A 56,253-nucleotide genomic window follows, 5' to 3' on the forward strand; every position below is an offset into this window, starting at 1 on the left:
CGCGCACCCCGGTCCGCTGCCCTTCTGGGTGGCGGCACCGCTCTACCGGTTGACGGGCGGCGACCCGCGGGCCCTGCTCTGGACGGCGGCGACGATCAACGTCGCCTCGATCGTCGGTGTTGCGGCCGTGGCGTGGCGGCGGGGCGGCTGGCCGCTGCTCGTCGGGGCGATGGTGCTGGTCGGGCTGGTGGTGCACGGCATCGGGGTCTGGCGGCTGGTCGACATGTGGAACCCGTTCGCGCCGCTGCTGCCGTTCATGCTGACGGTCTTCCTCGTGCTCGACGCCGGCCTCGGCCGGTCGCGCGCACTGGTCGAGGCGGCGGTCCCGGCATCGTTCGCCGCCCAGAGCCATCTGGCGTTCGTGTCGCTGCTGCTGATCCTGCTGGTGTGGCTGGTGCTGTGGCGCCGGTTCGGCGTGCCGGGGCAGGAGGGTTCGGAGGGTTCGGGGGGTTCGGACGACGAGCCGTGGCGCCGCCGTGTCGCCCAGGCCTCGGCAATCGTCGCGGTCCTGTGGGTGGCGCCGGTGCTCGACGCCCTGTTCGACCTGCACAACCCGGTCCAGATCGTGGACACGCTCTCCGACGGCGAGAACATGGGGATCAGCTACGCGTTCGGTCTCCTCAGCCGCTACGTCCGGCCCGACGGTCCGTGGATCGGCGGCCCGGAGCCCGAGGTGCTGGCGTCGGTGCAGGGCACGGGGGTCGCCTGGCTGTTCGTGGTGGTGGCCCTGCTGGTGGCCTGCCTCGTGTGGGGCCGGCGACAGTCGTGGTCCGACGTGGTGGCCTGGTCGTCGCTGACGCTGACCCTGCTCGTCGGCGCCATCCCGGCGATCGGCCAGTTCGAGTTCCCGGCCAACGCCTGGCTGACCCAGTGGATCAAAGTGGTGGGTGGCCTGGCCTGGTTCACCATCGCCTGGACGGTGTGGCGGACGGTCGAGTCCGCCGTCGCGGGGTCCCGGCTCCGCCGTCTCGCCCCGGTCGCCGCAGGGCTGGCGTTGGTGGTGGCTTCGGCGTCGTCCTGGAGGATCGCCGCGGGGGTGGACCCACCCCAGGCCTACGGCGGCACCCACCTGGCCGCGCTGCAGCGGGATCTGGAGGGTGAGCTGAGCCACGACGTCACGTACCGCCTGGAGGAACGGGGCGACGTCGGCCGCCAGATGGTCGGCGTCATGGCGTGGCTGGCCGACGAGGGGTACCGGGTGCGGACGTCCGACGGCGCCGACAGCCTCAAGTGGGGCCGCGCCCACCGCTGGTTGCCGGGCGACGGGTTCGACGTCGCCCTCACCCTGGCCGTCCATCAGCCGGGGGTGGCCGACGACCCCGTCGCCGCCTGCCGGTCGTCATCCGGCGTCGAGCTGCTCGCCGAGGTCGACGACATGACCCGAGCCGACCGCGCCCGGCTCGACGCTCTCCGCTTCCGCCGCGTCACGTCGCCCACCTCCACGTCCCCGTCCGACATCCGCCGAGCCGCCCGGCTGGAGGCCAAGAACTTCCGCGTCGCGCTCTTCGCCACCCCCGCCGACGATCCCGGCGACAACGACAACGACAACGGCAACGGTCCGACGCCGGGCTGCTGACGCCTCCACCGGGGCGGTGGGGCGGGGTGTCAGGTGCCGGTGTGTTGGATGTCGCGGAGTTGGCGGTAGCCGATCAGGACGACGCCGGCGCGGTCGAGCATGGCGCGGAGGGCACGGTCGCGGGTGACCAGGTCGTGGTCGTCGACGCGGTGGGCCCAGTCGGGGGTGCAGGCCCGGAGCTCGGGGGTGTCGATCGCCGGGTGCACCAGGATCTCGGTGACGCCGGGGCGGAGGTCCATCACCGCCCGCTCGACGGTGCGGCGGCTGCCGACCCCGCCGGCGATGAGCAGCAGGTGATCGGGGAAGACGACGCCTTCGTCGGCGGCGAGCTGCCGGAACGGGAAGCCGATGTTGCGCTCGGTCGACGCCCCCGACAGGCGCACGGGGAGCCCGAAGTCCACGGCGAGGTCGAGGTAGACGTCGAAGAACTCGGGCCGGAGCTGCATGGTGCCCATGTGGCTGTCGAGGTGGCTGACGTCGAAGCCCCACAGGATCGCCCGCTCCACCTGGGCCCGCAGCTCGCGGCGGACCTCGTCGAGGTCGGCGTGGTCCCAGATGTCCTCGAGGGTGCGGGGGAAGCCGCCGTCGCCGTCGAGCAGCGAGGGGGCGTGGGTGATCGGGCCCCAGCGGAAGTGGTCGAGCTCGGCGTTGAGCGTCAGGTGCACGCCGACGTCCTCGCCGCGGTAGCGGGCCGCGGCATCACGGGCCCAGGGGGCGGGGACCATGAGCGAGGCGCTGGTGGCGAGCCCGTCGCGCAGCGACTCGTAGGTGCCGACGTTCGCGGCGTGCGTCGAGCCGAGGTCGTCGCAGTTGACGATGAGCAGCCGGTCGTCGGGTCGGTATCCCAGTCGTTCGGCGAGCGTCACCACGGACGGCAATCTACCGGCCCCACCGTCGGCCCCCGGCCGGTAGCGGAACGGGGACGAACCGCCTCGGGCTCTGGGTTCAGAGGGGGACGTCGGGGCTGCCGCAGGCCGACCAGAGGCCGGACCTGGCGTTGCGGGCCTGTGCCTCGGCGGCTTCGAACTGCGGTTCGAAGGTGGTGTTCGGTCGGTAGGCCTTCGCTTCCGCGAAACCGGCGGCCACCAGGTCCTGGTTGACGAAGAGGCCGTCGCCGGCCCGGTAGAGGTAGCCGAGAAGCCGGTCGTAGCGGTCGCGGGGCTCGACGTCTCGCTCGACCCGCACCTCGGTGCCGGGCGGGACCAGGGCCGCCAGCCGGGCCGAGGCCTCCTTGCCGTAGCACTCGTTGGGCCGGTCGGTGGCCACGCTCTCCGGGGTGTCGATCCCGATCAGCCGCAGGTGCTCGTCGCTGCCACCCAGCCGCACCACCAGGGTGTCGCCGTCGATCACCTCGACGACCGACCCGCTGCCGGCTGCCTTCGACCCGTCACCGCCGGCTTCGCGCCCGCCGGTCCCGAAGCGGTAGACGCACACCACGGCAAGGACGACGACGAGCGCCGCGCCGGCGTACGTCGTCGTCGCCCTTGCCATCGGTCACGCTCGCTCGAAGATGGTCCCGGTGCCCAGCCCACCGCCGCAGCACATCGTGACCAGGGCGGTCGACCTGTCGGTGCGCTCCAGCTCGTGGAGCGCCTTGGTCATCAGCACCGCTCCCGTGCCGCCGAGCGGATGCCCCATGGCGATCGCCCCGCCGTTCGGGTTCGTGGTCTCCGGGTCGGCGTCGAGCTCGCGCTGCCAGGCGAGCACGACGGAGGCGAAGGCCTCGTTGATCTCCACCAGGTCGATGTCGGCGAGCGACATGCCCGTGCGGGCGAGCATGTGGCGGGTGGCGTCGATCGGGCCGGTGAGCATGAGCACCGGGTCGACCCCGACGAGGCAGGTGTCGAGCACCCGGGCCTTCGGCGTCAACCCCAGCGCCTTCGCCTTGTCGGCGGTGGTCAGCAGCACTGCGGCGGCACCGTCGCTGATCTGCGAGGACGTGCCGGCCGTGTGCACGCCGTCGGGCCGCGCCACCGGCTTGAGCCCGGCCAGCGCCTCCAGGGTGGTGTCCCGCAGGCCCTCGTCGCGGGCGATCGTGCGGGTGGCTCCGGTCGGCGTGCCCTCACCGTCGAGCTCGGGCGCCTCCACCGGCACCACCTGGGTGTCGAACCGCCGCTCGTCCCAGGCCCGGGCCGCCCGCTGCTGCGACTGGAGGCCGAACTCGTCGGTGTCGGAGCGGCTGATGCCCCACTTCGTGGCGATGCGCTCGGCGCCCTCGAACTGCGACGTGAACTCGTACTGCTCGAAGTACGTCTTCGGGATCGGCACCCCGAGACCGAGCTTCTTCGACGAGTTCGAGCCGATCGGCACCCGGGACATCACCTCGACCCCGCAGGCCACGGCCACGTCGACCACCCCGGCGGCGACCAGCGCCGTGGCCAGGTTGGTGGCCTGCTGCGACGAGCCGCACTGCGTGTCGACCGTGGTGGCGGCGACCGACTGGGGCAGCCCGGCCGCCAGCCAGGCCGTGCGGCCGATGTTGAAGGACTGCTCGCCCACCTGGCTCACGCAGCCGGTCACCACCTGACCGACCTCGGACGGGTCGATGCCCGATCGTTGGACCAGCTCGGTGAGCGCCGCGCCCAGCAGGTCGCCAGGATGCACCCCCGACAACCCGCCGCCGCGGCGCCCGACGGGCGTGCGTACGGCTTCGATGATGACGACGTCTGCCATCACCGCACAGTAGGTGGCACGTCTCGTGAACACCGCAGCGAGAGTGCTGGCAACTACCGGCGGCCCGACCGCCCGTTGCTGCCGCCACCGATGGCCTGCAGCACCAGCAGCAGCGCACAGGCGCCGACGAAGGCGACGGCGATCGACTGCCACTGGAAGTCGTCGAACGCCTCGGTGTCGTCGCCGGTGGCAAGCCGCCAGAGCGCTCCACCGATCAGCGCTCCGATGACGCCGACCACGATCGTGCCGAGACAGCCCTTCTTCTCGACGCCTGTCACCATGCGTGCCAGGCCACCAGCCAGGAGCCCGACGACCAACCAGCCGAGGATGTTCACGGCCGGCAACCGTATCGGCCGCGGTCCGCAGAATGGGGGAAGCGGTGGCGCCCCGACGGCGCAGGGAGCGGAACGGGCTCATGCCGCCGACCGCCGGAGCTCCGCCAGGAGGTGCGAGTGGGACGTGGGACGGGGTTTCGGCTGAGGGGGCCGCTCGGGGGCCGTGCGGCCGGCGATGAGGGCAGCGCGTGCCTGGGCAAGGCCCTTGCGGCCGACGGCCTTGGTCTGCTCGTTGAGGCGCCGACCGGACTTGTGGTCGTGGGGGAGGAGGTGGAGTTGGCGGTTCATGTGTCCATCCAACTCAGGGGGTGTGACAGTGAAGGGCCTGGCGGCCGGAGAAAGTCGGGAAATTCTCAAGAAACCCTGTGACCAGGGCGTTCGAGCCTCGCTACCGCGGAGCGCCGGGTGCCACCAGCGGCCACGGGCAGGTGCGCTCCAGGAGCAGCGCCAGGTCCAGGAGCAGCGCGTCCTCGTGGTGGCGGCCCATCACCTGCAGGCCCACCGGCAGGTCGTCCACCGGCGTGATCGGGATCGAGATCGACGGGTTGCCGACGACGTTGGCCGGGATCGTGAGGGCGCCGTTGTTCGCCGGCCCCACGTTCTCGGTGCCCACCCGGGTGTTCATCGTGACGTGCGCCGGGAAGGCGACATCGGGGTTCGTGGCGCAGAACACGAAGTCGACCTGGTCCAAAAGGTCGGCCATCCGCTCGTTCGCCTCGGTGCGCTGGGCCTCTACCCGCCCCGCCATCTCCAGGTCGTAGACCTGCCCGGCCAGCTCCACCCCGAACGCCATCTGCTCGGTGAGGTCGTCCTTGCAGGCGGGCCAGAGGTCGCCCAGCGTCCGGCGCAGCTGCGCCAGGTTGGCCATCGCCCACTCCAGGCCCAGGCCGGGCAGCTCCACCGGCACGTCCACCAGCACCAGGCCGGCATCCCGGGCCAAACCCTCGGCGGCCTCGACCACGGCGGCCTGCACCTCGTCCCGCACGATCGCGGAGCCGAGCGTCGGGGCGATCACCGCCCGCTTGCCCCGGAGGTCGTGGCTGCCCAGGTCACGCTCCCAGCCGTCGACCCGGGGCAGGCTGTAGGGGTCACGGGAGTCGAACCCCGAGCACACGTCGTACCAGCGGGCCACGTCACGCACCGAGCGGGCCAGGCAGCCCACCACCACGGTCATCGGCGCGATGTCGGTGTGCGGCCCCCGCGGGATGCGGCCGGCCGTGCCCTTCATCCCCACCAGCCCGCAGAACCCCGCCGGGATGCGGATGGAACCGCCGCCGTCGCCGCCACTGGCGATCGGCACCAGGCCACCGGCGACCGCGGCCGCCGACCCCGCCGACGACCCGCCCGTCGTCCGGCCCTGCTGCCAGGGGTTGTGGGTGATGCCGTGGGCCTTGGTGATGCTGATGTTGAGGCCGCCGAACTCGCTCGCCGTGGTCAACCCCACCTTGGCGACCCCCGCGCCCTCCAGCCGCTGCACCATCGTGCTGGTCTCGGTCGCCACCCGGTCGGCGAAGGCCAGGCTCGCCTCGGTCGACGGCCAGCCGGTCACCTTGTCGAGCTCCTTGACCCCGATCGGCACGCCCCCGAACGCCAGCGACACGTCGGCGGCGGCCGCCTCCGCCCGAACGCCCTCGTCGTCGGTGAAGCAGAAGGCGTTGAGATCGCTGGCCCCGATCGCCCCCAGAACGGCCTCGACCTCCTCCGACGGCGAGCGCTCTCCCGAGCGGAAGGCGTCGACCAACGAGCAGGCATCCCCCAACCAAGGCTTGTCCGTCATGGCCGTAGTCTGGCCCGAAATGGACCCCCGCGACTGGCTCGGACTGCAGGCCACCCACAACCCCATGCGCTTCGTGCTGCCGGTCGTGCCCGGCATCTCGACCGGCCAGGGGTTCCTCTTCGGCGGGTGCGCGCTCGGCGCCGCCATCGCCGCCATGGAGGATGCCACCGGGCGGCCCGTCATCTGGGCGACCGCGCAATACCTCTCCTACGCCCACGTCCCCGCCATGCTCGACGTCGACGTGACCATCGCCGTGGGGGGCAAGACCATCACCCAGGCCCGGGCGGTCGGCCACGTGGGCGAGACCGAGATCGTCACGGTCAACGCCGCGCTCGGCGCCCGCCACCTCGACGCCGAGGGCATCTGGGTGGACCCGCCCGACGTGCCGCGACCCGACCAGTGCCGTCACCGCTCGTTGCCCGACGACGACGTCGAGTCGATCAGGAAGCGCCTCGACGTGCGCCTGGCCCGCGCCCACGACTGGGACGACATCGAGGGCCAGCCGATGCCCGACGGCCGCTCCACGCTGTGGGCCCGCACCCCCGATGGCCTGGACCTCTCCTCGGGCGCCGGCCTGGCCGTCCTCGGCGACTACGTGCCGTTCGGCATCCGCCAGGCGCTGGGCCGCCCCGGCGGTGGCAACAGCCTCGACAACACCCTGCGGGTCTACCGGCTGGTGCCCACCGAGTGGGTGCTGCTCGACATCCGCATCCACGGCGTAGCCAACGGCATCGGCCACGGCGTCGTCCACCTCTGGTCCGAGGACGACACCCTCCTCGCCACCGCCAGCCAGTCCGCCATCGTCCGTGTCCACGAGTAGCAGTTGTTCATTAAACGTGCAATACTCATCGTTTGATGAAGAGGACTTGGTCGTCGCTCGCGCCGATCCTCCGGTCGGACGTGCAGGGGAGGATCTTCGCCGCGGTCATGATGGATCCCGACGCCGAGCACTCGCTGGCCGACCTGGCACGTCAGGCCGACACGTCCCACACGACCGCGCTGCGGGAGGTGGAGCGGGCCGAGACGACGGGCATCGTCACCACTCGACGGCTGGGGCAGAACCGGCTGGTCCGGGCCAACCCGACCCATCCCCTGTACGCGCCGCTGGCCCAGATCGTGCTGGCCTCGTTCGGTCCGCCGGTGGTCGTCGCCGACGTCCTGGCCGACGTCGAGGGCATCGAGGAGGCCTACATCTTCGGGTCGTGGGCGGCTCGCTACCTGGGGACACCCGGTCGCTGGCCGAACGACATCGACGTGCTCGTCGTCGGGCGGCCGGACCGTGACCAGCTCTACGACGCCGCCGAGCGGGCCGAGGCGCTCCTCGGGTTGCCCGTGCAGATGACCGTCCGCAGCCCGGCGCAGTGGGACGCGAAGGGCAAGGGCGAGGACTCCTTCGTGGCCGAGCTGCGGTCACGCCCCCTCCTCCAGATCGTCGGTCCAGATGAGGGCGAGGACGCCTGATGCCGGCCTGGCAGCGGGGCCGCCTCGCCGTCGAACGGATGCTCGAGAGCGGCGAGCTCGAGACGGTGGAGCCGTCCCTGCCGACCGCCGAGCGACTGTTGGCGGCCGCGACCGCGCACATCGCCCTGGCGGGCAAGGGTGTCGACGAGGACCCGGACGGCGCCTTCCAGCTCGGCTACGACGCGGCCCGCAAGTCGTGCGCGGCGCTCCTGGCCGTACAGGGCCTCCGGGCGACGACGCACGGCGGGCACGTCGCGGTCCAGGAGGCGGTACGGGACCAGTTCGCCGGCCCCAACGGCATGCCGGTGTTCGGTCGGTTGTCGCGCCTGCGCCGCCAGCGCAACGCCACCGAGTACCCGGACCCGGACAGTCCCACCGTCACCGCCGAGGACGCGGTGGCCTGCCTCGCCGTCGCCGGGGAGATGCTCGACGCCGCACGACGGTTGGTCGAGTCGGGGCAGCTCGGGCGCTGGGCCTGATGGGTGGATCGGGTGGGCGGGGGGATGGTGTGCCAGCATCCGGGCATGGAGCGCTTCGGCATGACCATCCCGTTCGACGGCGTGCCCCTCGGGGAGCAGCGTGACTGGATCGTGGAGCTGGCCGACCTCGGCTACACGGATGTGTGGTCGTCGGAGGCCAACGGCGCCGACGCCTTCACGCCCCTGACGCTGGCCTCGGTGTGGGCACCCAGCCTGCGCCTCGGCACCGCCATCGTGCCCGCCTACACCCGCGGCCCGGGTTGCCTGGCGCAGAGCGTCGGGTCGCTGGCGCAGGCCGCGCCGGGCCGCTTCGCCCTCGGCGTCGGCACCTCGTCCAACGTGATCGTCGAGGGCTGGAACGGCATCCCCTTCGAGCAGCCCTACCAGCGCACCCGTGACGTCGTCCGCTTCCTGCGGGCCGCGCTCGCCGGCGGCAAGGTGACGGAGGAGTACGAGACCTTCAAGGTGCGCGGCTTCCGCCTCGGCGTGGTCCCGCCGGAGCCCGTCCCGATCCTGGTGGCGGCGCTGCGCGAGGGCATGCTGCGGCTGGCCGGGCGGGAGGGCGACGGGGCCATCGTCAACTGGCTCTCGGCCGACGACGTGGCCACCGTGGCGCCGATCGTCCACGCCGCCGCACCCGAGGGCGCCGCACCACGGGAGGTCGTGGCCAGGATCTTCGTCGCCCCGACCGACGACGCCGACACCGTCCGCTCGATGGGCCGCTTCGCCATCGCCGCCTACCTCAACGTCCCCGTGTACGCGGCGTTCCACCAGTGGCTGGGCCGGGAGGACGTCCTCGGCGACATGTGGCGGCTGTGGAAGGAGGGCGACCGCAAGGCCGCGCTCGAGGCGATCCCCGACCAGGTGGTCGACGACCTCATCGTGTGGGGCAAGCCCGAGGCCTGCCGGGAGCACATCCAGCGCTACGTCGACAACGGGATCACCACCCCGGCCCTGGCGCTGCTGCCCTTCGGCTACGACCAGCGCCAGGCCATCCGCGACCTCGCCCCCCGCTGAAATTGCGTCGATCAGCCCGCTCTATGCGGGTTTTCGAACGCAATTTGCCGAGGTTGCCGGAGTGGCCGGGTGGCTACCGGGAGAGCCAGGACCGCCAGGAGGCGTGGGCGGTGATGTCCTCGGCCGTGGTGAGGGCGGCGGGCTCGCACAGGAACCCCTTCACGACGCTCCCGTCCTCCAGCTCGACGCTGCCGATCGACAGCGGCGGCGGCACCTCGGCCACGAACGACCCGAACGCCTCGACGTCGAGCGACCACACCTCGGCCTCGACCGCCGCCCCGACCACGCCCGAGGCCACCCGCACCATGCCGGGCTTGGGTGGCACGGTGTCGAGGGCGAACAGCCGGTAGGCGGGGCCGGTGCGGGTGGTCCGCTCCAGGTAGGCGGCCCGGTCGGTGAGCTGGTGGTTGAGCGGGAGGCCCGTGAGGTGGGCGCCGACGACCGCCAGTGACACCCGGGGCCGGGCGATCCGGGCGGCGATGGCGGCGACCGCGGCGTCCGCTCCCGAGGGACCGACGACGGTCACGCTCCCGGGGAGCCCGTCGGGTCGGGTGCCGGCGGGGACCGACACCGCGCACAGGTCGAGCAGGTTGACGCCGTTGGTCCAGCGCCCGAGGGCGGTGTTGGCGCCGACCGGGTCGGCCTCGACGGCGGCCAGCGTGGGGATGTCGGGGACCGTGGGGAGGACGAGGGCGTCGACGTCGTCCCACACCGGGGCGAAGGCCCGGGCCCGGTCGGCCACCCGGTGCTGGGCGGCGAACACCTCGGCCGCGGTTGCGGCCAGGCCGCGCTCGACCACCTGACGGACGACAGGGTGGATCGCGTCGGGGTCCTCGGCCAGCAACGGACCGATCGTGGTCAGCCGCTCGGCGACCAGGGCGGGGCCGTACAGCAGCTCGCCGGCCTCCAGGAACGGCGTCAGGTCGACCTCGACGGCCTCCGACCCGAGCGCGGTCACGGCCTGGGCGAAGGCCGCGGCCTGGACCGGGGCGAGGCCCCAGGAGTCGGCCGGGGGGACGCCGAGCCGAGGGGTCGACGAACCGGGCGAGGTCGTCGTGACCGCGGAGAGGACAGAGAGGACCGACGCCGCGTCGGCGACCGTGCGGGTGAAGATCGAGACGCAGTCGATCGAGCGGCAGGCAGGGACGACCCCGTCGATGCTGACCAGGCCCCGGGAGGGCTTGAGCCCGACGATGCCGTTGCACGCGGCCGGCACCCGGCCCGACCCCGCGGTGTCGGTACCCAGGGCGAAGCGCACCACGCCCTCCGCGACGGCCACCGCCGACCCCGAGCTCGACCCGCCCGAGATCGACGCGGGGTCGAGCACGCTGTGGCACACCCCGTACGGCGACCGGGTGCCCACCAGGCCGGTGGCGAACTGGTCGAGGTTGGTCTTGCCGATCAGCACCGCCCCCGCGTCGAGCAACCGTTGGACGGCGGGCGCCGTCGTCGAGGCGACGTAGGCGAACGCCGGGCAGGCCGCGGTGGTGGTCATGCCGGCGACGTCGATGTTGTCCTTGACCGCGAACGTCGTGCCCCACAGGGGACGACCCCGCGGCCCCTCGTCCTCCAGCGCCCGGGCCCGGGCCCGCGCGTCCTCGACCGGCACCACGCAGATCCACGCCGCCTCCTGCCCGGCCGCCATCCGCGAGTACGCCTCGGCGACCGCCTCCGTCGGCGTCGGCGAGGGGCTCACGCTCATCGGGGCATCACCACCGCCAGGATCCGGCCCGGGGCCACCAGCTCGCCGGGCTCGCACGCCAGCCGGACCACCGTCGCCGCCTCGGGCGCCCGCAGCACGGTCTCGGTCTTCATCGCCTCCAGCACCACCATCGTGTCGCCGGCCTCCAGGCGGTCGCCCTCCTTCACGGCCACCGACCACACCCGCGCCGCCAACGGCGCCGTGACCGCCCACGCCCCGTCGGGCACCTCCACCTCGGGCCCCGCAGCCGGCGCCTCCAGCATGCTCCGCTCGATCGCGTCGGCCGCCGCCAGCTCGCCCCGCGCCTCCCAGGCCTCCCGCTCGGCGCCGAACGCGGCCCGCTGGTGGGCCCCGAAGGCGGCGATGCCCTCGGCCTCTGCGGCCAGGAAGCCGTGGTGCTCGGCGATCGACAAGGTGCCGTCGGTGATCTCCGGCGACCAGCGCCCGGCGTCGCGCTCGGCCCGTAGCTCCAGCAGCTCGTCGGCCTCCACCGGGTAGAAGCGCAGCCGGTCGAAGAACCGCAGCAGCCAGGGCGTCTCCCCCTCGGCCGGCCAGCGACGCCACATCTGGGTGGTGCGGCCGATGAACTGGTAGCCGCCCGGCCCCTCCATCCCGTAGACGCACAGGTACGCGCCGCCGATGCCGACGGCGTTCTCCGGCGTCCAGGTGCGGGCCGGGTTGTACTTGGTGGTGACCAGGCGGTGCCGCGGGTCGAGCGGCGTGGCGACCGGGGCGCCCAGGTAGACGTCGCCCAGGCCGTAGACCACGTAGTCGGCGGCGAACGCGATGGCCCGCACGTCGTCGATCGAGTCGAGCCCGTTGACCCGCCGGATGAACTCCAGGTTGCTGGGGCACCAGGGCGCGTCGGGTCGCACCGAGCGCATGTAGATGTCGATGGCCTTGCGCACGGCGGGGTCGTCCCACGACAGCGGCAGGTGGACCACCCGGCTGGGCAGCACCACGTCGTCGACGCCGGGCAGCTCGCTATCGGCCCGCCTGACCAGGTCGATGGCCTGCTCGACGGTGAGGTCGTGCCCGTCCACCTGCACCTGCAGCGAGCGGATCCCCGGCGTCAGGTCGACCACACCGGCGACCTGCTCGGCGGCGAACCAGGCGGCCAGCTGGTGGACGCGCACCCGCAAGTCGAGGTCGAGCACGGGCAGCCCGACCTCGACCAGCAGGTGGCGGTCGCCGCTGCGTCGGAAGGTGAGCGGGGGCCGGGCGGTCGGCTCCGTCCGACCGAGGACGGTCACTGCCGGGCCGGTCCGTCGAGCGAGGGCAGGGAGGGGTTCGATCCCCGCGGCGCCGCCCGCCGGCGCCGCGAGGATCGCGTCCTGAGCCCTCCGTCCCGCCTCGGCCGCTGCGACCGTCACGGGCACGAGGCGCACCTTGTCGCCCGCCCGGAGCTGGCCGATCTTCCACAGGTCGGCGTCGACGACCGTGGCGGGACACACGAAGCCGCCGAGGCTGGGGCCGTCGGGGCCGAGGATGACCGGCATGTCGCCGGTGAAGTCGACGGTGCCGACGGCGTAGGCGTTGTCGTGGATGTTCGACGGGTGCAGCCCGGCCTCGCCGCCGTCGGGTCGGGCCCACGACAGCCGCGGCCCCACCAGCCGCACGCCGGTCCGCGCCGAGTTGTAGTGGACCTCCCAGTCGGTGCCGTACAGCAGCTCGACGTCGTCGTCGGTGAGGTACTCGGGTGCGGCGTGGGGACCGTCGAGCACCGCCAGCGACCAGCGGTCGGTCAGCTCGGGGGCCACCTCCGCCGGGAGTCCCGCGGCAACGACAGGGGCGACGGGCTCCGGGTCGATCCGCAGCAGGTCGCCCGGCTGCAGCTCCCGTCCGGCCAGGCCGCCGAAGCCCCCCAGGTCGAACGTGGTGCGGCTGCCCAGCACCTCCGGGACGGCCAGCCCGCCCCGCACGGTCAGGTACGCCCGCGCCCCGGCACCGACGATGCGACCCAACCGCAGCGTCGCGCCGGCCGGCACCTCGATCGGCCGAAACTGCGACAGAACCGGCCCGTTTCGGGCGTCTCCTGTCGCAACTTCGAGCTGGGCCGACATGTCGGCACCCATGAGGCAGACGACGGCCGGGCGGTGGAACAGCAGGGTCGGGCCGGCGACGGAGCACTCCAGGCCGGCGGCATCCGGCCGGTTGCCGAGCAGCTGGTTGCCCAGGCGGAACGACCAGTCGTCCATCGGCCCGCTGGGCGGCACCCCGACCGACCAGTAGCCCCGCCGTCCGGGGTACGACACGACCAGCGACCGCCCGCCCGACTCGCTCCCGGTCGCCCCCACCTCGACCGCGTAGGGACGAAAGGGCAGGTCGGCCAGCAGCGCCGTGGTGGCACGCCCCGCCACGAACCGCGGATCGGCGAGGATCGCCTGCAGGTGCTCGACGTTGGTCTCGATGCCGTCGAGCTGCAGCTCCGCCAGCGCCCCGTCGAGCCGGGCCAGCGCCGCCGAGCGATCCGGGCCGTGCGCGAGCACCTTCAGCAGCAGCGGGTCGTACCAGGGAGTGACCTCGGTGCCCGCCTCCACCCACCCGTCGCAGCGCACGCCGTCACCCGACGGGAGCCGCACGTGGGTCAGTCGACCCGGGCTGGGCTGGAACTCCCGGGCCGGGTTCTCGGCGTACACCCGGGCCTCGACGGCGTGCCCGGTCCCGACCGGCACCGGCGACGAGAACATCCCCCGGTCGCCGGCGGCTAGCCGCACCATCCACGCCACCAGGTCGACGTCGTGGGTCAGCTCGGTCACGCCGTGCTCCACCTGCAGCCGGGTGTTCACCTCCAGGAAGTGGTGCTCCCCGGAGTCGGCGTCGACCACGAACTCCACGGTCCCGGCCGACCGGTAGCCGACCGCGGCGGCCAGCGCCCGGGCATCGGCCACCAGCGCCGCCCGCGTCGCCGGCGCCAGCCCGACGGCGGGCGTCTCTTCCACCACCTTCTGGTTGCGCCGCTGCACCGAGCAGTCCCGCTCGCCCAACGTCAGCACCGCGCCCTGCCCGTCGCCGAACACCTGCACCTCGACGTGGCGGGCCCGGGGCAGGAACCGCTCCAGGTACACGTCGGCCGACCCGAAGTTGGCGGACGCGAGGTGCGTCACCTGGTCGAACGCGGCCTCCAGATCGTCCGCCGAACGGCACACCCGCAGCCCGATGCCGCCCCCACCGGCGCTCGACTTCAGCATCACCGGGTAGCCGATCGACTCCGCCGCCTCCACCGCCGCCGAGACCGACGCCAGCAGCTCCGTCCCCGGCAGCAGCGGCACGCCCACCGACCGGGCGACCTCCCGGGCCAGGTGCTTCTCCCCGAACTGCCGCAGCTGGTCCGGCGTCGGTCCGACGAACGCGACCCCCGCGGCCTCGGCCAGCTCGGCGAAGTCGGCCCGCTCCGACAGGAACCCGTAGCCCGGGTGGATGGCACCGGCGCCCGTCGCCACCGCCGCGTCGACGATGCGCGCCGCCTGCAGGTACGAGTCGTCGGCCGCCGCCGGCCCGAGCCGCACCGCCTGGTCGGCCATGCGCACGTGGGCCGCGCCCCGGTCGGCGTCGGAGTGGACGGCCACCGCCTCGCAGCCCAGGTCGTGCAGCGTGCGGATGATGCGACAGGCGATCTCCCCCCGGTTCGCCACCAACACCCGCTCGAACGGCGGCAATGGGCGGCGCCCGCTCAACGAGACACCACGACCCGGATCGGGGTGGGGTTGAAGTCGTTGCAGGGGTTGTTGATCTGCGGGCAGTTGGAGACGGCGACGAGCACGGGTCGCTCGGCCCGCAGCTCCACGTACTTCCCGGGTGCGGAGAGCCCGTCGACGATGCCGAGCGAACCGTCGGCCTCCACCGGCACGTTCATGAACCAGTTGACGTTGCTGACCATGTCGCGCTTGCCCCGCCCGTAGGGCGCCAGGGCGGTGAGGAAGTTGTCGATGCAGGCGTGCTGGTGCTTGGTGTGGTGCCCGTAGCGCACGGTGTTCGACTCGCACGAGCAGGCGCCGCCGATGGTGTCGTGGCGCCCCACGACGTCGTCGACGACCGTGAGCAGCGGTTCTCCCTCGCCGTCGCGCAGCACGGAGCCGGTGGTGAGGAAGATGTTGCGCTGGGCGGCGATGGTGACCGAGGCGTCGTACCGCAGGTCGGGATCGACGGCGTCGTAGACGATGAAGTCGACGGCCTGGTTGCCTTCGAGGTCGACGATGCGCAGGGTGTCGCCGGTCTCCAGGCGACGCGACCACGGCGCCCGGGCGGGCACGACCTCGTCGAGGATCACCGAGCCGGTCACGGTGCCACCGCCCCGCTGGCGGCGCCGGACGACGAGAGCGTGAGCAGCACGTCGTCGGTGTTCTCGAACGCCCGCTGCGCCTCGGGTGACGCGGTGCGGGCGGGGTGGTCGGGGCCGGCCGCCGCCCCCGACCACCCCGTGAGCCGCACCTCGCCGCCCGTGTACGCCGGCCGCTCGTCGAGCGGGTGGGGCGTGACGGCGACGGTGACCAGCACGTCGAGCTCGGCGCGCAGGGTGAGGTGCGCACCCGGCGGCCCCGAGGGGGTCAACGCCAGCCCGCCGTCGGCGTCGACCCGCACGGAGCGGAACAGGTTGGCGCTGGGGGGCAGGTCGCGCCGGGTGAGCCCGTGCTTGGCCAGCCCCAGCAGCAGCCGGTCGCGCCCGCTGGGCGTGGGGGAGTGGTTGCCGCTCCCGCCGTACCGCTCCGCGACGGCCCGCCGGGTCGACGCGCCGCACAGCAGGTCGAGCGCCCCCGTGCTGTCCGGCAGGATCGAGCACAGGACCCGCCCCATGTCGGACAGCAGCAGCGCCCCCGCCCCCAGGTAGGCGTTCCACTGGAGCTTGACGGTGTCGGCCACGTTGAGGCGCTCGATCGGCCGGGCCGCGTGGTGGAGCACCAGGTTGACGTTGGTGTCGCCGTCGACATCCGTGAGCTGCAGGTGCGTGCCCCGCCGGATCACCCGGCTGGCGTAGCCGCCCAGCGCCAGCGTCTCGTCCCACACGACGGAGGACGCCTCGACGCCGGGCGGCAGGTCGGTGGCGGTCGACGCCGGGATGGTCGGCTGCGTGGTCATCGCGGCCGCCGCGGCGCTGGCGGCCTGGGCCCGGGCGTGGTCCCGGGCTCCGAGCACGGTGCCCGTTCCGCTGTCCGACGTCGGCGTGTCCATCCAGCCCCCAGCCTCGTTCAGGTTTTCTACTGACATTCGGAAACCCGTCCGAGGATGGCCCTGCGAGGACGCCTCGTCAACGTCCCGCGTCGAGTTTTCACACCGCGGAAACGTGCGCCACCGACGGCGAGGAAATCCCGGGCGAAAGGTACAGTCGCCGGCGTGCCGCGCCGTTTGCCCGCCTCCGGTACGACTCCGCCGCCGGCCGTCCGCCGGCCGGGTCGACCGCGGACGCGACCCCGTCAGGGCGACGACAGCGACGCCCGCGGCGACATCGTCCGCGCCGCCGCCGAGCTGTTCGGCGCCCGTGGGGTCCACAGCGTGACCATGGCCGAGATCGCCGAGCGCGCCGGCCTCCAACAGCCCTCGCTCTACTACTACTTCCGCTCCAAGCTCGACGTGCTGCGGCACATCCTGGCCGACGTCAACCGCATCCCGCTGTCGATCGTCGAGCGGGCCCGCAACACCGAGGGCCCGGTGGCCGTGCGTCTCTTTTGGCTCGTCCACCAGGATGTTCTCGCCCTCTGCGCCTTCCCGTTCGACATCAACGAGGTACACCGGCTCTCCGCCGGCAACCCCGAGGAGTTCGACGGCTACTGGGTGGAGCGCCAGCACCTCAACGACGAGGTCGAGGCGCTGATCGCCGAGGGCATCGCCGCGGGCGAGCTGCGTGAGGTCGACCCGCGGCTGGCGGCGCTGATGGTGCTCGCCAACGACGAGGCCACGCAGAACTGGTACCGGCCGGTGGCGGGGCGTCGGCTGGCCGGTCGGGCCGACCCGGCGCTCGGCGACTACTCGCCCGAGGAGATCGCCGACCAGGCGGCCGAGGCGGCGCTGCGCCATCTGCTGGTGCGAACAGCCTCGGTAGATGCGGTGCGCTCCCGCGCGCTCTCCATTTGACGTACGGTCCTGCCTGTTGGGGCCCTTGGTCATCAACGCGTCAGCTACTAGCCACACGCTGTTGTTTCTAAGGACATTCGACAGAAATGCCGCGTCCCCTACGGTCGTGGCCGCGAACTGGACGCATTGCTGGAGGAGTCGATCCGTGCCGAGTAAGACCCGATCCCGTTGGGCCTGGCTACCGCTTGTCCCACTGCTCATCGCCGTCTCCGCCTGTGGTGACGACGACGACGCCGAGACCGGCAGCGGTAGCGGCAGTGAGCCGGCGGAGTCGAGCAGCGGTGAACCCATCACCCTGGGCTACAGCGCCTGGCCGGGGTGGTTCCCGTGGGCCGTCACCGAGGAGGCGGGCATCTTCGACGAGGTCGGCCTCGAGGTCGACCTGACGTTCTTCGCCGACTACCTGACCTCGCTGGAAGCCATGGCGACCGGCGAGATCGACGCCAACAGCCAGACCCTCAACGACACGCTCGTGTCGGTGTCCGCGGGCAGCGACCAGCGGATCGTGATCACCAACGACAACTCGGCCGGCAACGACGCCATCATCGTCGACGAGTCGATCACGAGCATCGCCGACCTGGAGGGCAAGACCGTCGCCGCCGAGCTGGGCGTGGTCGACCACTTCCTGCTGCTGCAGGGCCTCGCCGAAGAGGGCCTCACCGAGGCGGACGTCGACTTCCGCGGCGTGCTCACCGATGCCGCCGCCACCGGCTTCGCCAACGGGGAGTTCGACGCGGTGGGCGTGTTCGCCCCGTTCACGCTGACCGCCCTGGAGCGGCCCGGCTCCCACGTGCTGTTCGACTCGTCCGACTTCCCCGGCACCATCCCCGACCACCTGGTCGTCACACCCGAGATGGTCGAGGACCGGCCCGAGGACGTCCAGAAGCTGGTCGACGCCTGGTACGCCACGCTCGACTACATGGAGGAGAACCCGGAGGAGGCCCGGGAGATCATGGCGGGCGTCGCCGAGATCTCGCCGGAGGAGTACGAGTCGCTCGAGGCCGGCACGAAGCTCTTCAGCGCCGAGGAGGCCCTGGCGGCCTTCGAGGGCGAGGAGGCTCCCGAGGGCCTGGCGCCGATGGCCGAGCAGATCAGCGAGTTCCTGGTCACCGCCGGGCTCGCCGAGGAGGCCCCGCCGCTCGACGACCTGCTCGACCCCTCCTTCACCCAGGACTACATCGACCGGAACGGTGACTGAGATCGGTCGTTCGTCCACCACCTCGGGGGCGGCGCCCATGCCGACGGGCTCGGCAGCCTCGGCGGGTACAGCGGCCGCGACGTCTGCACCAGCAGCGTCGCGGCCGTCGCCTGCCCCCGCCGGTAGAGGGAGAGGCAAGGGGCGGGGCCGGCGGCCGATCCTGCTGCTGGAGCTGCGGAGCCAGCTGCCCGGCTACGTCCGCTGGCTGCTCGCCGCCCTGGGCCTGGCGGCGGTCTTCGCCCTGTGGCTGTGGGCGGCGAGCCGGCCCAGCCGGACCGTCATCGTCCCGTCGCCGGGCGACACCTGGACGGCGCTGCGCGAGCTGTGGACCGACGGGCTCCTGTGGAGCGACCTCACGGCGTCGGGGGAGCGCATCCTCTACGGCTACTCGATCTCGATGGCGATCGGCATCGTGCTGGGTGTCGCCATGGGTTCGCTGCTGGCCGTCGAGGCGACGTTCGAGGCCCCGATCGCCTTCATGCGCTACGTCCCCGCGGCCGCCCTGACCCCGTTGATGATGTCGTGGCTGGGGATCGACGAGAGCCCCAAGATCACGCTGATCGTGCTGGGCACGGTGTTCTTCAACGTCCTGATGGTGGGCGACGTCGCCCGGGCCGTGCCCCGCGAGCTGATCGAGGCCAGCTACACGCTGGGTGCCCGGCGGACGACGGTGCTGGGGAGGATCGTGTTCCGGCACTCCCTGCCCGGGATCATCGACGTGGCGCGGATCAACCTGGCCGCCGCCTGGCTGATGCTGGTGGTGTCCGAGCTGCTGGCCGCCAACGAGGGCCTGGCGTTCCGGATCATCAAGGCGCAGCGGTTCAAGAACTACGACACGATGTTCGCCGTGCTGCTGGTGTTCGGCGTGGTCGGTGTGGTGACCGACCTGGCGTTGCGCTGGTTGCGCAACCTCTCGTCCCCGTGGGCCCGGCCATGACCGGCGCCATGCGGAAGCTCGAGATCACCGGGCTGACGAAGACCTTCCCCGGCCGGCGCAAGGCGCCCCCGGTGGAGGCTCTGGGCGGTGTCGACCTGCACGTCGACGAGGGCGAGCTCGTCTCGCTGATCGGCACCTCGGGGTGCGGGAAGTCGACGCTGCTGCGGATCGTCGGCGGCCTGGAGCGTGCCGACGGCGGCGAGGTGCTGGTCGACGGCGAGCCCGTGATCGGCCCGGGGCCGGACCGGGGGATGATCTTCCAGGGGTACTCGCTGTTCCCGTGGCTGACGGTGGCCGGCAACATCAACTTCGGGCTGAAGCTGGCCGGCGTGCCGTCGGGTCGCCGCTCGCAGCGGGTGGCCGAGCTGCTGGGCGTCATGGGGCTCGCCGAGCACGCCGGCCGCCTGCCCCGGGAGCTGTCGGGCGGCATGCGCCAGCGGGTGGCGATCGCCCGCGCCCTGGCTCCCGAGCCCGACGTGCTGCTGCTGGACGAGCCGTTCGGGGCGCTCGACGCCCAGACCCGCCTGTCGATGCACGAGTTCCTGCGGTCGGTGTGGCACCGCACGGGTGCGACGATCCTGATGGTCACCCACGACGTGGACGAGGCCGTGTACCTGTCGCGCCGGGTCTACGTGATGCACGCCCATCCGGGGCGGATCGTCGACGAGGTGCAGCTGCCGTTCGAGCCCGGGCTCGGCCCGTCGATCAAGCGCAGCCCGCAGTTCCTCGACATCCGTGACGAGATCCACGAGGCACTGGTGTCGGAGGACGCCGCGGAGCGTGAGCCGGCGTCGTCGTCGTAGCTCGTCGGATCCCCGTGCGTAGTGACGGGAGCACGTCGCGTCCCATTTGCCGAGGGCGTTGACGATGTAAGGCGCGCTCCTTAACCTTGTGGGCCATGGGAGCCGGCAGCGCAGCACGTGAGGCGATGATCGATGCCGCAGAGCGGCTGGTCGCCGAAGAGGGCGTCGCCGCCTGCTCGCTGCGTGAGGTGCAGGCCCTCGCCGGGCAGCGCAACAAGTCGGCGGCCCACTACCACTTCGGCTCCCGTGACGGCCTGGTGGAGGCCATCGTCGAGACCCGCATGGGGCCCATCAACGCCGCCCGCCTGGCCCTGATCGACGAGCTCGACGCCCAGGGCCGCGGCGACGACCTGCGCGGTCTGGTCGAGGTGCTGGTCGACCCGCTCGCCGACGCCACCCTGCGCCGGCCGGGCAGCGCCTACGCCCGCTTCCTCGCCCACGTGCTGGACGACCCGAAGACCACTGCCGCCGTCGCCCGCCACCTGCAGGCCGAGAGCATCCGGATCACCCGGCAGCGGTTGGCCGCCCAGATCGCCGACGTGCCCGACGAGCTGCGGGACGTGCGCATCGATCGGGCCATCGGGATGCTGATCATCTCGCTGGCCGCGTGGGAGGACCTGCCGGGCCCGCACGAGACGCGGGTGGCCGACCTGGTCGACGCCTGCGTCGCGGTCCTGCAGGCGCCGCTGTCGGCACGGACCCGGGCCGCGATCGAGGGGGAGGCGGCGACGTGAGCGCACGTTCGCTGGAGATGTCGGAGCGGTTGTGGACCGGCGAGCTGGAGCCCGGCGAGGTCCACCCGGTGGTCGTGAACAGCGACCTCGACGAGGTGGCGCCCGGCGTCGCCTTCGTGCCCGCGTTCGGGAGCATCTGCGCCTTCGACCTGGGCGACGAGCTGCTGCTGGTCGACACCGGCAACCGCTTCCTGGCCCGCCGCAACTTCGAGCGGGTGCGGGGCTGGACCGCAGCGCCGCTGACCACCGCCGTCTACACGCACGGGCACATCGACCACGTCTTCGGGCTCGGGCCGTACGAGGCGGAGGCCGCCGAGAAGGGCTGGCCGCAGCCCCACGTCGTCGCCCACCGCGACCTGCCCAAGCGCTTCGACCGCTACGTGCTCACCGCCGGCTACAACGGCGTGATCAACGCCCGCCAGTTCAAGATGGGCACCTTCGACTGGCCGACGGACTACCGCTACCCGGACCAGACCTACGACGACCGGCTCGACCTGGTCGTCGCCGGCGAGCGCTTCGAGCTGCACCACGCCATGGGCGAGACCGACGACCACACGTGGACGTGGGCGCCCGACCGGCGGGTCCTCTGCTCCGGCGACATGTTCATCTGGGCCAGCCCCAACTGCGGCAACCCCCAGAAGGTGCAGCGCTACCCCCGGGAGTGGGCGCTGGCGCTGCGGGAGATGGCGGCGCTCGAGCCCGAGCTGCTGCTGCCGGGCCACGGCTGGCCGATCGCCGGCGTCGACCGGGTGGTCCAGGCGCTGACCGAGACCGCCGACCTGCTCGACAGCCTCGTCACCCAGACGCTCGAGCTGATGAACCAGGGCGCCCGTCTCGACGAGATCGTGCAGGCCGTGAAGGCGCCGCCGGAGCTGCTGGAGCGGCCCTACCTGCGGCCGATCTACGACGAGCCCGAGTTCGTGGTGCGCAACCTGTGGCGCCTCTACGGGGGCTGGTACGACGGCAACCCTTCTCACCTCAAACCATCGGGGGATGCGGCACTGGCCGGTGAGGTCGCGGCGCTGGCGGGCGGCGCCGCGACCCTCGCCGGCCGGGCATTGGAGCTGCTGGCGGGCGGCGACCTGCGCCTGGCGGGCCACCTGGCCGAGATGGCGGCTCAGGCGGCCCCGGACGACCCGGGCGTCCACAAGGCCCGGGCCGAGGTGTTCGCCGCCCGGGCCGCCGAGGAGCTCTCCACCATGTCGAAGGGGATCTTCTCCTGGGCCGCCGACGAGTCGTCAGCCCGGGCGGGAGGCTGAAGGCCGAGTCATCTGTGGTCGTTCGACCGGGGTCGAGTCGTTCGTGGTCGGAGACCGACCACAGACGACTCGGGAGTGGCGTGGCGACCACAGGTGACTCGGGTGGCTTGAGCGCGTCATCGGTCAAGTTCCGGTCGTCGTTCGCCGAACCCGCAACAAGGCGGCCAAGTACCCGCAGGTGTCCAATATCTTCCGGGCATGGCTAACCACATCCATGCCTCCATCGATCTCGATGACGCTGTGACCGTCAGCCCGTATTGGGACGACGAGGACGAGCACGACCTCGAGGACGATGACAACGACGGGTGGAGCGTCGAGTTGAACGAACGACCGTTGCCACGCGGTGGCGTCGTCGGTCTGATCGTCGGTGTGTTCGAGAACCGGGCCGAGGCTGAGCAACAGGCCGCCGATGTCCGGGAGTTGCTCAGCTCGTGGGCGGCGAGAGACAGGGATAGGAAGCCACATGTTGAGCCAGCAGAGCGATGGGCGGCCTACTCAGCAGAGGGAGAAGGCACGCCGTGGGGTCTCACGCCTCGCATGGCTTGTCAGCTCCACATGGCGGCTGATGTCGAGGCCGACATGCTGCGAGACAACGGACTCGACGACGCTGGCTACGTGCTGCCACGGGCGGCGCGGCGGGTCGTGACTCCGGAGTTCTGGGGGCGGTTCGTTCAGTGCTTCGAAGATCTGGCTGCTCGCCTGGCTGAGCCAGACGATGACCTCTTGCCGCGGTGTGTAGGAGAGGAGGTGGCGTTGGCTCACGTAATCGAGCAAGCCAAGTCGCGTTACCTCGACATGTCCGAGGGTTGGGTCGTCGCTGGGCTCGACCTTTCAGAGCTGCCGTCAAACCAGGAGCTCGACACCGACTTCGAGCACTACGCCGACGTGTTGTTCGAGGACCGGGACTTCGAGCTGCTGTGGATGCCGAGGTTCGACGGGATCGAGGACGACGAGGAGCTACAGCAGGAGCTGAGGATCGCGAACCTGCATCCGAGCCGGTGGTTCCTTCCGTTCCGACCTGACGAGGGCAACGACTCGTGAACTGGTCGTCGACCTGCCGTTGATCGGTCGCTCGGTACGCCTTGCTCGTCTATTGATCGCCGAGGGTGGCGGCCGCCCGTAGGTGGGCGGCCAGCTCGGACGGCGGCGTGCGGGCGTTGAGGCCGCTGGTGGAGGGCATGACGTAGACGGGGCGGCCGCCCAGGTCGCTCGGCTGGACGCCCGGTTGCGCCTTGCGGTCGACCACGGAGCGCCAGCCGGCCAGGCCGACGAAGCAGACCGCGCCCGGCTGCAGCCACTCCACCAGGTGCTCGACACGCCGGAGGCCGTCGCGGTACTCGGCAGCGGCCAGCTCGTCGGCCCGGGCTGTGGCCCGCTTGACGATGTCGGTCATCCCGACGCCGTGGTCGCGCAGCGCCGCCCGGGGGTCGCGGTCGACCGACACGATGCCGGCCGCAAGCGCCGCGGGCCAGTACCGGTTGCCCGGCCGGGCGAAGCCGACACCGGCGTCGGCGGCGTAGATGCTCGGGTTGAGGCCGCACACCAGCAGGCGCATGCCGGCGCCCACGGTGTCGGCCAGGCTGCGGGCCCGCCGGGCGGTCACGGCGAAGCGCCCGTGCGGGTGCTCCTCCGGGGGGACGTCCGCGTCGATCGCCTCGAACCCGGCGCCCACCAGGAGGTCGGCGAGCCGCGACGGCTCCCACCAGGTGAACAGCCGGCCGGGGAAGTCGTCGTCGGCGTCGGACACGTCGGTGCCCTCCCCGCCGAACAGCGTGACGTCCAGCACCCCGCCCACCGGCATCACCCGGTGCAGCTCCGCCAGGGCCAGCGGCAGCCGGGCGGCCGGCACGTGCTGCAGCGACTTGCTGGCCCAGGCCCCACCGAACGCCGCCCGCCGGAACGGCAGCGCCTCCACCTCGCACACCACCCCGACGACGCCGTCGCCGCCGTGGCGCTCCCGGGCCGTCGCCACCATCGCCGCAGCCGGGTCCGACGCGACGACCGGTCGCCCCAGGTGGGGGAGGTAGTGCCCGGGCCCGGCTCCCACGTCGAGCCGCCACGCCCCTGCGGGCACCGCGGCCGCGAACGCCTCCGCCCGCTCGGGGGCGTAGGCCCGCCGTTGCCTGGCGTAGCCGTCGGCCCCGCGCTCGTACGCCTCGACCGTCGGCCGGTCCATCAGGCGGAGCGGCGCCGTGACGTGGGGCGGCGGGCCCGGGGATCGGGAGGGGGCGTCGGCGCCCACAGGGCGAGCTGGGCAGGGGCCGAGGCGGCGACGGCGACCGACTGCCAGCGGAGGCGGCCACGGGGGTTGGGGCGGCGGGCCTCGAGGCGATCGGCGACGAGGGAGCGCCAGGCGCCGTCGGCATCGCGGACGGCGATGCTGCCGTCGCGCTCGAGGCCGATCACCGTGCCTTCCTGCCAGTGGCCGCCGTCGTGCCGGCGCCAGCGCACCGGCTCGTCGACCCGCAGGCCCAGCTCCGCCGGGTCACCGGGCACGGGGCGACCCGTCCTCGGGCATCGTAGGAGGCTCAGCGGATTGGTCCGCCTGGTCTCGTGTCGCGGTGCTGTGCTGCCGGAGGCCCCGCTGTTGGGCAGGTGTTCGGCCGCCAAGTGCCGGACTCGTAGGCTGCACGATCCCCCCATCCGCGGGGCCTGCGAGCCGGCGCATGCCCGCCAGCCAGCGGTCGTGGTCCGCGGCGCGGCGCTGCTCGAAGGCGGCGACCTCGGGGTGGGGGAGGATCAGGAAGCGCTCGTCGCGCAGGCCCTCGACCACGGCATCGGCCACGGCGTCGGGGCTGAGGATCCCCTGCACGGCCGCGGCCCGGGCGCCGCCCGACGGTGGATCGCCGTTGGCGCTGCCGATCATCGGCGTGGCGACCGCCATCGGGCACAGGCAGGACACCTTGATGCCCTGGTCGCCGTAGGTGATCGCCAGCCACTCGGCCAGCGCCACCGCGGCGTGCTTGGTGACGGAGTAGGCGGCGTCGCCCGGCTGGCTCAGCAGCCCGGCCGCCGAGGCGGTGTTGAGCAGGTAGCCGCCGCCCCGGGCCAGCATCCTGGGCACCAGCGCCCGGGAGGCGTAGACGTGCGCCATCAGGTTGACCGACCACACCCGGCCCCAGACCTCGTCGCCGGCCTCGATGCCCTGGCCGCTGAGGATGCCGGCGTTGGAGGCGAACAGGTCGATCGGGCCCAGCTCGGCCTCGGTGCGCTCGACGACAGCGGCGATGTCGGCCTCGACGGTGACGTCGGCCGTGTCGGCCACGCCCCGGTCGCCGATCGCCTCGGCGGTGGCCCGGGCGCCGTCGGCGTCGCGGTCGACCACCACCACGGCCCGTGCCCCCTCGGCGGCGAAGCGGAGGCTGAGAGCCCGGCCGATGCCGCTCGCCCCACCGGTCACGACGCAGATGCGATCCGCCAGCTCCATGCGCCCGATCGTACGCCCGTTCGTACCCGCCTCGCACGAACCCGTCGAGCCGACGGGCGGGGCGGGACTAGGAGATCGCGGCCCGGATCGTCGCCTCGGCCACGGCGCGGCGGTCGGCGCCCCACGGCAGCGGCATGAGCACCGGCACGTCGACCCCGGCGTCGACGTAGGAGCGCATCGTGGCGCTCACGGTGTCCTCGTCGCCCATCACGTCGATGGCGTCGACCATGCGGTCGCTCACCGCCGCGACGGCCCCGGCCCGATCGCGGTCGGCGAAGCGCTCCCGCACCTCGGCGACCTCGTCGCCGAAGCCGGCCCGGGTGAAGTTGGCGGCGTAGCTGTCGACCACGGCGTAGGAGAAGAGGTCACGCCGGGCCAGCTCCACGCCCTCCTCGCGGGCGCACACCCCGGCGTGGACGTAGGCGTAGATCGTGGCGTCGCCGCCCTCCCGGACCCGCTCCACCGACCACGGCACGTGCGATGCCGGCAGGTAGTTGAGCAGCACCCCGTCGGCCAGCTCGCCGGCCAGCCGCAGCATCCTGGGGTTGAGCGCCCCGACCACGATGCGGGGCTTGCGCTCACCCAGGCGCACGCCCAGCCGGAAGCCCTTGACCTGGTAGAAGTCGCCGGCGAAGTCGACCTTCTCGCCCGACAGGCACAGCCGCAGCAGAGTGACGTACTCGCGCACCTGCGACAGCGGGTTCTTGCCGTAGGGCACGCCGTGCCAGCGCTCGGTCACCACCGGCGACGAGATGCCGACACCCAGCAGGACCTCCCGCTCGGGCTGCAGCGCCTGCAGGGTCGCCCCCGCCATCGCCACCAGCATCGGGGTGCGCAGCTGCAGCGCCAGCACGCCGGTGCCCAGGTCGAGCGACGGTGCCGCCGCCCCCGCCGCCGCCAGCAGCGAGAACGCCTCGGGCCCGGTCGTCTCGGCGGTCCAGAAGCTGCGGTAGCCGCAGTCGGCTGCCAGCCGTGCGGTCTCGACCGCCAGGTCGGGACCCAGCGTCATCAGCGAAGCGAACGTCACCCCGGCGCGATCCATGCCCATGCCGGCCGACGCTAGCTGCAGGTCATAGGCTCGCTGCCATATGGACATGACCGCGGCCGAGGGGCGCGTGCTGGGATGCCTCGTCGAGGCCCAGGTCGCCAACCCCGACGTGTACGCGGTCACGCTCGACGAGCTGCGCTTCTCCTGCAACCAGATCACCGGGCGCGAACCGGTGATGCTGCTGGACGACCGCGTGGTCGAGGACACGCTGCTGATGCTCAAGTCCCGTGGCCTGGCCCGCTTCGTGACGGCCGGTCACCGCGCCGGGCCCATCAGCTACCGCCATCGGGCCGACGAGCGCTGGCGGCTGGGCGAGCCCGAGCTGGCGGTGTTGGCGGTGCTGCTGGTGCGGGGTCCGCAGACCGTCGACCAGGTGTACCGGCTGCTCGACGAGAAGCAGCTGGCCGGCTCCCGCACCGAGGTGGAGGCGGCGCTCGACACGCTGGCGGGCCGCACGCCCCGGTCGCTGGCCACCCGGTTGGCGCCGTCGGGGCCGGGGCCCGCCCAGCCCGGTGACGTCATGTGGGCAGAGGTGCTGACCGGCCCGCCGCAGGTCGAGACGCTGTTCCCGGTGCCGCCGCGGTCCCCGGTGGCCGTCCAGCCCGGCAATGCCCCACGGCTGTCGCCCACCCTCGCCGAGGTGGCCGACCGGCTCACCAACATCGAGCGGCGCCTGGCGGGCATCGAGGCGGCCCTGCAGTCGCTGCGGGGCGCCACCGCACCGCCGGCACCCCGCACCGCCGGCCCCAGCCGCATCCACCGCTGACCCGAAACCTCGACGGAGCTGGCGCCATAGCCACCACTTCTGGCGAAGTTTCGGCTCAGAGCGTGTCGTAGCGCTCCAGGGCGTAGGGGACCGGCTCGAGCAGCGGCGTGGTGGGCTCGACCACCACCAGGATCTCCAACTTCTCGGTGCACGCCCGCTGCGGGCCGAACACCACCGCCGCCTGGTCGCCGGTGCGGGCGATGTCCTCGCCCACGACGGCCCCGCCGGCCAGCACCACCAGCCGCAGCGGCGCGGCGTCGGGCGACGTCAGCGTCAGGCTCACCTCGACGGCGCGCGGGCACGGCTCGCCCCCGGCGCCGATCGGCAGGGGGTAGGTGTCGCGGCTGGTGGACGGTTCGAGCATGGTGTCGAGCCGGTCGACGAGCGCGGTCTCGCCCTCGACGCCGGGCGCCGGAGGCGCCGACGTGCCGGGCGCGGCGTCGTCGTCGTCGCCGACGACCACCGACGGGCCGTCATCCGGGGGAGCGGCACCCGAGTCGCCGTCGCCATCCGACCCGGCCACCACGAACGCCCCGCCGGCGATCGCCAGGCACCCCACGGCCACGCCGACCGCCACGCCCGGGCGCACCGACGCCGGCGACGCCGGCCGCGGCCACCGACCGCCCCGCGCCGGCTCGTACGCCGCGAGGAGGGCCGCGGCAGTGGGCCGGCGTTCCGGGCGCGGGTCGAGCATCGACGCCAGCCGCATGCGGAGCGCCTTGGGCAGCGACTTCGGCACCTTCTCGACCCTGCCGCTGGCGGCGCGCACCATCAGCAGGCTGGGGTCGCCGGTGCCGAACGGCCCGCCGGCCGTGGCCGCGAACAGCAGCGTCGCCCCCAGGGCGAAGATGTCGCTGGCCGGCGTGAGCGGCTCGTCCCGGGCCTGCTCGGGCGGCATGAAGCCGGGGGTGCCCACCACCATGCCGGCCACGGTGAGGCCGGCCGTCTGGTCCCAGGTGTGGGCCAGGCCGAAGTCGGCGAGGTACGGCTCGGCCTGGTCGTCGTAGAGCACGTTGGCGGGCTTGACGTCGCGGTGGATGATGCCGGCGGCGTGCGCCTCGGCCAGGGCGCCCAGCAGGCGCTGTGCCAGCCGGTCGATCTCGTCGGCGGGTGCCGGACCGTGCTGGGCGACGCGGTCGGCCAGGTTGCCGCCCGCCAGGTAGGGCATCACCAGGACGACGTCGTCGCCCTCCTCCACCACCTCGAGCAGCCGCACCACGTTGGGGTGGTGAAGGCGGCGTAGCACCTCCGCTTCGCGGAGTAGCCGCTGGCGCGAGCGCAGCACCTCGCTGGCCGAACCGGTCAGCGTGAGGCGCTTGAGCGCGACCTGGTTCCCGGCCTGGTCGCGCGCCAGATCGACCACACCCATGCCACCACGGCCCAATCGGGCGACCGGCTCGTAACCCACCAACGACGCAGGCTAGGCGCGGGCGTCGGGCCGACCGGAGCGCGGGCGCCGCGACGACATTCGGGCCGCTCGACAACGGTCTGTCGTCCTGGCGTCACAGTTGACCGGTATGGTGGGCGGCGTGACCGAGTCCCGTGCGCATGACGAGGCGATCCACGAAGCCCTTGCCATCATCGACAAGGGCCTTGGCGACCTGCTCCATCGTGAGCTGGTCTCGACCAACGAGGTAGCGGACCTGCTCCTCGACGTGCGAACCCTGCTGTCCACTCCCAATCCTGACCGCGACGAGAGCGACGTCGTCGTCGCCAGCTGAGCGGTCCCTGCGTCGAGCCCGGTCGCCTCGGCCGAGCTCCAGTAGACGGCGTTCTCGTTCAAGGGCGAGCGAGCTCTGGATCGGTGTAGAAACCGGTCCCGTGCCATCGGTGGATCGACCGTGACGCTCCGCGTGCCCTGCGGGCTACCCGCAGAGCTCCAGGCGGGCCTCTGCCGGGATGGGCGGCACCCGGAGCTGCGTCCGGCTCACTGAGCCCACGACGTTGCGCAGGAAGCGGCCGGGCGTGAGCGGTGCGTCGACCGCGTCGACGAGATCGACCAGGTCGCCACAGGCCAGAGCGGCACGGGCGTCGTCGACCACGGGCTCGTCGACCGAGGGCTGGGCGAACCGGGCGACCAGCCACTCCCAGCCGAGGATCTTCTCGTGCCCCGGCCGGCTGGGTGGCCCGGCCTCCATGTGCGCCCCCAGCGGCTCGGCCAGGCTGAGCTGGTCGATCACATGGGTCCCCAGGAACTTGTAGCCGACCAGCCCGATGGACCCACCCACCAGCAGCGGCCGGTCGCTCCGGGCGTAGCGGCCCGAGCCGCCCAGGTCCACCAGCTGGCCCTCCCGCGGCAGCTCGCCCAGCTGCACGAGCCCCGACTCGACGTAGGTGGCGTAGTCGTCGTAGGTGACGGGACGCTCGTCGCCGGCCAGCAGCATCCACACGAGTCGCTCGTTGGCGATGCCGTCGACGGAGAGGTCGCCGTCGACGGCGGCCGTGGTCGGGTCGTCGGTGATGTCCACCGGGTCCCAACGGCGGAAGCCGCCGATGAGGACCAGCGTCGTTGCCAGCGCCCCGACGCCGGCCCAGGCCACCAGCCGGCGCCGTGACGGCAGCGGGAACGCCGCCACCGGGCAGACGAGGGCGAAGGTGGCGGGCAGGAACAGGCGGGCGTACATGAAGTCGCCGCCCACCTTCACCACGTAGATGCCGTTGATCAGGGCCGCCACCACCGGGGCCGCCGCGACGATCGCGTGGCGCCGTGTCGGCCCGGCCGTCGGCGCCTCCAGCAGGATCAGGACCGCCAGCAGACCCAGCGGGATCAGCAGCAGGGTGGAGCCGACGTACACGTCGAGGTAGGTCCAACCCCGCGACCACAGGCTGCGGCCCGCCTCCTTGGCCAGCGCCGTGTTCGGCACCAGGAGCCCGTAGTAGCCCATGCGGAACACCTGGTAGAGGAGGGGGGCGGCCAGTCCCAGGCCGAGGGCCCGGAGGTTGGCGCGGCGCGAGAGGCGTGATGTGGCCACCAGCGCCACCGCGAAGGCGACGCTGAACACCACGAAGTCCGGCCGGATCAGTGGGCCCAGGCCGATCAGCCCCGCGGCCCATCCCGAAATCTCGACAGAAGTGGTCGCTATGGCGCCATCCCTGTCGAGATTTCGGTGGGGGTCGAGGCGGCGGGCGACGGCCCACCAGCAGGCACCGATCCAGGCGAAGCTCAGGCCGGTCTCCAGGCCGGAGCTGGCGAAGTCCCACATGGGTGGCAGGGCGACCAGGAGCAGGGCGCCCAGCGGCAGGGGAGCGTCGCGGCCGATGCTGGCCCACCAGCGGCGGGCGCCTGCCGCGGCGAAGGCGATGCCCGCCAGGGTCAGGGCGATGCCCGCCAGCACCGCCGTCCAGGCAGGGTCGAGGAACCACAGCAGGACGCGGGCGACGACCAGTATGGCGATCCACAGCGGGCTGGTGCCGGCCTCCACCCGTTCGCCGGCGTTGAACACCGGGCCGTCGCCGTGGAGGACGTTCCAGACGATGCGGAGGTTGATGAAGCCGTCGTCGGACACCCAGCGGTGGTGCCACGCCAGCACGGCGAAGCACACCACCGGAAGCCACACCGCGACGACGGTGCCAGCCGTGACGCGACCGGCCCACGACCCACGGCGTGTCCTCGACATCGGAGGGAGACCGTAGTGCCGGTCACCCTCCGCAACGAGTCGAACCCGGACGGGCCCCGGGAGGGGTTCAGCGCTTCAGTGAGGTGTGCTTGAACTCGTTGAGCTCGGGGGCGTCGACCAGCAGGTCGACGACGCGCTGGATGCTGCGGCGGGCGTGGGCGGCGTCGTCGCCGGGACGGTCCATCAGCCGCACGAACACCGCGGCGTCGCCCTGCAGGAAGGTGGGCACGCCCCACACCTCGAAGTCGTCGACGGCGGCGGTGTGCTCCGCGCGGATGCGGGCCAGGGCGGTCCCCTCGGCGATCTCCGCGAACACGGCGTCGGCGTCGATGCCCTGGTCGGTGAGGACCCGGCGGACGTCGGGCTCCTCGAACTTGCGACCCTCGTCGTGGCGGAGGGCGAACAGCGCCAGGTGCACGTCGAAGAACCGGTCGGGCCAGCGGTCGCGCACCACGACACCCGCCTGCAGCGCCACGAGGCCGCTGTCGTCCTCCGGCCGCTCCCAGATGTCGGTCTCACCCTCGGCGACGTGGACCTGGCCGAGCGAGAACGGCACGAACCGCACGTTCCAGTCGGCGCCGTCCTTCAGGGCTTTCACCAGGTGTTCGTGGGCATTGCGGGCGAACGGGCAGCGGTAGTCCCAGGTCACGGCGAAGTCGGTCATCGAGTGGGTCCAACCGATCGAACGGCTCGACTATTTCCGTGCCGGCCACACCCGCCGGGCCAACAGCGCCAGGCCCGCGCCGAGCGCGGCGCCGGCGACGACGTCGGACGCGTGGTGCACCTTCACGTACACACGGCTGGTGGCGACGGTGGCGGCGACCACCGCGTAGAGCGGCCACAGCGGGTCGTTCTGGGCGAGCACCCCGAAGGCGGTGACCGCCGACGAGGCGTGGCCCGACGGGAAGCTCGACGTGCGGGGCTGGCGCAGCTTCAGCGGGCGGTCCTGCTCCCACGTCGGCCGGCGCCGGCCTACCAGCGACTTCACCACGCCGTTCACGAACACCGACTCCAGGCCGATGATGGTGGCCACCCGCACGGCGTCCTCGGCCCGCCGGTCGGGCGCCAGCGCCCGCGCCGTGCCGATCAGGTGCCAGATCAGGCTGAAGTCGCCGAGCTCCGACGCCGCGTACATCACCCGGTCGAGCGTGGGGTTGCCCCGCCACTGTTGCACCCAGGTGTCGACGGCGTCGTCGAACCGGGTGATCGCCTGCCGGGCCCGCTCCGCCACCGCTCCCTCGGGCGGGGGTAGCTCCGTCATCACCCCGCCGCCGCCATGAGCTCCCTCGCCGCCTTCTCCGCCTTCTCGGCCTCGCGGGCCTCACGTGCCTCGCGGGCGATCTCCAGCGCGACGTCGGGGTCGCCGCCGTAGGACGGGCAGTACTCCTTGAAGGCGCAGTAGTCGCAGAGGCGGGACGGGCGGGGGCGGAAGTCCTCGCGCTCGCAGGCCCGCTCGACCGCCTGCCACACGGCCGACAGGGAGCGGCGGGTGCCGCGGGTGGTCTGGTCGGTGGGCGTGGTGATGATGGCCACGGGTTGGCGGACGTAGAGCAGCTGCACCCGCGCCGGCCGGCGCCCCAGCAGCTCCTCGCACAGCAGCGAGTAGATGTGGACGCCCGAGAGCCGTTTGCGCTCGAAGTTCTCCGACGGCACCGAGCCGGTCTTGTAGTCGGTGACCACCAGCTCGCCGTCGGCGTCGAGCTCCAGCCGGTCGATGATGCCGCGCAGGCGCACGCCGTCGATCTCGACGTCCATCATCAGCTCGAGCCCGATCGCCTCGATGCGCTGCGGGTCCTCCAGCTGGAAGTAGCGCCTCACGAGTTCCGCGGCGTCGGCCTGGAACTCGGCGGCCGCCGCCTCGTCGAGCCCGAGCTCGGCGTAGTCGGGATCGTCGGCCATGTCGGACGCGGCCTCGCCCAACAGGCCCAAGGCGGCGTCGACCGTGCGTGAGGCCGCCGGCAGGACGTGCAGCCGCTCCAACGTCGTGTGCACCAGCGTGCCCTTCGTGGACCACGGGGCCGGCGGCTCGGGCAGCCGGTCGATGGCGGAGAAGCGGAACGCGAGCGCGCAGTCGGTGAAGCTCGACACCTTCGACGGGCTGAGGCTCACCGGTACCTGAAAGGCCATGCAGCGAGCGTATGCGCGCCCTATGACAGTGAAGGGGACCGCGGAGCGTGGGTTGACTAGCTCAGCGTGTCGGGCACCTCGACGGGGGTCGGCGCGGCGAGTGCCTCGACCGAACCGGCGGCGCCGCTGCCGTCGTCGTTCCTCGGGCGCGGCGGAGGCGGTGGCGGCAATGGCCGGTCGAGGTTGGTGCGCGGCTCGGGGGTGTCGACGTAGGCGTCGAGCGCCTCCGTCGCGTCCTCGAGGCTCTGCCACAGCGTGACCGCCGGCTTCCCTTCGATGTTGATCGAGATCGCCGAACCGTCGGCGAACCTCAGCCCCCAGGCGATGGGGCGCCAGCCCAGTGCGGTGCCGTCTTCATCCCAAAGGTCCTGGTAGAAAGCCAACAACCGCGGCACGTGGAAATTGGGCGTGGTGCCGGAGTCCTGACCCATCCGTGTTGCCCCTCTTCTGCCCTTGTTGTTCTGGAGTTCCAGCTGGACGGCGGCGACACGACACCTCACTGCACGACATAGCGTGACGCGTTCCGCACGCTCAGAGACTTGCACAGGATGGTTGCTCGTACAAGAGAGAGATTACGAAAAAGCGACGAAATCCGGGGTTATTGAGGCCGCAATTGTCACCGGGTCCTCCATCGGACCGAAGTGGGTCAGCTCCGGGAAGCGCCGCAGCGAGCCGTTCCCGAGCGACGAGCTGACCAGCGCGGCCATCTGCGCCGGCGGCGCGCCGTCACCGCTGGCGGCCACCGTCGTCGGGCAGGCGACCTGCCCCAGGCCCGCGAAGGCGCCGTTGTCGAGGCCCGCCTCGAAGATGCGGGCCTCCGTCTCCGGCGCGCACTTGAGCTCCACGCTGCCGTCGGGTCGCGAGCGGAAGCCGTGGTCGACGTAGGCGTGCAGCGCCTCGGACGTGAAGCGGTTGAGCGGTGGCTTGGCGTGGTAATTGGCGAACGCCGCGTCACGCGAGGGAAACACGGCACGCCGGCGCCGCGCCGACTCCGCCAGCACGTTGCCCGGAAGGACCCGGCCCTCGGGGCGGGGGAAGACGATCGGCTCGTAGCACCACAGCGCCGCCCAGGTGCCCGGGTGGGCCTGCTCGGCCAGCACCAGGGCGGCGCCGCCCATCGAGTGGCCGACGCCCAGCAGCGGCTCGTCGCCACCACCGATCAGCTCGACGACCGCCAGCACGTCGTCCGCCATGCCGCGCCACGACAGGTCGTCGGAGGCCGGCAGCGTGCTGTCGCCGTGGCCCCGGAAGTCGAGCGCCCAGCAGTGGAAGCGGTCGGCGAGGTGCCAGCCCACCGGCGACCACGTCAGCCCGTGGAAGCCCGTGGGATGGCAGAGCAGCAGCGGCGGGCCGTCGCCACCGAGGTCGTGCACGGCCAGGGACACGCCGTCGCTGGAGGCGACGCGGTGGGCGGCGGGCTCGCTCGGTGGGGTCGGCGGGGTCACGGGGCTCATGCTGGCATCGAGAGATCGCGCCTTCCCAGTCCGACCTGGGCCTACCTCGCGGATAGCGTGCGGATCGGTGCAGCGCTCATCCCCACCCATGACGGCGTTCGCTCCGGCGGCGCCACCGCTCGACGGGCGCAGTGCGCGCGCCCTGCGGACGCGTGAGGCGATCGTCGACGCGTGCATCGGTCTGGTCGAGGAGGGTCAGCTGCGGCCCACCGCCCCACAGGTGGCGGAGCGGGCGGGAGTGTCGGTGCGCTCGGTGTTCCAGCACTTCGCCGACCTGCCGTCGCTGCACATCGCCGTGAGCGAGCGGATCGTCGCCCGGCTGGCGGTGCTGCTCCACCCGATCGACCCGTCGCGGCCGCTCGACGACCGCATCGCGGCTTTCGTCCGCCACCGCGGCGGCCTGCTGGAGGCGGTCACCCCGTTCCGCCGGGCCGCCAACGTCCACGGGCCCTTCGCCCCCGAGATCGCCGAGGTGAACCGGGCCGCCACCGACTACCTGCGCGACGAGGTGGCCCGCGCCTTCCGGCCCGAGCTCGATCTCGTCCCGGCCGCCGACCGCCGCGAGGTGCTGGAGGCGCTCGCCACCACGCTGTCGTGGTCGGCGTGGGACGCGCTGCGCAGCGACGGCGGCTGCACCGTGCCCCAGGCGACGGCGGTCATGCGGCGCATCGTGCGGGCCGTGCTGGCATCGGTCAACGACTGAGCCGCTGGAAGGCGCGGACGGCGAGCGGCAACGTGAGCACGGTGATGAGCACCGGCCACAGGACGGCCATGGGCAGCGCGTTGTCGGCGATCCAGCCGGAGCCCTCCACGCCGGGGTTGCCGAACAGGTCGCGGGTGGCGGTGACCGTGGCCGACAGCGGGTTCCACTCGGCGATCGTGCCCATCCAGCTGGGCATGAGGTCGGGTGCCACGAAGGCGCTCGACAGCATCGTGACGGGGTAGAGGAGCCCGAACATCGAGTTGGCGGCCTCGGCGCTCTTGGCCCGCAGGCCCAGGAAGATGCCGATCCACAGGAACGCCTGGCGCAGGAGCAGCAGCAGCCCGACCGCGGCCAGCGCCTCGACGACCGTGCCGTGCCAGCGCCAGCCGATCGCCAGACCGCACACGATCATGAGCGCCAGGCTCGCGGCGGAGTACGCCATGCCGGCGATGCAGCGTCCGACGACCACGGCCGACGGCGCCATCGGCATCGACCGGAAGCGGTCGGTGACGCCCTTCTCGGTGTCGGCCTGCACCGCGGCGAGCGTCTCGCCGATGCCGAACGCCATCGTCTGAGCGAACATCCCCGGCATGAGGAACTCCCGGTAGCTGCCGCCGCCGGGCACGGACATGGCGCTCCCGAAGACGTAGGCGAACAGCAGCACGAACATCACCGGGAACATGAGGCCCCAGACGATCATCTGTGGCTGGCGCACCCACTGGGCCATGTCGCGCTGGGCGACGAGCCAGCCGTCCCGCAGCGCCCAGCGCAGCCGGGCGGTCGGCGGGAGGGCGACGGTGGTGCTCACAGGGGCGCTCACGGCGGTGCTCATGCCGCCACCTCCTCGGCCTCGGTGGCGGGGTCGGTCGGTGCCTCGACGGCGCGGTGGCCGGTGAGGCGGAGGAACACGTCGTCGAGGGTGGGGCGGCGCAGGCCGACGTCGGCCACCTCGATGCCGGCGTCGCCGAGCGACTGGAGCACCGCGGTGAGCGCCGGCACCCGCTGGGTCACCGGGGCGCTGACCCGTCCGCCGTCGGGGTCGACCTCGGGCTCGCCGTCGGCGATCCGGGCGACGATCGCGGTGGCGGCCGCGAGGTCGTCCTCGCGGGCGACCACGACCTCGAGGCGGTCGCCGCCGACCTGGGCCTTGAGGTGCTCGGGGGTGCCCTCCGCGATGTTGCGGCCGCCGTCGATCACCACGATCCGGTCGGCCAGCTGGTCGGCCTCGTCGAGGTACTGGGTGGTGAGCAGCACCGTGGTGCCGCCGGCCACCAGCTCCCGGATGGCCCGCCACACCTCGTTGCGGTTGCGGGGGTCGAGGCCGGTGGTGGGCTCGTCGAGGAAGAGCACCGCGGGCGCCAGCACGAGGGTGGCGGCGAGGTCGAGGCGGCGCCGCATCCCGCCGGAGTAGTGCTTCACCGCCTTGTCGGCGGCGTCCTCCAGGCCCATGCGCTCGAGCAGCTCGGCGGCGCGGACGCGGGCCACCGCCTTGGTGAGCTGGTTGAGGCGGCCGAACAGCACCAGGTTCTGGCGTCCGCTGAGGATCTCGTCGACCGCCGGCTCCTGGCCGCTCAGCCCGATGCGGCGCCGGACCTCGTGCGGCGCGGCGGCGACGTCGATGCCGGCGACGCGGGCGGTGCCGTGGTCGGGACGCAGCAGGGTGGCGAGGATCCGCACCGCCGTGGTCTTGCCGGCGCCGTTGGGGCCGAGGAGCCCGCAGACGCTGCCCGATTCGACGTCGAGGTCGAAGCCGTCGAGCGCCCGCGTGTCGCCGTAGGCCTTGACCAGCCCCTGGGCCTCGATGCCCCTGTCGTGGTCGTGTCCGTCCATCCGGTCCCCTTACTCAATACAGTGTACGGAGTGATTGGCCAAGTTAGCGTACGGCGTAAAGAGTTACAAACCAGGAGCCGCGAGAGATGACCGAGTACGCCGGCCGTGGCGACCCGCGGCGCACGCTGAACCTGCTGTGGGGGCGCGCCGATGCGCCGGCCCGAGGCCCGAAGCAGGGGTTGACCGTGGCGGAGATCGTGGCGGCCGCCATCGAGGTCGCCGACGCCGAGGGCCTGGGCGCGGTGTCGATGCGCAGGGTGGGCGAGCGCCTCGGCAAGAGCGCCATGGGCCTCTACACCTACGTGCCCAGCAAGGCCGAGCTGTTGGACCTCATGCTCGACGCCGTCCTCGGCGAGCTGCCCACCGACTACCCGCTCGACGAGGGCTGGCGCGCCGCCGTCGAGCGCTGCGCCCGTGACGGGTGGGCGTTCTACGAGCTCCACCCCTGGGTGCTGCAGGTCTCGGGTGCCCGCGCCGCCCTCGGTCCCCACGAGTTCGACTCCTACGAGACCCAGCTACGGCTGTTCGCAGGCCGCGGGCTCACCGGCGTCGAGATGACGCGCGCCGTCGGGGCGCTCGCCAGCTTCGTGCGAGGTGCCGCCAAGGCCGTGTCCGACGCCCGCACCGCCGAGCAGGCGACCGGCCTCAGCGACGACGACTGGTGGAACGCCCGCGCCCCGCTCCTGGAGGAGCTGGCGGACGAGACCTGGGCCGAGCGCTATCCCACCGTCACCCAGCTGTCGGCCGAGCAGGCCTTCGACCAGGTCGACCGTCCCGACGACACGACCCCTTATCTCGTGCAGGACGCGCTCGACACCTTCGAGTTCGGGCTGCAGCGCCTGCTCGACGGCCTCGAGACCTACGTCAACCGAGGCTCTTGAGGGCCAGCATCATCTCTTCGTTGAGGCTGGCGGGTACCACGTAGCCGTCCTCGGTGCGGATGTCGTCGAAGCGGTCGCGCACGGTCTCGGCCGACAGGTCGGCGTCGAAGATCCCCGGCGTCACGCCGACGAACACCCGGGCCACGCGGCCACCGCCGACGGAGTAGACCTCGCCGGTCACCGCGCACTCCTCGTGCGCCAGGAAGGTGACCACGGGTGTGACCGACTCGGGCAGCAGCTTGTCGGCCAGCGGGCCGAGGATGTCCTCGGTCATGCGGGTCTTGGCGACGGGCGCGATGGCGTTGGCCTTGATGTTGTACTTGGCGCCCTCGATGGCGAGCACCCGCGTGAGCCCGACGAGGCCCATCTTGGCGGCGCCGTAGTTGGTCTGGCCGAAGTTGCCGAAGATCCCGGCGCCCGACGAGGTGTTCACGATGCGGCCGAAGCCCTGGTTCCGCATGTGCTCCCAGGCCGGCTGGGTGACGTAGAAGGCGCCCTTGAGGTGCACGTCGAGCACCGGTTCGAGCTGCTCGGCCGTCATGTTCTTGAACGACGTGTCGCGCAGGATCCCTGCGTTGTTGATGATGATGTCGACCTTGTCGAAGGCGTCGAGGGCCGACTGCACGATGGCCTTGCCGCCCTCGGGGGTGGCCACCGAGTCGTAGTTGGCGACGGCCTCGCCGCCGGCGGCCTTGATCTCGTCGACGACCGCCTGCGCCGCGGTGGTGCCGCTGCCCGTGCCGTCCGAGGAGCCGCCGAGGTCGTTCACGACGACCAACGCGCCCCGCCGTGCCAGGTCCAGTGCGTGCGACCGGCCGAGGCCACCACCCGCGCCCGTGATGATCGCAACCTTGCCGTCGAATCCCAGATCTGCCATGGACGGGAGCGTAGAGCGACCTTCCGAGGCGGTCCGAATCAGGTCGTCGACGTCGACCGAACTCAGCGAAGTAGCTTCGCTACGTTTGGTAGTCAGGGAGGGCGGACCTGTGATCCACATGGACCCGGCGGTGGTCGGCGACTGGCGACGGGGCGGCGCGCGGAACGCGCTGTGCCTCGAGTTGGACGACCCCGCGGCTGGCTGGCCTGCGCTGTGCGACGTCCTCGACGAGGTGCCGGCCGGCTGGTCGGAGGTCGTCGTGGCGCCCGACGGGCTGCTGTTCGGGGGCGTCACCGACGTCGATCCCGCGCCGGCGCTCGCCGAGGTGGTGGCCCGGCTGGGGGAGCGGGGCGTGGCGTCCGGGCGGCTGACCGTCGACCGCCACGCCGACGACGCCCAGCCCGGGGCCCTGCTCGACCTGGCCGAGACGACGTCGTGGGTGGCCGCCTGGCTGGTGCCGCTGATGGTGCCGGGCCTCAGCTTCACCTACCGGACGCTGCGGGAGTGGCGCATCCGGCGCTTCCCGCCGGCGCGGCTGACCGACGTGGTGGCCGATCTGGTGGCGGGGTCGCCCGTCGAGGTGGCGCGGGTCGGCTGGTCCGGCGGTGCGTTCGAGGTGCCGGCCGCCGATCTGCCCGCGTACGCCCGGCGTTGGACGGAGCACGGCACCACCACCACGAGCGCACTGGCCGAGACGCTGCCCGAGGCGGCCGTGCTGGTGACGACCGTGCGACGCGGCACGGAGCTGGTGGGCGTCGGTCACGCCGGCGTCGGCCTCCTCGACGACCGGCCGCGGGCCGAGACGGCGCTCGAGGAGCTCACCGAGCTGATCGTGGGGCTGGCCGACGTGCTGGCGTACGCCGTGGTCGGCGTGCACGAGACGGGGCGCGAGGCGGCGCTGGGCACGCCGTTCCGGGAGACCGAGCCGGCGACCGCCCGGGCCCGCAGCCGTGGCCTGAGCCTGGCGGCGCTCGACCAGTGGGTGCTCGACGCCGCCCCGGTCCAGCTGCTCAGCACCCACCACCGGGTGAACCCCGGCGATGACGTGACGGAGGAACCCGTCGCCGCCGGCCGCCGCCTGGTCCGCATCGGCACCCCGACGGACTGGTTCTCGGGCCCGACCGCTCGCTCCCAGGTCCGCAACCGCGGCCGCCAGGCCCTCTCCGCCTGCCTCCCACCCCCGAAGACCCCGATGCCCGCCCCACTCCTGTGACAGCCCGACCCACCGAAATCTCGACAGAGATGGTGGCTATAGCGCCATGTCTGTCGAGGTTTCGGTGGGGGGCTAGGTGCCGAGGGCGAGGTAGCCGATGCGTTCGGAGATGTGGACCGCGTGGTCGCCGAGGCGTTCGTAGAAGCGGCCGACGAGGGTGGTCTGCAGGGCGTCGGCGAGCTCCAGCTCGCCTGTTCCCAGCTCGGCGATGAGCCGGTCGTGGAGGTCGTCGAGGCGGTCGTCGATGGTGTCGATGCGCTCGGCGGCCTCGGCGTCGCGCTCGGCCCAGGCGTCGGCCGCGGCCTGCCACATCTCGACGCAGATGGAGCCCATCTCCTGGAGGATGCCGCGCACGCTGGGGGTCAGCCGCGTGGCCAGCCCGGCGATGGCCCGCTGGGCGATGTGCTCGGCGAGATCGCCGCTGCGCTCCAGCTCGGGCACCACCCGGATGACCGTCAGCAGGTAGCGCATGTCGCCGGCCATCGGCGACTGCATCACCAGCTCACGCTGGGCCAGCTGCTCGAGGTCCTCTTCGAGCTGGTCGACGAAGGCGTCGCGCTCGGCGGTCGCCTCCGCGGCGGCCCGGTCGCCGGCCAGCAGCGAGTCGGTGGCGGCGGCGACGGCCTCGGTGACCAGCGCGAACAGGCGGATGACCTTGGCGTCGATGTCGGCCAGCTGCGAGTCGAACTGACGACGGAACTCGAAGGGCTCGGGCACGGTCGAACCGTAGCTGGCCCCTCCGCGGAGAGGGAACATGCCCGTACGTCGGGCTTTTCGCGCTACCAGGCGACGTCGGCGGCGCGAGTGAGGACGGTGTCGTCCGGGGGGATGAGCCAGTACCAGCCGCCCGTCGGGCTTCGCACCACCACGCCGCCGTCCGGCCCCACGAGAAAGGCCGAGGTGCCCGTGCGGTCGGCGGTGAGCCGGTACGGCGGCGCGCCCGGGTCGGTCGTGCCCGCTGGCCGTCCGTCCTGCGTGACCTCACGCAGGACGGACGACACGCCGGCGGCCTCGGCGGCCTGGCCCTGCGGGTGCTCCGCCACCAGGAGCGTCCCGTCGGCCAGGAACGCCGGCTGCGCCCACCAGCGGCCTTCGTCGGGTCGGGTCGGTGTCGCCTCGTCGAGCGACGCGGCGTCGACCGGCAGCAGCAGGATCTGCGTCTCGCTGCTGCCGTTGGCGACCTCGACGGCCAGGCGATCGCCCTGCGGCGACCAGGCCACCGACATCACGTTGCCGTAGTGGTCACCGGCGTCGATGGTGCGCGTCACGTTGCCGTCGAGGTCGTGGACGGTGATGCCGTCGGGCTGGACCAGCGAGAACGCGAGGCCGTCAGGGCTGAAGGTCGGGTTGTAGCCGTAGCTCACGAATGTGGATTCACCGTCGGGCTCCAGCCGGTAGGTCATCCCGGCGGCGGGTTCGCAGCAGGTGGAGTACAGCACGGTGTCGTCGAGCCCGGCGGCGGCGTTGTCGATCGGGTCGCCGCCGGAGTCGGCGCCGCCGGCGAGCGTCTCGACCTCGCCCGAGTCGGTGTCGACCCGCACGAGCCGGCCGTCGGCGGTGGCCACCAGCAGGGAGCCCGGCTGGCGTGCCCCCTCCGAGACGACGTCGAGTGTCGTCCCGGAGGAGGCGTCATCGGCGGCATCGACGGACGGCTCCGCCGTCCTGACCTCGCCGTCGCCGCCGGTGAGCATGAGAAGGGCCGTCGCCAGGCCGCCGAACCCGGCGACGACCGCTGCCGCGACGAGCAACCAGCTCCGGCTGGCGGGGGGACCGCCAGCCGAGGATGTGTCGTCGAGGCGTTCTCGGAACCGCTCCCAGGCATCGGGAGCGGGTGTCATTGAGGTGCCCTCCTCAACGAGCGCCCTCTCGATGAGCCCGTCGAGCTCGTCCAGCCCGTTCGGTCCGCTCACCGGAGGTCCTTCAGTTCCCGGGCCAGGCGGGCCCGGGCTCGGGCGATGCTCGACTTCACCGAGCCGATGCCGATCTCCAGCAGCTCGGCGACCTCGGCGTCGGAGCAGCCGGAGTAGTAGCGCAGCACCACGCAGTCGCGCTGGCGGCGGGGGAGCGCCCGCACCGCCGCGGCCACCCGCACCTGCTGCGAGCGGTCGAGGGCGGCCGGCCCCGTGAGGTCGCCGGCGTCGTCGCGGGTCGACCGGATGTGGCGCCGGACGACCAGCCGGCGGCGGAAGTGGTCGTGGCTGAGGTTGACGACCGTGCGCCGCAGGTAGGCGAGCTCGGCGCCCGCCGCCGGCCAGGAGATGCTGGCGTCGAGTCGCATGAACGCGTCCTGCGCGATGTCCTCAGCCAGCTCGTCGTCGCCCGTGAGGACCCGCGCCAGGCGCAGGAGGCTGGCGTAGTGCTCGCGGAACAAGCCCTCGAGATCACCTCGCCCGCGCTTGCGCTCCGCCACGGCACCTCTCACATCTCTCAGACGGGTGGCGCCGCGAATCGGTTGACAGAAACTTCTGCGGGCGGGCTACGAGATGCCCGCGGCGACCTTCTCCGTGGCGTACGCCTTGAGACGCTTGTAGTCGACCTTGCCGTTCGGTGCACGCCCGATCGTGTCGACGGGCAGCACCTGCTTCGGCGCCTTGTACGCCGCCAGCTTGGTCTTCACGTGGGCGATCACGTCGGCGGCGTCGAGCTCGGCGCCGTCGTCCAGCTCCACCACGGCGGTGATGGCCTCGCCGAAGCGCTCGTCGGGCACGCCCACGGCCACGGCGTCGCGCACGGTCGGATAGGTCTTGAGGACTTCCTCGACCTCCTCCGGGTACACCTTCTCGCCGCCGGTGTTGATGCACACCGAGCCGCGTCCGAGCAGCGTGAGGGTGCCGTCGGCCTCGACGGTGGCGTAGTCGCCCGGGCAGGAGTAGCGCTTGCCCTCGAACTCGATGAACGTGGCGGCGCTCTTCTCGGGGTCCTTGTAGTAGCCGACCGGCACGGAGCCGCCCACGGCCACCCGCCCGACGTCGCCCGAGCCCGGCTCGGCGCGGCGGCCGTCGTCGGTGATCACCACGGTGTTCTCGCCGACCATGAACCGGGCGGTCTTCGACGTGCCGCCGGCCGACGACACCGACTGGCCCATGCCCAGCGCCTCCGACGACGAGAAGGCGTCGACCAGCATCATCCCGGGATGGTGCTGCAGCAGCTCCTGCTTCACCTGCTCGCTCCACATCACGCCCGACGAGGCGATCATGAACAGGCTCGACAGGTTCCAGCGGCCGGGGTTCTCGTCGAGCGCCCGCACCATCGGCTTGGCGAAAGAGTCGCCCACGATCGCCAGCGACGAGACCTTCTCACGCTCCACCGTGTCGAGCAGCTCCGCGATGTCGAGGTTGCGACCCACGAGCGTCACCGTGCTGCCGCCCGCCGACAGCATGATGAGCTGGGTGTACAGGCCCGTGCCGTGCATCAGCGGGCAGGCGGGCAGGCCGACGGGGCCGGGGCCGGTGACCGCCTGGCGCACGATGTCGAGGTCGACGTCGCCGCTGCGGTACGACGGGTTGACCTGGCCGACGAGGCTCCGGACGAGGTCGTCCTGGCGCCACATCACACCCTTGGGCATGCCGGTGGTGCCGCCGGTGTAGGTCATCATCAGGTGGTCGCCGTCACGACCCCAGGGGGCGACGACCCGCTCGGTGTGCGACACCGCGGCGGCCTCGTAGGGCTGGGCCCACTCGGGGCAGGGGCCGTTGCCGTCGTCGACCCAGAGCCAGGTGGCGACGCCCGGGACCCGGCTGCGGATGCGCTCGATGGTCTCGGTGAAGGAGCCGTGGAAGACGACGGCGACGGCATCCGCGTTGTCCCACAGGTAGACGAGCTCGTCGTCCTTGTAGCGGTAGTTGGTGTTGATGGGCACCAGCCCCACCTTGAACGCCGCGAACATCGACTCGATGTACTCGGGGCAGTTGTAGAGGTACTGGGCGACCTTGTCCTGCTCGCCGGCGCCCCGGTCGAGCAGCGTCTGGGCGACGCCGTTGGCGCGACGGTCGAACTCCGACCACGAGATGCGGCGTTCGCCCTGGACCTGGCACTGGGCATCGGGAATCTGGTCGGCGACGACCTCCCAGATCTCGGCGAAGTTCCACCCCGGCATCGCACACACCTTCCCTGGTCGCTTCGACTGGTCGACAGCGCTCATTGACCGTGAGGTCAATCGACTCTGGAGGGTAGTCATATCAACCGTTATCGAGAAATCTGCCGGGCGTCCCGCCGCCCCTACGCTCAGTCGCCGTTGTCGGGCTGGCGGACCTCGTTGCCGACGCCTTCGACCGCCACGTCGTCGACCGCCTCGCCGACAACGACCTGGTTCCCGGCACCGGTGACCCGGAGCGCGTCGGTGGACTCGACGGTCACGACGTGATCCGTGCCGGTGACGGCGACCTCACCGCAGCTCCCGGTGACGGCGACGGCGCGGCTGGAGCCCTCGATGCTGACGTCGTCGCCGTCGTCGCAGGCGATGGTCTCGCCGTCGCCGTCGCGGTCGCCGTCGCCGTCGCCTTCACCACCACCCTCGTCGTCCGGGCCGCCGTCGTCATCGCCGTCGTCGTCGCCGTCATCCCGGTCGTCGTCCTGGTCGTCGGGCGGGGCGGCGGTGGTGGTGGTCGTCTCGACCTGGGCCTCGCCGGAGTCGATGCTCACCTCGGCGTCGTCGTCCCCGCAGGCGCCCAGCAGCACGACGGCCGCGACGGCGACCAGGACGACCGTGACCCGCCTCATACCTGGGCGCCGGCCAGCAGGATCTCGACGCGGCGGTTGCGCTGGCGGCCCGTCGGGTCGTCCCCGCCGCCCGGCTTGGAGTTGGGGGCGATCGGCCGGGTCTCGCCGTAGCCCGTCGCCGTGACCCGGTCGCGCTCGACACCCAGGATCACCAGCGCCTCCCGCACCACGCCGGCGCGGGCCTCGGAGAGCCGCTGGTTGTAGTCGTCGGTGCCGACCGAGTCGGTGTGGCCGCCGATGTCGAGCGCCGACTCCGGCGAGGCCTTGGCCAGGCCCGCCACCAGGCTCAGCTTCTCCCGGGAGGCGGGCCGCAGGCCGACGCTGCCGAAGTCGAACAGCACGCTGTCGGGCAGCGGCACGGAGATGCCCCGGTCGGTCACCTCGCCGCCCAGCTCACCCACGGCCTCGTCGGGCGACATGGAACGCTCGCCGTCGGGCCCGGCGATCACGATCTGGTCGTCGTCGGTCACCGTCACCGAGATGCCGGCGAAGTCGGCGCAGCCGTCCACCTGGATGCCGGCCGCGGCGCACGGGTCGGTGCTGTCGGGTATCGCCCCCGGCACCGATGTCTCCGGCGGCGCGGTCGTCTCTGCGGCGGGCTCGGTCGTCGTTGTGGTCGACGTCGCCGGCGGCTCGTCGGCCGCGGCCGCCGACGACGAGGCGTCCTCGGCGCCGCCGCCCCCGCATCCGGCCGCCAACGTCAACACGACCCCTACCGTCAATCCCCCAGCTATCCCTCGCATGCGGTCCACCGTACGCAGCGGAGCCGCTCGGTGTACCGCGGTCACCGCCGCCCGCGTCATACTCGGTGCGGACAGAGGCCGGCGCTGGTTCCGGTGGCAACGCGGGGAGAGGCATGGGAGCCGAGGCGGCGCTGACCGAGAACGAGCTGACCGCCGCCGACCCCGCCACAGGTCATCCCCTGATGGCGTTCGCGCCCCGCCTGGCCCTGTGGGTGGCGATCGTCGCCCTCGATGTGGTCGCCGATCCCGACCCGGCGCTGGTGCTGCTGCTGATCGCCCTCGCCGGCGTGGTCACCATCGTCACCGACAGCCGCTTCGCCTGGGAGCGCGGCCTCGAGGCGCGGAGCATCCCCAGCCGAGAGGCATGGGTGCCGCTGGCGATGCTCGGGCTCATGCTGCAGCTCGACCTGGTGCAGTCCGGCAGCATCGGCGACGTGCTGGGCGACAAGGGCCCGGTGATCCTGTTCATCATGGGGTTCGCCCTGGTGTCGGAGGGCCTGCGCCGGTCGGGGTTCATCCACTTCCTGGCCTACCGGCTGACCGACCGGGGCGGCTCCAACACCACCCGGCTGACGCTCTACCTGTTCCTGCTGTCGTCGCTGCTCACGTACTTCACGTCGAACGACATCGTGGTGCTGACGATGACGCCGATCGTGATGTCGGTCGCCTACCAGGCCCGCATCCGCAACGCGAAGCTGCTGCTCCTCAGCCAGTTCATCGCCGCCAACACGGTGTCGATGGGCATCCTCATCGGCTCGCCCACCAACCTGATCCTGGGCCAGGCGATGGACATCCGCTTCGTCGAGTACCTGTTCCTGATGCTGGCGCCGGCGACCGTGGCGCTGATGGTCACGTTCGTCTTCGTCACCTGGGTGAACGGGTTCGTCGAGAAGCGGGGCCGCTCCGAGAACCGGGTGCTCCGCTGGCTGGTCGGCACCTGGACCCACGAGGACCGCTACAGCCCGCCACGCTTCTCCGAGTACCGCACCTTCACCGGCGAGATGCGCACCTGGGTGGGGGTGTTCGCCCTGGCGGTGCTGTTGCTGACGGTGGGCACGGCCACCAACACGGGCCTGCTGTTGGCGGCGATCGCCATCGCCGGGCTGGGCCTCTACACCTTGCGGCGCAGCGCCCGGAACCGTGACGAGCCGACGGGCCGGCTGTTCATGGTCCGGAGCCTGCGGGTGCTGCCGTTCGGCATCGTGTTCTTCGGCCTCACCTACTTCGTGCTCGCCGACGCCATGGCCGACACCCGGTTCGTGCAGGAGGACGTCGACGAGTTCGTCACCGACCACGCCTCCAGCCACACGCCGGTGCCCTCGTGGGGGGCGATGCTGACGTCGGGCGGGCTGGTCAACACCATGAACGACCTGCCGGCCTCGGCGCTGACGGGCACGGTGCTGGAACGGGTCGAGTTCGACACGCCGTTCGACCGGGCGCTGGTGGTGCAGGGCACGGCGGCGGGCCTCAACATCGCCACCTACGTCACGCCGGTCGGCGCGCTCGCCGGGATCATCTGGTTCGACATCCTCCGCAAGGAGAAGCAGTCCCAACGGCTCAGTGCCGCCAAGAGCGGCCGGGCGGCGTTCGACGTGGTGACGCCCAGCCGGCGTGATCTGGTCGTCTACGGCAGCGTCATGTTCCTGGCCACCACCGCGGTGCTGGGGGCCACCAACTTCGGGTTCGTGGCCCTGGCCGACGCGCTGCTGGGCCCGCCGTCGGGCGGCAGCGAGTTCGGCACGGCGTCGTCCCACATGTTCTGGATGGTGGTGTGCCTGGCGCTGGTGGTCGCCGTGGTGGTGGCGTTCCGCCGGGTGCTGTCGTCGGCCGGCGTGGCGCTCTCCCACCTGGGCGACGTGCTGGTCGTGCTCACCCAGGTGCGACTGTGGGCGTCGCGGCACAAGCTGCTCGCCGCGGCCTGCATCGCCGGCCTCCTCTTCACCGCCAGCGGGGTGCTGCTCTACTGGGCCGAGACGTTCCACGCCCGCGAGTACGGCCGGTCGGCGCTGTTCGAGGACCCCGGCGAGTTCATGACGTGGCTCACCGTGTTCGTGTCGAGCGGCTTCGAGAACTCCCGCTTCCCGCGCAGCACGCTGGGCCACATCCTCTCGGCCGCGCTCGCCCTGGGGGCTCTGACCGCCCTGCTGGCGTTCGTGCGGATCTCGACCAGCCCCACCGACCTCGGCCTGCGCCGCAAGCTCGCCCGCGGCGAGATCCCGTCGGAGCGGCTGGTGGTGGTGAACTGCGCCGTCGACAACCTGGCGCTGGTGCAGACGCTGATCAAGGAGTCGGGGCGGTTCGTCACCATCGCCAGCCGCGACCCCCTCCTGGAGACCCGCTTCGGGCTGCGCAAGAACGACCGGGTCGACGTGATCCCCTACGAGGGCGGCACCGCCGAGCTGGTCGGGTCGCTGCGGCTGCACGAGGCCCACGAGCTGGTGCTGCTGAGTCGCTCGGTGACCGACGACTTCGAGAACCTGGCGCTGCTGGCCGCGCTCGACGCCCAGATGGTGACGCCGCCGGCGACCGTGCTGCAGGTGCACGAGCGGGAGCTGTCGCTGCTGCTCGACCGGCGGGTCAGCTCGGAGCTGCGGTCCGCCGTGGTGCGCACGCCGTTCGACCTGGTGGTCAGCGCGTTCCTGGTGGCCGACGCCGCCGGTCTCCCGGCCGAGCTGCAGGGCCTGTACCGCGAGCCGCTGGTCGGCCGGACCGCCGAGCCCGATGTCGACCCCCACATCCGCCTGCGGGGCGTCGGCCACCCGCTCACGGTCGGCGTCGACTCGTCGCGGGCCGGTGCCGGGCCCCGGAGCGTCGTCCACGTGGTGGGGGCCGGGTGCTTCGCCCAGACCTGTGCGCTCGACCTGGTGACGCTGGGCGTGCCCGACGTGCGCCTGGTGGTCGCCGCCGACGAGCCCCTGCTCCCCGGCGTGACGGGCACCGCCGGGCTCACGGTCGTCAGCTGCGACAACGAGCGCGACGCCGCCGACCTGCTGTCCCCGTCGGCCTCGCCGGACGATGCGGCGATCCTGCTGCTGGAGGGCGCGGGCGAGGTCGGGCTCGACAGCGAGCGCCTGCTGGAGCGGCTCAGCATCGCCCGCCTGCACCACGGCGACTCGAGGAAGCCGGTGCCGTTCCTCCTCGTGGGCTGCCGGGGCGCCGACCGGGCCTGGCGGATCGGCAACTTCGTGGTCGACAAGGCGGTCGACACGACGTGGGTCGAGTCGTCGTACTTCTCCGTGTTCTCGGCGGTCTACTTCGACGTGCTGCTGGCCGACGAGGAGCTGGCCAACTGGTTGCCGGTGCGGCAGCTGGCGGTGGCGCACCGGGTGGCGAGCCAGCTGTGCCACTTCGAGGTGGCGCCGGTCGGGAGCCTCCGATCCGCGGCCGAGGGATCGGTGCGCATCGCCATCGAGCACGACGACGACCGCCGCCCGCTCGTCGCCGTCGACGTGAAGATGGTCCCCGACGAGCAGCTCGCCCCCGTCGACCTCCTCGTCGGCATCTCCTACCGCTGAGGCGGCGGCCCGATCACGATCGTCATGCAGGCGCTGGTGGCGCTGTCCACGTAGTCGCCGAACGGCGGGCACGGCGTGAAGCCGACCCTCGCGTACAGGGCGCGGGCGGGGGCGAACGCCTCCATGACCCCGGTCTCGAGGCTCACCCGGCGGTAGCCCCGCTCGCGTGCGACCGACAGGAGGTGCTCGACCAGCGCCCGTCCCACGCCCTGGCCCCTGGCAGCCTCGGCGGTGTGGAACGACTTCAGCTCGGCGTGGGCGTCGTCCAGCTGCTTGAGGGCGCCGATGCCGAGGAGGCGGTCGTCGCGGCGGGCACGGGCGCTGAAGAAGGTGACGCTCGGGTCCGCGAGGCCGTCGACGCCCAGCGCATGGACGCCCTCGGGTGGCGTGACCTCCCGGGCGAACGCCAGGTGCCGCTCCAGCAGCGCGCGCACGTCGTCGGCGTTCGGATCGTCGTTGGCGATGACCAGGTCCATCACGCCGCCCATTCAAGCGGGATCGGGACCCCGGCCAGAGCTACCGGTAACTTCCCCCTCCAACCACCCCGCCGCCGCCCCAAGCGGGCTCGGGCTTCGCCGAGGCAAACTCCCCGGTATGGACCTGGAGCTGCCGCCCGACGACGATCCCCGGCGCAAGGCCGTGCGGGCTTGGCTGGAGGAGCACCCGGCGCCGAGTGGACGGCAGCTGGCCGACGCCGGGTACGTCGCACCGCACTGGCCGCGGCCGTGGGGCCTCGACGCCGACCCGATCCACCAGATCGTGATCGACGACGAGCTGAAGCGGGCGGGCGTCCGTCGTCCGGTCAACCCGATCGGCATCGGCTGGGCCGGCCCGACGCTGCTCCACGCCGGCACCGAGGAGCAGAAGGAGCGCTACCTGTTCCCGCTGCTGTCGGGCAAGGAGATGTGGTGCCAGCTGTTCAGCGAGCCCGGCGCCGGCTCCGACCTGGCGTCCTTGACGACCCGGGCCGAGCTCGACGGCGACGAGTGGGTGGTCACCGGGCAGAAGGTGTGGACGTCGCTGGCGCACGTGTCGCGCTACGGGATCCTCATCGCCCGCACCGACCCGTCGGCACCGAAGCACCGGGGCATCTCCTACTTCGTGTGCCCGATGGACACGCCCGGCATCACCGTCCGCCCGCTGGTGGAGATGACCGGCGCCCACACGTTCAACGAGGTGTTCCTCGACGAGGTGCGGCTCCCCACCGAGCACCTGGTGGGGGAGGTGGGCCAGGGCTGGGACCTGGCCAAGGTGACGCTGGCGAACGAGCGGGTGTCGCTGTCGTCGGGCGGGGCGCTGTGGGGCCAGGGGCCGTCGTTCGAGACGCTGCTGGGCGTGGTGCGGGACAAGGGCGGCGTCGACGACCCGCTGCTGCGGGACCGTTTGGTGCGGCTCTGGATGGAGGCGCAGGTGCTGCGCATGATCCGGCTCCGGACGGTCACGGCGGCGGTGAAGGGGACCCAGCCGGGGCCGGAGGCGTCGGTGCGCAAGATCATCGCCGACGAGCACGGCCAGAAGTTGTTCGAGCTGGCCAAGGACCTGGCCGGCCCGGCCGGGATGCTCACCGACGGCGGCCCCCTCGGCGCCGACGTCGACCTCTGGCACCACGGCTACCTCTTCGCCCGCGCCCTCACGATCGGCGGCGGCACCACCGAGGTCCAACGCAACATCATCGCCGAACGCGCCCTCGGCCTCCCCCACGATCCGCCGTAGAGCTGTCGAAAACGGGGGAGCGGGTGCGTCCTATGGGTGAAGGACCGGACGAGGAGGACTGAGGATGCTTGGACGTAAGGACTACACGCGGGAGGAGCTCGACGGGGCCCGGGCAGCGATGGAGGCGCAGCTGGCGGCCTACCGGGGGCTGTCAGGGGTCTCACCGGGCGACGAGTTCGAGTGGCGGTTGTTCAACAACATGGTGCTGGTGCTCGACCGGTACTTCGTCCATCGGATCCGGCCGGTGGCCGGCAAGGACGGCAACCCGCTCAACGAGGTCGAGCTGATCTGCGAGTCCCTCCTGGGCAACCAGGGCGTGTTCCGGGGCAACAAGGTGCTGAAGTACGTCCCCGAGGAGTCCGTGCTGAAGCTGGGCGTCGGCGACGAGATCCGCCTCTCCGCCGACGACTTCGAGCGCCTCGCCGCGGGCTTCCTCGCCGAGCTGGAGCGCCGGTTCGTCGCGCCCGCCCAGGCCGGCTAGGCCGCCGAAGCCGCGGCGGGCTCTCGTTCGGAGGTGGCGACCTCCCGGCTCTCGGCGGAGAACCGCGGCAGGCGGCGCCAGACCCACATGGCGGCCAGGCCGGTGGCGATCCCGCCGACCGCGAGGCCGGCTCGTGGGGTCCACTCCTCGCTGATCCAGCCGACGATCGGGCCGCCGATGGGCGTCGAACCCAGGAACACCATGCTGAACAGCGCCAGCACCCGGCCCCGCATCGCCGGGTCGGCCTTGAGCTGTGCGGTGGCGTTCGACCCCGTGATCACCATGAACGACGTGAACCCCAGCGGCAGGATCGCCAGCAGCGCCAACGGCGTGTTGGGGGCGAACGACAGCGCCATCGTGGTGATCGCCATCCCGGCGGCGCCCACCACCAGGAACCGCAGGGTGATGTTGCTCTGGCGGGCCACCATCAGGGCGCCCAGGACCGACCCCAGGCTCAACACCGCGTACAGCAGGGTGAAGGTGCCGGCGTCGCCGCCGAGGTCGCGCTCGGCCAGCAGCGGCAGCGTCACCGGGTAGTTGAAGGCCAGCGTGCCGATCACCGCGGCGAGCACCAGCGGCACCATCAGCTCGGGAGTGCGCCACACGTAGCGGAAGCCCTCCGACAGCTGGCCCTTGGCCTTGGCGATGCGGGGGGCGGCCCGGAACTTCGAGCGGTCCATCCGCAGCAGGGCGCCGATCACGAACGCGTAGCTGACGGCGTTCACCACGAAGCACCACTCGATGCCCGGCCCGGCGATCAGCGCACCCGCCAGGGCGGGCCCGATCGTGCGGGCGCCGGTCATCACCGCGCTGTTGAGGCCGACGGCGTTGGGCACCTCGTCCTCCGCCACGAGCTCGGTGACGAACGCCCTTCGCGCCGGGCTGTCGATGGCGGTCAGCACGCCGAAGGTGGTGACGAACAGGTAGAAGACGACCTCGTTCACGTTGCCGGTGACCACCAGCACGGCTTCGACCACGGCGATCGAGGCGAAGCACACCTGGGTGGCGAGCATGAGGCGCTGGCGGTCGAGGCGGTCCGACAGCACGCCGCCCCACGGCCCGAGGAACAGCACGGGACCGAAGCGGGCCGCGGTCACGAGGCCCAGCGCCACGCCGGAGCCGGTGAGCTGCAGCATCAGCCAGGTGACGGCGACGGCTTCCAACCACGTGCCGGTCTGGCTGATCAGCTGACCGGTGAAGAAGAGGCGGAAGTTGCGATTGCGGAGCGACCGGAAGGTGTTGCCGGCTTCGAGCCTCAGCCGGGTCATTCCGCCTCGACGACCTGGGGTTCGGCCGCGAGCACCTCCAACACCCGTAGAGCGGCGGCGACGTCGGCGAGCTGGGCTTCGTCGAAGCCGTCGAGCCGCTCGGCCAGCCACAGGTTGCGGCGTTGGCGGCTGTGGTCGAGCCGGCGGCGGCCCTCCGCGGTGACATCGACCCGCACGACGCGCCGGTCGCTTGCGTCGACCTGCCGGACGACCAGGCCGTCGTCCTCCAGCTTGGCGGCGACGCGCGTGATGGTCGGTGGGGCGACCTGCTCGATCTTGGCGAGGTGCCCCAGCGTGAGGGGCCCGTGCCCGTCGATCGACACCAGGAGCGAGTACTGCGACGGCGTCAGCCCGGTGCCGGACTGCTGCCGCAGCCGCCGGGCCAGGCGCGCCGTGGCCAGCCGCAGGCGGGAGGCCATCTCGAGGGGATCGTTTGGGGCCTTACTCATTTCGCATCGCTAATTAGCTTAGCGAAACATCTGCCGAACGCCGACGGGATTCGCGCCTCGGTCGCTGCGTTTGGCAGGATCTGACCGATGTCCAAAGGTGTCGCCACCGAGTTTCGACGCAACGAGCGGGTCCGCACGCTGGACGACCTCCCCGGGGTCCCCAAGGGCACCGAGGGCCAGGTGCTCCTCGTCGACGGCTTCACCTGGACCAGGTACCGCGTCGCCTTCGACAACGGCTACGACCTCGGCTCCATCGACGGTGGCCACCTGAGTCGCCCCAAGGAGTTCGCCGCCGCGCTCGAGCTGCGGGAGAAGCCGGTCGAGACGGCCGTGGCCAGCAGCAACGGCGACGGAGCCGCGGCGGCCGAATCCGGAGGCGAGGACAAGGTGGTCAACGGGGTATCGGTCCCGGGGCTCCTGATCGAGCGATCGCGGCTCGCCCGCGAGCGCCTCGGCGCCTAGCGATCGGGCGCCGCCACACCCAAACCCTCCAAGGGGACGAACTCATGAAGCTCGGGATGCCGTTGAGCTATGCGGGCGGGTTCAAGGAGGCGGCCCGGCAGGCCTCCGAGCTGGAGCAGGCCGGCCTCGACATGGTGTGGGTGGCCGAGGCCTACGGCTTCGACGGCGTCAGCTTCATGGGCTACCTCGCCGCGGTCACCGACCGGGTCGAGATCGCCGCCGGCATCCTCCCCATCTACACCCGCACGCCGACGCTGCTGGCGATGACGGCGGCCGGCGTCGACGCCCTGTCGGACGGACGCTGCGTCCTCGGCCTCGGCGCGTCGGGCCCGCAGGTGATCGAGGGCTGGCACGGCGTCCCCTACGACCGTCCGCTGCAGCGCACCCGCGAGATCGTCGACATCTGCCGCTCCGTGTGGCGCCGCGAGCGGGTCACCTACGACGGCAAGGCCTACCAGCTCCCCCTGCCCGAGGGGCAGGGCACCGGTCTGGGCAAGCCGCTCAAGCTGATCACCCGGCCCGTGCGCGAGCGCATCCCGATCTACGTCGCCGCGCTCGGCCCGAAGAACGTCGAGCTGACCGCCGAGGTGGCCGAGGGCTGGCTGCCGATCTTCTTCGACCCCATGAAGGCCAACGACGTGTGGGGCGACGACCTGGCCGCGGGCTTCGCGAAGCGCGCCCCCGACCTCGGCACGCTGCAGATCGGCGTGCAGGCCATGGTCGCCGTCGGCGACGACGCGGCCATGCTGCGCGACCTGGCCCGCCCGCTGCTGGCGCTCTACATCGGCGGGATGGGCGCCCGCGGGAAGAACTTCTACAACGATCTGGCCTGCCGCTACGGCTACGAGGCCGAGGCCAAGGAGGTGCAGGACCTCTACCTCGACGGTAAGAAGGACGAGGCCGCCAGGGCCATCCCCGCCGAGCTGGTGGAGGCCACCACCCTCTGCGGCCCGGAGGGCTACGTGCGCGAGCGCATCGCCGCCCACAAGGCGGCCGGCGTCACCGTGATGAGCCTCACGCCGGTCGCCACCGACATCCCCGCGCTGGTCGGCCAGCTCAAGCAGTGGATGGAGGATGCATGAGCACGACGGACACGACAGGCACCGACGCCGCCGCCACCTTCGAGACCCGCGACCCCCGCACCGGCGAGCTGATCGCCGAGGTGCCCGAGCACAGCGCCGAGGAGGTGCAGGCCGCGGTCGAGCGGGCCCGGTCGGCCTTCGCCACGTGGAGCAGGCTGACGTGGGACCAGCGCCTCGACCACGTGCTCGCGGTGCGCGACCTGCTGCTCGACCGGGTCGACGAGGTCGTCGAGGTGATCTGCAAGGAGACCGGCAAGCTCGAGGGCGAGGCCGTCCTCGCCGAGGTCACCGCCACCTGCGAGCTGATCGAGTTCTACCGGAAGCACGGGGCCAAGGCGCTGCGCCCCGCCCGGGTGCCGACGGGCGCCATGCTGCCCCACAAGAAGGCCTGGCGGGTGTTCGAGCCGATGGGCGTCGTGGGCGTGATCTCGCCCTGGAACTATCCGCTCACCCTGGCCATGACCCCCACGGTCACGGCGGTGCTGGCCGGCAACGCCGTGGTGCTGAAGCCGTCCGAGGTGACGCCGCTCGTCGGGCTGGAGGTCGGCCGCCTGTTCGCCGAGGCCGGCGCCCATCCCGACCTGGTGCAGGTGGTCACCGGGCGGGGGCCGACCGGTGACGCCCTGGTGCGGGCCGGCGTGCAGAAGGTGGCGTTCACCGGCTCGGTGCGCACCGGGAAGCTGGTGATGAAGGCGGCCGCCGACACGCTCACGCCCGTGCTCCTGGAGCTGGGCGGCAAGGACCCGATGATCGTGTGCGACGACGCCAACCTGGAGCGGGCCGCCAACGGCGCCGTGTGGGGCGCCTTCACCAACTCGGGCCAGACGTGCATCGCCGTCGAGCGGGTGTACGTGCAGGAGCGGGTGTACGACCGCTTCGTCGACCTGGTGGTCGACAAGACCAAGGCCCTGCGCCAGGGGGTCGGCGCCGGCAACGACATCGGCTCGATGACGTTCGCCCCGCAGGTCGACATCGTGTCCCGTCACGTCGACGACGCCCTCGCCAAGGGCGCCCGGGTGTTGACCGGCGGGCAGCGGGTGCCCGACAAGGCGGGACTCTGGTACGAGCCGACCGTGCTGGTCGACGTCGACCACGAGATGGACGTGATGCGCGAGGAGACGTTCGGCCCGGTGCTGCCGATCATGGCGGTGGCCGACGACGACGAGGCGATCCGCCTCGCCAACGACTCGCCCTACGGCCTCAACAGCTCCGTGTGGTCGGCCGACGGCGACCGGGCCGAAGTGCTCGCCGGCCGCGTCGAGGCCGGCAACGTCTGCATCAACGACTGCCTGGTGAACTACGGCGTCGGCGGGCTCCCGTTCGGCGGGGTGAAGGACTCCGGCATCGGCCGGGTGCACGGCGTCGAAGGGCTGCAGGCGTTCAGCAACGTGAAGTCGGTGCTGGCCAGCCGGGTGGCGCTCAAGCGGGAGCCCTACTGGTACCCGGCCCCCGGCTGGTTCCAGCGGACGCTGCTGCGGGTGTTGCGCTTCCGCTACCGCCGCGGCGTCGGCGCCAAGCTCTCCGGGGGCTAGCAGCGCAGACCGAAACTTCGACAGAAACGGCGGCTATGGCGCCATCTGTGTCGAGATTTCGGTGGGCGGCCGGCGGATAGCTAACGGCCGAGCTTCGCCAGGACCGCCTCGGCCTCCGTCACGAAGCGCTCCACCAGCTCGGCCGCCGGGACCAGCTCGTCGATGGCGCCCACGCCCTGGCCGGCGGGGAAGAACTCGATCGCCGGGTCGACGCCGGTGGTCGACTCGTCGCCGCCCAGGTGGTTGGCACCGTCCTGGAGCGACACGACGAACTGCTGGGGGAACGGCTGCGTCGCCCGGCCGCCGGTCACGTACGACGTGGTGTA

Annotated in this window: 57 protein-coding genes (1 of these 57 only partly in view); 23 read left to right on the top strand and 34 right to left on the bottom strand. The window is 72.3% G+C overall.

Annotation, left to right across the window (positions count from 1 at the left end; translation table 11 throughout):
* Positions 1-1,576, top strand: a 1,576-nt coding sequence (locus tag VK611_17720) for a hypothetical protein (GenBank protein HMG43173.1), incomplete at its 5' end; no start/stop codon positions are given.
* A 29-nt stretch (positions 1,577-1,605) separates the two neighbouring features.
* On the opposite strand, the gene VK611_17725 is transcribed toward VK611_17720, so the two are convergent.
* The 6 genes from VK611_17725 to VK611_17750 all read right to left on the bottom strand — a co-directional run bounded on the left by VK611_17725 (position 1,606) and on the right by VK611_17750 (position 6,361).
* Positions 1,606-2,445, bottom strand: a complete 840-nt coding sequence (locus VK611_17725) for a polysaccharide deacetylase family protein (GenBank protein ID HMG43174.1) — start codon at positions 2,443-2,445, stop codon at positions 1,606-1,608.
* 76 nt (positions 2,446-2,521) lie between these two features.
* Positions 2,522-3,067: a thermonuclease family protein gene (locus VK611_17730; protein HMG43175.1), complete on the bottom strand. Its 546-nt coding sequence runs from the start codon at positions 3,065-3,067 to the stop codon at positions 2,522-2,524.
* Positions 3,068-3,070: 3 nt separating this feature from the next.
* The gene (locus VK611_17735) at positions 3,071-4,249 is read right to left on the bottom strand and encodes a steroid 3-ketoacyl-CoA thiolase (protein ID HMG43176.1); all 1,179 of its coding nucleotides are present in this window, start codon (positions 4,247-4,249) and stop codon (positions 3,071-3,073) included.
* 53 nt (positions 4,250-4,302) lie between these two features.
* Positions 4,303-4,584, bottom strand: coding sequence for a GlsB/YeaQ/YmgE family stress response membrane protein (locus tag VK611_17740; protein HMG43177.1), 282 nt, complete (start codon positions 4,582-4,584; stop codon positions 4,303-4,305).
* A gap of 78 nt (positions 4,585-4,662) precedes the next feature.
* On the bottom strand, positions 4,663-4,872 hold the full coding sequence (locus tag VK611_17745; protein HMG43178.1) for a hypothetical protein: 210 nt from the start codon (positions 4,870-4,872) through the stop codon (positions 4,663-4,665).
* A 100-nt stretch (positions 4,873-4,972) separates the two neighbouring features.
* Positions 4,973-6,361: an amidase gene (locus VK611_17750; GenBank protein HMG43179.1), complete on the bottom strand. Its 1,389-nt coding sequence runs from the start codon at positions 6,359-6,361 to the stop codon at positions 4,973-4,975.
* Between the two features lie 19 nt (positions 6,362-6,380).
* Here VK611_17750 and VK611_17755 point away from each other — a divergent pair, with 19 nt between their 5' ends.
* From VK611_17755 to VK611_17770, 4 genes are read left to right on the top strand one after another with little or no spacing between them, the layout of a single operon-like run.
* A complete protein-coding gene (locus VK611_17755) occupies positions 6,381-7,181 on the top strand; it encodes a thioesterase family protein (protein HMG43180.1) in 801 nt (266 codons plus the stop codon).
* Between the two features lie 35 nt (positions 7,182-7,216).
* Complete coding sequence (locus tag VK611_17760; protein ID HMG43181.1) at positions 7,217-7,822, top strand: hypothetical protein; 606 nt, start codon at positions 7,217-7,219, stop codon at positions 7,820-7,822.
* Positions 7,822-8,301, top strand: coding sequence for a hypothetical protein (locus VK611_17765; protein HMG43182.1), 480 nt, complete (start codon positions 7,822-7,824; stop codon positions 8,299-8,301). The genes VK611_17760 and VK611_17765 overlap by 1 nt, the downstream gene beginning before the upstream one ends.
* A gap of 45 nt (positions 8,302-8,346) precedes the next feature.
* Positions 8,347-9,318, top strand: coding sequence for an LLM class F420-dependent oxidoreductase (locus tag VK611_17770; protein ID HMG43183.1), 972 nt, complete (start codon positions 8,347-8,349; stop codon positions 9,316-9,318).
* Positions 9,319-9,391: 73 nt separating this feature from the next.
* On the opposite strand, the gene VK611_17775 is transcribed toward VK611_17770, so the two are convergent.
* From VK611_17775 to VK611_17790, 4 genes are read right to left on the bottom strand one after another with little or no spacing between them, the layout of a single operon-like run.
* A complete protein-coding gene (locus VK611_17775) occupies positions 9,392-11,020 on the bottom strand; it encodes an allophanate hydrolase (GenBank protein HMG43184.1) in 1,629 nt (542 codons plus the stop codon).
* The gene (gene uca, locus VK611_17780; GenBank protein HMG43185.1) at positions 11,017-14,661 is read right to left on the bottom strand and encodes an urea carboxylase; all 3,645 of its coding nucleotides are present in this window, start codon (positions 14,659-14,661) and stop codon (positions 11,017-11,019) included. Before uca ends, VK611_17775 begins: the two co-directional genes overlap by 4 nt.
* Positions 14,662-14,693: 32 nt before the next feature.
* Positions 14,694-15,302 (bottom strand): urea amidolyase associated protein UAAP2, encoded by a 609-nt coding sequence (locus tag VK611_17785; GenBank protein ID HMG43186.1) that lies wholly within the window; start codon positions 15,300-15,302, stop codon positions 14,694-14,696.
* Complete coding sequence (locus VK611_17790) at positions 15,299-16,189, bottom strand: urea amidolyase associated protein UAAP1 (protein ID HMG43187.1); 891 nt, start codon at positions 16,187-16,189, stop codon at positions 15,299-15,301. Before VK611_17790 ends, VK611_17785 begins: the two co-directional genes overlap by 4 nt.
* A 162-nt stretch (positions 16,190-16,351) precedes the next feature.
* On the opposite strand from VK611_17790, the gene VK611_17795 reads away from it, so the two are divergent.
* From VK611_17795 to VK611_17825, 7 genes are all read left to right on the top strand, one after another.
* The gene (locus tag VK611_17795; GenBank protein HMG43188.1) at positions 16,352-17,089 is read left to right on the top strand and encodes a TetR/AcrR family transcriptional regulator; all 738 of its coding nucleotides are present in this window, start codon (positions 16,352-16,354) and stop codon (positions 17,087-17,089) included.
* A gap of 145 nt (positions 17,090-17,234) precedes the next feature.
* On the top strand, positions 17,235-18,287 hold the full coding sequence (locus VK611_17800; GenBank protein ID HMG43189.1) for an ABC transporter substrate-binding protein: 1,053 nt from the start codon (positions 17,235-17,237) through the stop codon (positions 18,285-18,287).
* Positions 18,280-19,224: an ABC transporter permease gene (locus VK611_17805; GenBank protein ID HMG43190.1), complete on the top strand. Its 945-nt coding sequence runs from the start codon at positions 18,280-18,282 to the stop codon at positions 19,222-19,224. Before VK611_17800 ends, VK611_17805 begins: the two co-directional genes overlap by 8 nt.
* 8 nt (positions 19,225-19,232) lie before the next feature.
* Positions 19,233-20,027 carry an ABC transporter ATP-binding protein gene (locus VK611_17810; protein ID HMG43191.1) on the top strand — a complete coding sequence of 265 codons (795 nt, stop codon included), beginning with the start codon at positions 19,233-19,235 and terminating at the stop codon, positions 20,025-20,027.
* Positions 20,028-20,122: 95 nt separating this feature from the next.
* Positions 20,123-20,761 carry a helix-turn-helix domain-containing protein gene (locus VK611_17815; GenBank protein ID HMG43192.1) on the top strand — a complete coding sequence of 213 codons (639 nt, stop codon included), beginning with the start codon at positions 20,123-20,125 and terminating at the stop codon, positions 20,759-20,761.
* Complete coding sequence (locus VK611_17820; GenBank protein HMG43193.1) at positions 20,758-22,020, top strand: alkyl sulfatase dimerization domain-containing protein; 1,263 nt, start codon at positions 20,758-20,760, stop codon at positions 22,018-22,020. Before VK611_17815 ends, VK611_17820 begins: the two co-directional genes overlap by 4 nt.
* Positions 22,021-22,218: 198 nt before the next feature.
* Complete coding sequence (locus VK611_17825) at positions 22,219-23,061, top strand: hypothetical protein (protein ID HMG43194.1); 843 nt, start codon at positions 22,219-22,221, stop codon at positions 23,059-23,061.
* A gap of 49 nt (positions 23,062-23,110) precedes the next feature.
* Here the strand turns inward: VK611_17825 and VK611_17830 are convergent, their stop codons facing one another.
* From VK611_17830 to VK611_17845, 4 genes are all read right to left on the bottom strand, one after another.
* Positions 23,111-24,196: a methyltransferase domain-containing protein gene (locus VK611_17830; protein ID HMG43195.1), complete on the bottom strand. Its 1,086-nt coding sequence runs from the start codon at positions 24,194-24,196 to the stop codon at positions 23,111-23,113.
* Entirely contained in the window at positions 24,196-24,516 is a 321-nt protein-coding gene (locus VK611_17835) for a hypothetical protein (GenBank protein HMG43196.1), read from the bottom strand. Before VK611_17835 ends, VK611_17830 begins: the two co-directional genes overlap by 1 nt.
* Positions 24,506-25,447: an SDR family oxidoreductase gene (locus tag VK611_17840; GenBank protein HMG43197.1), complete on the bottom strand. Its 942-nt coding sequence runs from the start codon at positions 25,445-25,447 to the stop codon at positions 24,506-24,508. Before VK611_17840 ends, VK611_17835 begins: the two co-directional genes overlap by 11 nt.
* Positions 25,448-25,514: 67 nt before the next feature.
* Positions 25,515-26,495 (bottom strand): LLM class F420-dependent oxidoreductase, encoded by a 981-nt coding sequence (locus VK611_17845; protein HMG43198.1) that lies wholly within the window; start codon positions 26,493-26,495, stop codon positions 25,515-25,517.
* Positions 26,496-26,535: 40 nt separating this feature from the next.
* Here VK611_17845 and VK611_17850 point away from each other — a divergent pair, with 40 nt between their 5' ends.
* Positions 26,536-27,261: a DUF480 domain-containing protein gene (locus tag VK611_17850; protein ID HMG43199.1), complete on the top strand. Its 726-nt coding sequence runs from the start codon at positions 26,536-26,538 to the stop codon at positions 27,259-27,261.
* Between the two features lie 55 nt (positions 27,262-27,316).
* Here the strand turns inward: VK611_17850 and VK611_17855 are convergent, their stop codons facing one another.
* A complete protein-coding gene (locus tag VK611_17855) occupies positions 27,317-28,669 on the bottom strand; it encodes a protein kinase (GenBank protein HMG43200.1) in 1,353 nt (450 codons plus the stop codon).
* Positions 28,670-28,790: 121 nt separating this feature from the next.
* Between VK611_17855 and VK611_17860 the strand changes: the two genes are divergently transcribed.
* Positions 28,791-28,982 carry a hypothetical protein gene (locus VK611_17860; protein ID HMG43201.1) on the top strand — a complete coding sequence of 64 codons (192 nt, stop codon included), beginning with the start codon at positions 28,791-28,793 and terminating at the stop codon, positions 28,980-28,982.
* A 144-nt stretch (positions 28,983-29,126) separates the two neighbouring features.
* Here the strand turns inward: VK611_17860 and VK611_17865 are convergent, their stop codons facing one another.
* The 6 genes from VK611_17865 to VK611_17890 form a co-directional block, all read right to left on the bottom strand.
* Positions 29,127-30,818: a hypothetical protein gene (locus VK611_17865; protein ID HMG43202.1), complete on the bottom strand. Its 1,692-nt coding sequence runs from the start codon at positions 30,816-30,818 to the stop codon at positions 29,127-29,129.
* Between the two features lie 127 nt (positions 30,819-30,945).
* On the bottom strand, positions 30,946-31,542 hold the full coding sequence (locus VK611_17870) for a DsbA family protein (GenBank protein HMG43203.1): 597 nt from the start codon (positions 31,540-31,542) through the stop codon (positions 30,946-30,948).
* Between the two features lie 30 nt (positions 31,543-31,572).
* On the bottom strand, positions 31,573-32,139 hold the full coding sequence (locus VK611_17875; GenBank protein HMG43204.1) for a phosphatase PAP2 family protein: 567 nt from the start codon (positions 32,137-32,139) through the stop codon (positions 31,573-31,575).
* Positions 32,139-33,005: a PD-(D/E)XK nuclease family protein gene (locus tag VK611_17880; protein HMG43205.1), complete on the bottom strand. Its 867-nt coding sequence runs from the start codon at positions 33,003-33,005 to the stop codon at positions 32,139-32,141. The genes VK611_17875 and VK611_17880 overlap by 1 nt, the downstream gene beginning before the upstream one ends.
* 56 nt (positions 33,006-33,061) lie before the next feature.
* Positions 33,062-33,436 (bottom strand): hypothetical protein, encoded by a 375-nt coding sequence (locus VK611_17885; GenBank protein ID HMG43206.1) that lies wholly within the window; start codon positions 33,434-33,436, stop codon positions 33,062-33,064.
* A 141-nt stretch (positions 33,437-33,577) separates the two neighbouring features.
* Positions 33,578-34,450 (bottom strand): alpha/beta hydrolase, encoded by an 873-nt coding sequence (locus tag VK611_17890; protein ID HMG43207.1) that lies wholly within the window; start codon positions 34,448-34,450, stop codon positions 33,578-33,580.
* Positions 34,451-34,526: 76 nt separating this feature from the next.
* Here VK611_17890 and VK611_17895 point away from each other — a divergent pair, with 76 nt between their 5' ends.
* Positions 34,527-35,162, top strand: a complete 636-nt coding sequence (locus VK611_17895; protein ID HMG43208.1) for a TetR/AcrR family transcriptional regulator — start codon at positions 34,527-34,529, stop codon at positions 35,160-35,162.
* On the opposite strand, the gene VK611_17900 is transcribed toward VK611_17895, so the two are convergent.
* Positions 35,152-35,994 carry an ABC transporter permease gene (locus VK611_17900; protein HMG43209.1) on the bottom strand — a complete coding sequence of 281 codons (843 nt, stop codon included), beginning with the start codon at positions 35,992-35,994 and terminating at the stop codon, positions 35,152-35,154. The genes VK611_17895 and VK611_17900 overlap by 11 nt on opposite strands.
* Positions 35,991-36,992, bottom strand: a complete 1,002-nt coding sequence (locus VK611_17905) for an ATP-binding cassette domain-containing protein (GenBank protein ID HMG43210.1) — start codon at positions 36,990-36,992, stop codon at positions 35,991-35,993. The genes VK611_17900 and VK611_17905 overlap by 4 nt, the downstream gene beginning before the upstream one ends.
* A gap of 86 nt (positions 36,993-37,078) precedes the next feature.
* On the opposite strand from VK611_17905, the gene VK611_17910 reads away from it, so the two are divergent.
* Complete coding sequence (locus tag VK611_17910; GenBank protein HMG43211.1) at positions 37,079-37,873, top strand: TetR/AcrR family transcriptional regulator; 795 nt, start codon at positions 37,079-37,081, stop codon at positions 37,871-37,873.
* Here VK611_17910 and VK611_17915 read toward each other — a convergent pair.
* The gene (locus VK611_17915) at positions 37,857-38,750 is read right to left on the bottom strand and encodes an SDR family oxidoreductase (protein HMG43212.1); all 894 of its coding nucleotides are present in this window, start codon (positions 38,748-38,750) and stop codon (positions 37,857-37,859) included. The two genes, VK611_17910 and VK611_17915, sit on opposite strands and share 17 nt — an antisense overlap.
* A gap of 109 nt (positions 38,751-38,859) precedes the next feature.
* On the opposite strand from VK611_17915, the gene VK611_17920 reads away from it, so the two are divergent.
* Positions 38,860-39,963, top strand: coding sequence for a hypothetical protein (locus VK611_17920; GenBank protein ID HMG43213.1), 1,104 nt, complete (start codon positions 38,860-38,862; stop codon positions 39,961-39,963).
* Between the two features lie 72 nt (positions 39,964-40,035).
* Here the strand turns inward: VK611_17920 and phoU are convergent, their stop codons facing one another.
* The 6 genes from phoU to VK611_17950 all read right to left on the bottom strand — a co-directional run bounded on the left by phoU (position 40,036) and on the right by VK611_17950 (position 45,389).
* A complete protein-coding gene (phoU, locus tag VK611_17925; GenBank protein ID HMG43214.1) occupies positions 40,036-40,680 on the bottom strand; it encodes a phosphate signaling complex protein PhoU in 645 nt (214 codons plus the stop codon).
* A 62-nt stretch (positions 40,681-40,742) separates the two neighbouring features.
* A complete protein-coding gene (locus VK611_17930) occupies positions 40,743-41,873 on the bottom strand; it encodes a hypothetical protein (protein ID HMG43215.1) in 1,131 nt (376 codons plus the stop codon).
* On the bottom strand, positions 41,870-42,373 hold the full coding sequence (locus tag VK611_17935) for a sigma-70 family RNA polymerase sigma factor (protein ID HMG43216.1): 504 nt from the start codon (positions 42,371-42,373) through the stop codon (positions 41,870-41,872). The genes VK611_17930 and VK611_17935 overlap by 4 nt, the downstream gene beginning before the upstream one ends.
* 66 nt (positions 42,374-42,439) lie before the next feature.
* Positions 42,440-44,059, bottom strand: coding sequence for an acyl-CoA synthetase (locus VK611_17940; protein ID HMG43217.1), 1,620 nt, complete (start codon positions 44,057-44,059; stop codon positions 42,440-42,442).
* Between the two features lie 128 nt (positions 44,060-44,187).
* Positions 44,188-44,682, bottom strand: a complete 495-nt coding sequence (locus VK611_17945; GenBank protein HMG43218.1) for a DUF3060 domain-containing protein — start codon at positions 44,680-44,682, stop codon at positions 44,188-44,190.
* Positions 44,679-45,389 carry an OmpA family protein gene (locus VK611_17950; GenBank protein ID HMG43219.1) on the bottom strand — a complete coding sequence of 237 codons (711 nt, stop codon included), beginning with the start codon at positions 45,387-45,389 and terminating at the stop codon, positions 44,679-44,681. Before VK611_17950 ends, VK611_17945 begins: the two co-directional genes overlap by 4 nt.
* 149 nt (positions 45,390-45,538) lie before the next feature.
* On the opposite strand from VK611_17950, the gene VK611_17955 reads away from it, so the two are divergent.
* The gene (locus VK611_17955; GenBank protein ID HMG43220.1) at positions 45,539-48,940 is read left to right on the top strand and encodes an anion permease; all 3,402 of its coding nucleotides are present in this window, start codon (positions 45,539-45,541) and stop codon (positions 48,938-48,940) included.
* On the opposite strand, the gene VK611_17960 is transcribed toward VK611_17955, so the two are convergent.
* Positions 48,931-49,416, bottom strand: coding sequence for a GNAT family N-acetyltransferase (locus VK611_17960; GenBank protein ID HMG43221.1), 486 nt, complete (start codon positions 49,414-49,416; stop codon positions 48,931-48,933). The genes VK611_17955 and VK611_17960 overlap by 10 nt on opposite strands.
* 118 nt (positions 49,417-49,534) lie before the next feature.
* On the opposite strand from VK611_17960, the gene VK611_17965 reads away from it, so the two are divergent.
* Together VK611_17965 and VK611_17970 are read left to right on the top strand one after the other, a co-directional pair.
* A complete protein-coding gene (locus VK611_17965; protein HMG43222.1) occupies positions 49,535-50,653 on the top strand; it encodes an acyl-CoA dehydrogenase family protein in 1,119 nt (372 codons plus the stop codon).
* Positions 50,654-50,717: 64 nt separating this feature from the next.
* Positions 50,718-51,134, top strand: a complete 417-nt coding sequence (locus tag VK611_17970) for a hypothetical protein (GenBank protein HMG43223.1) — start codon at positions 50,718-50,720, stop codon at positions 51,132-51,134.
* Here VK611_17970 and VK611_17975 read toward each other — a convergent pair.
* Together VK611_17975 and VK611_17980 are read right to left on the bottom strand one after the other, a co-directional pair.
* Positions 51,131-52,402 carry an MFS transporter gene (locus VK611_17975; protein HMG43224.1) on the bottom strand — a complete coding sequence of 424 codons (1,272 nt, stop codon included), beginning with the start codon at positions 52,400-52,402 and terminating at the stop codon, positions 51,131-51,133. The genes VK611_17970 and VK611_17975 overlap by 4 nt on opposite strands.
* Positions 52,399-52,851 (bottom strand): MarR family transcriptional regulator, encoded by a 453-nt coding sequence (locus VK611_17980; protein ID HMG43225.1) that lies wholly within the window; start codon positions 52,849-52,851, stop codon positions 52,399-52,401. The genes VK611_17975 and VK611_17980 overlap by 4 nt, the downstream gene beginning before the upstream one ends.
* An 87-nt stretch (positions 52,852-52,938) precedes the next feature.
* Here VK611_17980 and VK611_17985 point away from each other — a divergent pair, with 87 nt between their 5' ends.
* The 3 genes from VK611_17985 to VK611_17995 are packed head-to-tail and all read left to right on the top strand — an operon-like array spanning position 52,939 to position 55,927.
* Positions 52,939-53,313, top strand: a complete 375-nt coding sequence (locus VK611_17985) for a hypothetical protein (protein ID HMG43226.1) — start codon at positions 52,939-52,941, stop codon at positions 53,311-53,313.
* A 44-nt stretch (positions 53,314-53,357) separates the two neighbouring features.
* Positions 53,358-54,395: an LLM class F420-dependent oxidoreductase gene (locus tag VK611_17990; GenBank protein HMG43227.1), complete on the top strand. Its 1,038-nt coding sequence runs from the start codon at positions 53,358-53,360 to the stop codon at positions 54,393-54,395.
* On the top strand, positions 54,392-55,927 hold the full coding sequence (locus VK611_17995; protein ID HMG43228.1) for an aldehyde dehydrogenase family protein: 1,536 nt from the start codon (positions 54,392-54,394) through the stop codon (positions 55,925-55,927). Before VK611_17990 ends, VK611_17995 begins: the two co-directional genes overlap by 4 nt.
* Positions 55,928-56,007: 80 nt before the next feature.
* On the opposite strand, the gene VK611_18000 is transcribed toward VK611_17995, so the two are convergent.
* Positions 56,008-56,253 carry the final stretch of a nitronate monooxygenase gene (locus tag VK611_18000; GenBank protein HMG43229.1) on the bottom strand. 717 nt of this gene lie beyond the right edge of the window, so 246 of the gene's 963 nt are visible here — the last part of the coding sequence; the start codon falls outside the window, past its right edge; the stop codon is at positions 56,008-56,010.

It is taken from the genome of Acidimicrobiales bacterium, assembly GCA_035316325.1.
Classification (GTDB): domain Bacteria; phylum Actinomycetota; class Acidimicrobiia; order Acidimicrobiales; family VFJN01; genus DASXTK01.

Bases quoted from the DNA above. Each gene is read 5' to 3' on its own strand.
- VK611_17730 (HMG43175.1), bottom strand. From the start codon at position 3,067: ATGGCAAGGGCGACGACGACGTACGCCGGCGCGGCGCTCGTCGTCGTC.
- VK611_17735 (HMG43176.1), bottom strand. From the start codon at position 4,249: ATGGCAGACGTCGTCATCATCGAAGCCGTACGCACGCCCGTCGGGCGC.
- VK611_17745 (HMG43178.1), bottom strand. From the start codon at position 4,872: ATGAACCGCCAACTCCACCTCCTCCCCCACGACCACAAGTCCGGTCGG.
- VK611_17750 (HMG43179.1), bottom strand. From the start codon at position 6,361: ATGACGGACAAGCCTTGGTTGGGGGATGCCTGCTCGTTGGTCGACGCC.
- VK611_17755 (HMG43180.1), top strand. From the start codon at position 6,381: ATGGACCCCCGCGACTGGCTCGGACTGCAGGCCACCCACAACCCCATG.
- VK611_17760 (HMG43181.1), top strand. From the start codon at position 7,217: ATGAAGAGGACTTGGTCGTCGCTCGCGCCGATCCTCCGGTCGGACGTG.
- VK611_17765 (HMG43182.1), top strand. From the start codon at position 7,822: ATGCCGGCCTGGCAGCGGGGCCGCCTCGCCGTCGAACGGATGCTCGAG.
- VK611_17770 (HMG43183.1), top strand. From the start codon at position 8,347: ATGGAGCGCTTCGGCATGACCATCCCGTTCGACGGCGTGCCCCTCGGG.
- VK611_17775 (HMG43184.1), bottom strand. From the start codon at position 11,020: ATGAGCGTGAGCCCCTCGCCGACGCCGACGGAGGCGGTCGCCGAGGCG.
- VK611_17790 (HMG43187.1), bottom strand. From the start codon at position 16,189: ATGGACACGCCGACGTCGGACAGCGGAACGGGCACCGTGCTCGGAGCC.
- VK611_17810 (HMG43191.1), top strand. From the start codon at position 19,233: ATGCGGAAGCTCGAGATCACCGGGCTGACGAAGACCTTCCCCGGCCGG.
- VK611_17815 (HMG43192.1), top strand. From the start codon at position 20,123: ATGGGAGCCGGCAGCGCAGCACGTGAGGCGATGATCGATGCCGCAGAG.
- VK611_17825 (HMG43194.1), top strand. From the start codon at position 22,219: ATGGCTAACCACATCCATGCCTCCATCGATCTCGATGACGCTGTGACC.
- VK611_17830 (HMG43195.1), bottom strand. From the start codon at position 24,196: ATGGACCGGCCGACGGTCGAGGCGTACGAGCGCGGGGCCGACGGCTAC.
- VK611_17840 (HMG43197.1), bottom strand. From the start codon at position 25,447: ATGGAGCTGGCGGATCGCATCTGCGTCGTGACCGGTGGGGCGAGCGGC.
- VK611_17845 (HMG43198.1), bottom strand. From the start codon at position 26,495: ATGGGCATGGATCGCGCCGGGGTGACGTTCGCTTCGCTGATGACGCTG.
- VK611_17850 (HMG43199.1), top strand. From the start codon at position 26,536: ATGGACATGACCGCGGCCGAGGGGCGCGTGCTGGGATGCCTCGTCGAG.
- VK611_17870 (HMG43203.1), bottom strand. From the start codon at position 31,542: ATGACCGACTTCGCCGTGACCTGGGACTACCGCTGCCCGTTCGCCCGC.
- VK611_17875 (HMG43204.1), bottom strand. From the start codon at position 32,139: ATGACGGAGCTACCCCCGCCCGAGGGAGCGGTGGCGGAGCGGGCCCGG.
- VK611_17880 (HMG43205.1), bottom strand. From the start codon at position 33,005: ATGGCCTTTCAGGTACCGGTGAGCCTCAGCCCGTCGAAGGTGTCGAGC.
- VK611_17885 (HMG43206.1), bottom strand. From the start codon at position 33,436: ATGGGTCAGGACTCCGGCACCACGCCCAATTTCCACGTGCCGCGGTTG.
- VK611_17900 (HMG43209.1), bottom strand. From the start codon at position 35,994: ATGAGCACCGCCGTGAGCGCCCCTGTGAGCACCACCGTCGCCCTCCCG.
- VK611_17905 (HMG43210.1), bottom strand. From the start codon at position 36,992: ATGGACGGACACGACCACGACAGGGGCATCGAGGCCCAGGGGCTGGTC.
- VK611_17910 (HMG43211.1), top strand. From the start codon at position 37,079: ATGACCGAGTACGCCGGCCGTGGCGACCCGCGGCGCACGCTGAACCTG.
- VK611_17915 (HMG43212.1), bottom strand. From the start codon at position 38,750: ATGGCAGATCTGGGATTCGACGGCAAGGTTGCGATCATCACGGGCGCG.
- VK611_17940 (HMG43217.1), bottom strand. From the start codon at position 44,059: ATGCCGGGGTGGAACTTCGCCGAGATCTGGGAGGTCGTCGCCGACCAG.
- VK611_17945 (HMG43218.1), bottom strand. From the start codon at position 44,682: ATGAGGCGGGTCACGGTCGTCCTGGTCGCCGTCGCGGCCGTCGTGCTG.
- VK611_17955 (HMG43220.1), top strand. From the start codon at position 45,539: ATGGGAGCCGAGGCGGCGCTGACCGAGAACGAGCTGACCGCCGCCGAC.
- VK611_17960 (HMG43221.1), bottom strand. From the start codon at position 49,416: ATGGACCTGGTCATCGCCAACGACGATCCGAACGCCGACGACGTGCGC.
- VK611_17965 (HMG43222.1), top strand. From the start codon at position 49,535: ATGGACCTGGAGCTGCCGCCCGACGACGATCCCCGGCGCAAGGCCGTG.
- VK611_17970 (HMG43223.1), top strand. From the start codon at position 50,718: ATGCTTGGACGTAAGGACTACACGCGGGAGGAGCTCGACGGGGCCCGG.
- VK611_17975 (HMG43224.1), bottom strand. From the start codon at position 52,402: ATGACCCGGCTGAGGCTCGAAGCCGGCAACACCTTCCGGTCGCTCCGC.
- VK611_17980 (HMG43225.1), bottom strand. From the start codon at position 52,851: ATGAGTAAGGCCCCAAACGATCCCCTCGAGATGGCCTCCCGCCTGCGG.
- VK611_17985 (HMG43226.1), top strand. From the start codon at position 52,939: ATGTCCAAAGGTGTCGCCACCGAGTTTCGACGCAACGAGCGGGTCCGC.
- VK611_17990 (HMG43227.1), top strand. From the start codon at position 53,358: ATGAAGCTCGGGATGCCGTTGAGCTATGCGGGCGGGTTCAAGGAGGCG.
- VK611_17995 (HMG43228.1), top strand. From the start codon at position 54,392: ATGAGCACGACGGACACGACAGGCACCGACGCCGCCGCCACCTTCGAG.